Origin of the sequence: Citreicoccus inhibens, from assembly GCF_019039035.1 — a bacterium.
Lineage (GTDB): Bacteria > Myxococcota > Myxococcia > Myxococcales > Myxococcaceae > Citreicoccus > Citreicoccus inhibens.
Genome location: NZ_JAHNZT010000016.1, coordinates 1 through 57671 on the forward strand (window position 1 = coordinate 1; position 57671 = coordinate 57671).

General features: G+C 71.1%; 45 protein-coding genes (1 of these 45 running past the window's edge). 20 read left to right on the forward strand and 25 right to left on the reverse strand.

Going from position 1 to position 57671, the window contains the following annotated elements; genetic code table 11:
• Positions 1-1331, forward strand: a 1331-nt coding sequence (locus KRR26_RS19515; protein WP_217080524.1) for a glycoside hydrolase family 18 protein, incomplete at its 5' end; no start/stop codon positions are given.
• Positions 1332-1399: 68 nt separating this feature from the next.
• Here KRR26_RS19515 and KRR26_RS19520 read toward each other — a convergent pair.
• Positions 1400-2083, reverse strand: a complete 684-nt coding sequence (locus KRR26_RS19520) for a glutathione S-transferase family protein (protein WP_120203472.1) — start codon at positions 2081-2083, stop codon at positions 1400-1402.
• An 86-nt stretch (positions 2084-2169) separates the two neighbouring features.
• Entirely contained in the window at positions 2170-2745 is a 576-nt protein-coding gene (locus KRR26_RS19525; RefSeq protein WP_199723692.1) for a TMEM165/GDT1 family protein, read from the reverse strand.
• A gap of 371 nt (positions 2746-3116) precedes the next feature.
• Here KRR26_RS19525 and KRR26_RS19530 point away from each other — a divergent pair, with 371 nt between their 5' ends.
• Both KRR26_RS19530 and KRR26_RS19535 read left to right on the forward strand, forming a co-directional pair.
• The gene (locus KRR26_RS19530) at positions 3117-3371 is read left to right on the forward strand and encodes a ribbon-helix-helix domain-containing protein (protein WP_120203470.1); all 255 of its coding nucleotides are present in this window, start codon (positions 3117-3119) and stop codon (positions 3369-3371) included.
• Positions 3372-3524: 153 nt separating this feature from the next.
• The gene (locus KRR26_RS19535) at positions 3525-3992 is read left to right on the forward strand and encodes a hypothetical protein (RefSeq protein ID WP_120203469.1); all 468 of its coding nucleotides are present in this window, start codon (positions 3525-3527) and stop codon (positions 3990-3992) included.
• Positions 3993-3996: 4 nt separating this feature from the next.
• On the opposite strand, the gene KRR26_RS19540 is transcribed toward KRR26_RS19535, so the two are convergent.
• From KRR26_RS19540 to KRR26_RS19550, 3 genes are read right to left on the reverse strand one after another with little or no spacing between them, the layout of a single operon-like run.
• Positions 3997-5073 carry a lysylphosphatidylglycerol synthase transmembrane domain-containing protein gene (locus tag KRR26_RS19540; RefSeq protein ID WP_120203467.1) on the reverse strand — a complete coding sequence of 359 codons (1077 nt, stop codon included), beginning with the start codon at positions 5071-5073 and terminating at the stop codon, positions 3997-3999.
• A gap of 17 nt (positions 5074-5090) precedes the next feature.
• A complete protein-coding gene (locus KRR26_RS19545; protein ID WP_120203466.1) occupies positions 5091-5822 on the reverse strand; it encodes a tyrosine-protein phosphatase in 732 nt (243 codons plus the stop codon).
• On the reverse strand, positions 5819-6025 hold the full coding sequence (locus tag KRR26_RS19550; protein WP_120203464.1) for a DNA gyrase inhibitor YacG: 207 nt from the start codon (positions 6023-6025) through the stop codon (positions 5819-5821). Before KRR26_RS19550 ends, KRR26_RS19545 begins: the two co-directional genes overlap by 4 nt.
• Positions 6026-6144: 119 nt before the next feature.
• Here KRR26_RS19550 and KRR26_RS19555 point away from each other — a divergent pair, with 119 nt between their 5' ends.
• Positions 6145-7134 carry an NAD(P)H-quinone oxidoreductase gene (locus KRR26_RS19555; protein ID WP_217080525.1) on the forward strand — a complete coding sequence of 330 codons (990 nt, stop codon included), beginning with the start codon at positions 6145-6147 and terminating at the stop codon, positions 7132-7134.
• A 9-nt stretch (positions 7135-7143) separates the two neighbouring features.
• Here KRR26_RS19555 and KRR26_RS19560 read toward each other — a convergent pair whose 3' ends face one another.
• From KRR26_RS19560 to KRR26_RS19575, 4 genes are all read right to left on the reverse strand, one after another.
• Positions 7144-7530 carry an MmcQ/YjbR family DNA-binding protein gene (locus KRR26_RS19560; RefSeq protein WP_120203461.1) on the reverse strand — a complete coding sequence of 129 codons (387 nt, stop codon included), beginning with the start codon at positions 7528-7530 and terminating at the stop codon, positions 7144-7146.
• Positions 7527-8726, reverse strand: coding sequence for a cyclic nucleotide-binding domain-containing protein (locus KRR26_RS19565; RefSeq protein ID WP_120203459.1), 1200 nt, complete (start codon positions 8724-8726; stop codon positions 7527-7529). Before KRR26_RS19565 ends, KRR26_RS19560 begins: the two co-directional genes overlap by 4 nt.
• A gap of 115 nt (positions 8727-8841) precedes the next feature.
• Complete coding sequence (locus tag KRR26_RS19570; RefSeq protein WP_217080526.1) at positions 8842-9645, reverse strand: arylamine N-acetyltransferase family protein; 804 nt, start codon at positions 9643-9645, stop codon at positions 8842-8844.
• 44 nt (positions 9646-9689) lie between these two features.
• On the reverse strand, positions 9690-10574 hold the full coding sequence (locus KRR26_RS19575; protein WP_120203456.1) for a LysR family transcriptional regulator: 885 nt from the start codon (positions 10572-10574) through the stop codon (positions 9690-9692).
• An 83-nt stretch (positions 10575-10657) separates the two neighbouring features.
• Between KRR26_RS19575 and KRR26_RS19580 the strand changes: the two genes are divergently transcribed.
• Together KRR26_RS19580 and KRR26_RS19585 are read left to right on the forward strand one after the other, a co-directional pair.
• Complete coding sequence (locus KRR26_RS19580; protein ID WP_217080527.1) at positions 10658-11608, forward strand: MBL fold metallo-hydrolase; 951 nt, start codon at positions 10658-10660, stop codon at positions 11606-11608.
• 69 nt (positions 11609-11677) lie between these two features.
• Positions 11678-12715 carry an agmatinase family protein gene (locus KRR26_RS19585; RefSeq protein WP_217080528.1) on the forward strand — a complete coding sequence of 346 codons (1038 nt, stop codon included), beginning with the start codon at positions 11678-11680 and terminating at the stop codon, positions 12713-12715.
• A gap of 64 nt (positions 12716-12779) precedes the next feature.
• On the opposite strand, the gene KRR26_RS19590 is transcribed toward KRR26_RS19585, so the two are convergent.
• Positions 12780-14123, reverse strand: a complete 1344-nt coding sequence (locus KRR26_RS19590; protein ID WP_328707172.1) for a S28 family serine protease — start codon at positions 14121-14123, stop codon at positions 12780-12782.
• Positions 14124-14347: 224 nt separating this feature from the next.
• The gene (locus tag KRR26_RS19595) at positions 14348-15361 is read right to left on the reverse strand and encodes an ATP-binding response regulator (protein WP_217080529.1); all 1014 of its coding nucleotides are present in this window, start codon (positions 15359-15361) and stop codon (positions 14348-14350) included.
• Between the two features lie 258 nt (positions 15362-15619).
• Between KRR26_RS19595 and KRR26_RS19600 the strand changes: the two genes are divergently transcribed.
• The 3 genes from KRR26_RS19600 to KRR26_RS19610 are packed head-to-tail and all read left to right on the forward strand — an operon-like array spanning position 15620 to position 20045.
• On the forward strand, positions 15620-16960 hold the full coding sequence (locus KRR26_RS19600; RefSeq protein ID WP_217080530.1) for a trypsin-like peptidase domain-containing protein: 1341 nt from the start codon (positions 15620-15622) through the stop codon (positions 16958-16960).
• 51 nt (positions 16961-17011) lie between these two features.
• A complete protein-coding gene (locus KRR26_RS19605) occupies positions 17012-19018 on the forward strand; it encodes a serine/threonine-protein kinase (RefSeq protein WP_217080531.1) in 2007 nt (668 codons plus the stop codon).
• Positions 19019-19049: 31 nt separating this feature from the next.
• The gene (locus KRR26_RS19610; RefSeq protein WP_217080532.1) at positions 19050-20045 is read left to right on the forward strand and encodes a hypothetical protein; all 996 of its coding nucleotides are present in this window, start codon (positions 19050-19052) and stop codon (positions 20043-20045) included.
• A 42-nt stretch (positions 20046-20087) separates the two neighbouring features.
• Here KRR26_RS19610 and KRR26_RS19615 read toward each other — a convergent pair whose 3' ends face one another.
• Positions 20088-20672 carry a superoxide dismutase gene (locus KRR26_RS19615; protein WP_120203443.1) on the reverse strand — a complete coding sequence of 195 codons (585 nt, stop codon included), beginning with the start codon at positions 20670-20672 and terminating at the stop codon, positions 20088-20090.
• A gap of 332 nt (positions 20673-21004) precedes the next feature.
• On the opposite strand from KRR26_RS19615, the gene KRR26_RS19620 reads away from it, so the two are divergent.
• The 6 genes from KRR26_RS19620 (at position 21005) to KRR26_RS19645 (ending at position 29494) form a co-directional block, all read left to right on the forward strand.
• Entirely contained in the window at positions 21005-21376 is a 372-nt protein-coding gene (locus KRR26_RS19620; protein ID WP_217080533.1) for a PEGA domain-containing protein, read from the forward strand.
• A 101-nt stretch (positions 21377-21477) separates the two neighbouring features.
• Entirely contained in the window at positions 21478-23466 is a 1989-nt protein-coding gene (locus tag KRR26_RS19625; RefSeq protein ID WP_147422895.1) for a protein kinase domain-containing protein, read from the forward strand.
• Positions 23463-25391 (forward strand): hypothetical protein, encoded by a 1929-nt coding sequence (locus KRR26_RS19630; RefSeq protein WP_217080534.1) that lies wholly within the window; start codon positions 23463-23465, stop codon positions 25389-25391. The genes KRR26_RS19625 and KRR26_RS19630 overlap by 4 nt, the downstream gene beginning before the upstream one ends.
• Entirely contained in the window at positions 25391-26767 is a 1377-nt protein-coding gene (locus KRR26_RS19635; protein WP_217080535.1) for a hypothetical protein, read from the forward strand. The genes KRR26_RS19630 and KRR26_RS19635 overlap by 1 nt, the downstream gene beginning before the upstream one ends.
• Positions 26764-28182, forward strand: a complete 1419-nt coding sequence (locus KRR26_RS19640) for a hypothetical protein (RefSeq protein WP_217080536.1) — start codon at positions 26764-26766, stop codon at positions 28180-28182. The genes KRR26_RS19635 and KRR26_RS19640 overlap by 4 nt, the downstream gene beginning before the upstream one ends.
• Before the next feature lie 19 nt (positions 28183-28201).
• Positions 28202-29494: a hypothetical protein gene (locus tag KRR26_RS19645; RefSeq protein ID WP_217080537.1), complete on the forward strand. Its 1293-nt coding sequence runs from the start codon at positions 28202-28204 to the stop codon at positions 29492-29494.
• Positions 29495-29515: 21 nt separating this feature from the next.
• Here the strand turns inward: KRR26_RS19645 and KRR26_RS19650 are convergent, their stop codons facing one another.
• Both KRR26_RS19650 and KRR26_RS19655 read right to left on the reverse strand, forming a co-directional pair.
• Positions 29516-31321: a GspE/PulE/PilB domain-containing protein gene (locus KRR26_RS19650; RefSeq protein ID WP_120203431.1), complete on the reverse strand. Its 1806-nt coding sequence runs from the start codon at positions 31319-31321 to the stop codon at positions 29516-29518.
• A 60-nt stretch (positions 31322-31381) separates the two neighbouring features.
• Positions 31382-31768, reverse strand: coding sequence for a VOC family protein (locus KRR26_RS19655; protein WP_120203430.1), 387 nt, complete (start codon positions 31766-31768; stop codon positions 31382-31384).
• A 27-nt stretch (positions 31769-31795) separates the two neighbouring features.
• Between KRR26_RS19655 and KRR26_RS19660 the strand changes: the two genes are divergently transcribed.
• Positions 31796-33157 (forward strand): response regulator, encoded by a 1362-nt coding sequence (locus tag KRR26_RS19660; protein WP_217080538.1) that lies wholly within the window; start codon positions 31796-31798, stop codon positions 33155-33157.
• Here the strand turns inward: KRR26_RS19660 and KRR26_RS19665 are convergent.
• The 7 genes from KRR26_RS19665 to KRR26_RS19695 all read right to left on the reverse strand — a co-directional run bounded on the left by KRR26_RS19665 (position 33154) and on the right by KRR26_RS19695 (position 49909).
• A complete protein-coding gene (locus KRR26_RS19665; protein ID WP_217080539.1) occupies positions 33154-36222 on the reverse strand; it encodes a hypothetical protein in 3069 nt (1022 codons plus the stop codon). The two genes, KRR26_RS19660 and KRR26_RS19665, sit on opposite strands and share 4 nt — an antisense overlap.
• A gap of 15 nt (positions 36223-36237) precedes the next feature.
• On the reverse strand, positions 36238-39840 hold the full coding sequence (locus KRR26_RS19670; RefSeq protein ID WP_236068844.1) for a flagellar motor protein: 3603 nt from the start codon (positions 39838-39840) through the stop codon (positions 36238-36240).
• Positions 39837-41735: a hypothetical protein gene (locus tag KRR26_RS19675; RefSeq protein ID WP_217080576.1), complete on the reverse strand. Its 1899-nt coding sequence runs from the start codon at positions 41733-41735 to the stop codon at positions 39837-39839. The genes KRR26_RS19670 and KRR26_RS19675 overlap by 4 nt, the downstream gene beginning before the upstream one ends.
• A 73-nt stretch (positions 41736-41808) precedes the next feature.
• Positions 41809-43497, reverse strand: a complete 1689-nt coding sequence (locus tag KRR26_RS19680; protein ID WP_236068846.1) for a TolB family protein — start codon at positions 43495-43497, stop codon at positions 41809-41811.
• A 248-nt stretch (positions 43498-43745) separates the two neighbouring features.
• Positions 43746-44705, reverse strand: a complete 960-nt coding sequence (locus tag KRR26_RS19685) for a FecR domain-containing protein (RefSeq protein WP_217080540.1) — start codon at positions 44703-44705, stop codon at positions 43746-43748.
• A 33-nt stretch (positions 44706-44738) separates the two neighbouring features.
• Complete coding sequence (locus KRR26_RS19690) at positions 44739-46580, reverse strand: sensor histidine kinase (RefSeq protein ID WP_217080541.1); 1842 nt, start codon at positions 46578-46580, stop codon at positions 44739-44741.
• Positions 46577-49909: a response regulator gene (locus KRR26_RS19695; RefSeq protein ID WP_120203420.1), complete on the reverse strand. Its 3333-nt coding sequence runs from the start codon at positions 49907-49909 to the stop codon at positions 46577-46579. Before KRR26_RS19695 ends, KRR26_RS19690 begins: the two co-directional genes overlap by 4 nt.
• 197 nt (positions 49910-50106) lie before the next feature.
• On the opposite strand from KRR26_RS19695, the gene lexA reads away from it, so the two are divergent.
• Positions 50107-50772, forward strand: a complete 666-nt coding sequence (gene lexA / locus KRR26_RS19700; protein ID WP_120203418.1) for a transcriptional repressor LexA — start codon at positions 50107-50109, stop codon at positions 50770-50772.
• 16 nt (positions 50773-50788) lie between these two features.
• Here the strand turns inward: lexA and KRR26_RS19705 are convergent, their stop codons facing one another.
• Together KRR26_RS19705 and KRR26_RS19710 are read right to left on the reverse strand one after the other, a co-directional pair.
• Positions 50789-51928, reverse strand: coding sequence for a tetratricopeptide repeat protein (locus KRR26_RS19705; protein WP_217080542.1), 1140 nt, complete (start codon positions 51926-51928; stop codon positions 50789-50791).
• Between the two features lie 14 nt (positions 51929-51942).
• Complete coding sequence (locus KRR26_RS19710; RefSeq protein ID WP_233576703.1) at positions 51943-53214, reverse strand: CsgG/HfaB family protein; 1272 nt, start codon at positions 53212-53214, stop codon at positions 51943-51945.
• Between the two features lie 163 nt (positions 53215-53377).
• Here KRR26_RS19710 and KRR26_RS19715 point away from each other — a divergent pair, with 163 nt between their 5' ends.
• On the forward strand, positions 53378-54478 hold the full coding sequence (locus KRR26_RS19715; protein ID WP_120203415.1) for an acyltransferase family protein: 1101 nt from the start codon (positions 53378-53380) through the stop codon (positions 54476-54478).
• Between the two features lie 10 nt (positions 54479-54488).
• Positions 54489-55733: a DmpA family aminopeptidase gene (locus tag KRR26_RS19720; RefSeq protein WP_217080543.1), complete on the forward strand. Its 1245-nt coding sequence runs from the start codon at positions 54489-54491 to the stop codon at positions 55731-55733.
• Between the two features lie 18 nt (positions 55734-55751).
• On the opposite strand, the gene KRR26_RS19725 is transcribed toward KRR26_RS19720, so the two are convergent.
• Together KRR26_RS19725 and KRR26_RS19730 are read right to left on the reverse strand one after the other, a co-directional pair.
• The gene (locus tag KRR26_RS19725) at positions 55752-56468 is read right to left on the reverse strand and encodes a tetratricopeptide repeat protein (protein ID WP_217080544.1); all 717 of its coding nucleotides are present in this window, start codon (positions 56466-56468) and stop codon (positions 55752-55754) included.
• Between the two features lie 469 nt (positions 56469-56937).
• Positions 56938-57399, reverse strand: a complete 462-nt coding sequence (locus KRR26_RS19730; RefSeq protein ID WP_120203409.1) for a YaiI/YqxD family protein — start codon at positions 57397-57399, stop codon at positions 56938-56940.
• A gap of 55 nt (positions 57400-57454) precedes the next feature.
• Here KRR26_RS19730 and KRR26_RS19735 point away from each other — a divergent pair, with 55 nt between their 5' ends.
• Positions 57455-57671: the start of an esterase/lipase family protein gene (locus tag KRR26_RS19735; RefSeq protein ID WP_236068848.1), read on the forward strand. It continues 833 nt past the right edge of the window; 217 of the gene's 1050 nt are visible here — the first part of the coding sequence; it begins with the start codon at positions 57455-57457; its stop codon lies off the right edge, out of view.

The window sequence follows — 57671 nt, forward strand, 5'->3', positions numbered from 1 at the left end:
CCAGCACCAGCTACACGCGCACGTTCTCCGGCGCGGCGCAGAACGGCACGTACACCTACGTGGTGAAGGCCTATGACAAGGCCGGCAACGTGGGCTCGCAGACCGTCACTGTGAGCGTCGCCATCCCCGGAGGAGACCCCACGGGCAAGCGCATCGTCGCGTACTTCACCGCCTGGGGCATCTACGGCCGCAACTACCAGGTCGGCAACGTGCCGGCGGCCAAGGTGACGCACATCAACTACGCGTTCTCCAACATCTCCGCGGACGGCAAGTGCGTCCTCGGGGATTCGTACGCGGACATCGACAAGGCGGGCGGGTGGCCGGGGGAGTGGGACGCGGGCCAGCTGCGCGGCAACTTCCGCGCGTTCAAGGAGCTGAAGAAGAAGCAGACGAGCCTCAAGTTCATCATCTCCATCGGCGGATGGACGTGGTCCAAGTACTTCTCGCAGGTGGCGGCGTCGGCGGCGTCTCGCACGGCGTTCGTGAAGTCCTGCGTCGACCTGTTCATCAAGGGCCAGTTCCCGGGCGTGGACGCGGCGAACGGCGCGGGCGTCTTCGACGGCATCGACATCGACTGGGAGTACCCCGTGGGCGGCGGGTTGGAGGGCAACACCAACAGCCCGGCGGACAAGCAGAACTACACGCTGCTGATGTCCGAGTTCCGCAGCCAGCTCAACGCGGTGACGGCGCAGACGGGCAAGCCCTACCTGCTCACCATCGCCACGGGCGCGTCACCGGATCTCCTCATGAACAAGCAGGAGACGAAGGCGCTGTCCGACGTCCTCGATTGGATCAACGTGATGAGCTACGACTACCACGGGGCCTTCGAGAGCACGGTGAACTTCCACTCGCCGCTCTACCGCGTGACGGGCGACCCCATGGCCGGCACCGGCTTCTACACGGACGCCACGGTGGCGAAGATGCTGGAGCTGGGCGTCTCGCCATCCAAGATTGTCCTGGGCATCCCCTTCTACGGCCGCGGCTGGGGCAACGTGCCCAACGTCAACAACGGCCTGTTCCAGACAGGCACGCCCACCAAGGGCACCTGGGATGATGGCCAGTCCGGACTCACGGGCGTGTTCGACTACAAGGACCTCAAGGCCAACTATGAGCGCGCTGGCTCCGGCTACACCAAGTACACCCATCCGGAGAGCAAGCAGGCCTACGTCTACAACCCGTCCGCGAAGATCTGGATCTCCTACGACGACGCCCAGACCCTCAACGCCAAGGCCGACTACATCATCGGCAAGGGCTTGGGCGGCGCCATGTTCTGGGAGCTGAGCGGCGACGACGGCTCGCTGGTGGACGTGCTGTACCAGCGCCTGCACTGAGCGACACCGAGCCCCCGAAGCTCGCGGCGCCGGCAGCCTCTTCAAGGCGACCGGCGCCCACTCGAGGCTCAGCTCGCCTTGGCCCGGAGGTCCTCCAACCAGGTGCCGGCGTGCTGGGCCTCTTCCTCGTGGCCAGGCTCGCGCCACGTCTCCTTCAGCCCGTCCGCGTACCAGCTCCGCATCGACGGAAGCGCCAGCAGACGCGGCCCGTACTCGGCCGCCGCGCCGTCGAGGACCAGCCCATAGGTCTGCACGCGGAACGCGACGGGCGCGAAGAACGCGTCCACCGCCGTGAAGCGCTTGCCCGCGAGGAACGGCCCCCCGAACTGGGCCAGCCCCTGGTTCCACAGCTCCGACACGCGGGCGATGTCGCGGATGAGCTCCGGGGGCATCTCATGCAAGCGCACGCGGATGCCGCAGTTCATCGTGCAGCGCTCCCGCAGCACGCCGAAGCCCGAGTGCATCTCCGCGGCGGCCGAGCGCGCCCACGCACGGGCCCGGGCCTCGTCCGGCCACACGCCCGGATGACGCTCGGACAGATACTCGGTGATGGCCAGCGAGTCCCAGACCCGCGTGTCCCCCTCCTTGAGCAAGGGCACGCGCCCCGACGGGGAAATCGTGCGCATCACCGCGTCCCCCTGCCCGAGCTTGATGAGATGCTCGGTGAAGGGGATGCCCAGCTCCTTCATCAAGACCCACGGACGCAGGGACCACGACGAGTAGTTCTTGTTGGCGACGTACAAGTCATACATGCGTTGGTGACTCCCAGCAGGGCCCCGCACCGGGGCGTGGACGGCGCGGCATTATGCGGCAACCGCGCCTCGGGCACGACGCGCGACTAGCTCGCGCGCCAGGCGGTCCACAGGGACACCGCGCCGAAGATGAAGAAGAGCGCGGCGGCCACCCACCGCACCCAGCTCATCTGCACGCGCCCGGCGAGCTTCTCACCCAGGAACACCGCGAGCCCGTCCGACACCATCATCCCCGCGGTGGTGCCGAGCGTCACCGCCACCGGCATCTGGTAGCGCGCGGCCACGGCCATGGTGGCGAACTGCGTCTTGTCCCCCATCTCCGCGAGGAAGAAGAGCACCACCGTCGTGAGGAAGGGACCGAAGCGCGACGCCTTCTCGCCCTCGTCATCCAGCGTGTCGGGCTTGAGCGTCCAGAGTCCGAACCCGATGAAGAGCACGCCCAGGATCAGGGCCATGATGCGCGCCGGCACGTGCGAGGACACCCACGCGCCCACGGTGGAGGCCAACGCGTGATTGGCCACCGTGGCCACGAAGATTCCCGCCAGCACCACCCACGGGCGGCGGAAGCGTGACGCCAGGGAGAACGCGAGCAACTGCGTCTTGTCCCCCATCTCACTGGCGGCGACCAACACGAACGAGCTGACGATTGATTCCAGTACCATCACGACTCCACGGTTGAGTCCTGGCCTGGGTTCGTGGGGGCGGGATGAGCGCACGACGGACCTCGGCCAGGAAGGTGTCTTCCTGTCCGAAGGTCTCGTTCGCCTCGCGAGCTGCGAGGTGGGGGCCCGGGCTGTCACCAGCCAGTGTGTCGAGCGTCCCGACGCCGATGACTCCGGCGTGAACTACTCCCCTTGCGTGAAGAGGCACGTAGCAGTCCCCCCGCCCCCGCGTCAACGCGAAGCACGCACTCGAGCGAGCCAGCGGCGCGGCGGAGGCCCGGCCCTTTTTTTGACGGCGTGCCGGGGTGCCCCCCTAATGCCCGGGTCAGGTCGGTAGCGGCCTGTAGCAACCCCGAGTGGAGGAAGCCCCGATGCAGGATGGAAGCGCCAACCCGCTGAGCCCCGAAGCTCCGTCTTCGCCGTCCACGGCGGAGTCGGTCGCCGTCCGCGGGCCCGATGCCGACGTCGTCTCCACCCACGTGCTCGTGCCGGAGGAGCAGGTCCAGAAGCTGCGTGAGTTGGCGCGGCGCACGCGCATCCACCAGAGCGAGTATCTGCGTGAGGCCGTGGAGGACCTGTTGTCCAAATATGGACGGATGCCCGAGCGCCCCGAAGGTGAGTCGTGACGGCCTCCTCGTCGAGCGCACCCGCGTCCATCGGCGAGGCCCTGCTGCGCTGGCTTGAACAGGCGCAGTGAAGCACTGAAGGTCGCTGGCTGGAGGCGCATCGGGCGGGGCGCGTAGGATGGGAGGGTTCCACCCCTGCCTCCGGAGCCCCCCATGCGCACCCCGCGACTCACCACCGTCTGCGCGCTGGCCCTGATGGGCTGTGCCTCAGCCGGCGGATTCGACAAGCTCTATCCCGGAATGACGGCCGCGCAGGTCGCCGAGACCATGGGACGTGGGCCCACCCAAGCCGAGCCGTTCGCGGAGGGATGGGCCGCCTGGTACTACGGCGAGGATCGCTGCGTGCTCATGCGCGACGACAAGCTCGTCGGCAAGTCCGTCACTGAAGAACGCGCAGCCCTGAACACCCCCGTCATCAGCGTGCGCGACACCGTCCGCGCGCAGTGCTTGCCCCCGGGACTGGCTGGCAAGTCCGCGCATCAGCAGGAGATCGACACGCCCTTCGGCACCATCAAGGGCAACATCGACCCCGCGACGCTCAGCACCCGCTCCAAGCGACTGGTGACACCCGAGGAGACGCCCAAGCCCGCCGAGGCGCAGGCGCCCGCCCCTACGCCGTAGCCCGCTACGCCGCGGACGAGGGCGACGACGAGGCCGGCCCGCCATCGGGCCCCATCTTCCCGGCGATCTCCCGGAAGGACAGGTGGCCCAGCGACATCAGCAGCAGGCCAAAGCCCACCGTCTGCACGGTCTGCGCGAGCCACAGCACGTTGGCGTATGCCAGCCCGCCCGCGTTCACCACCGCGGGCGGCAGGAAGAGGCTCAGGCCCACCAGCGTCGCCGCCTGGAAGGTGCCCAGCATGCCGGGGGCCGCGGGAATCATCAGGCCCACCACCAGCACGCACAGCACCACGTATGACTGGAACAGCGTCAACGTGAGCGGCTGGCACACGGCCCCGGCCGCCGCGCCCGAGCAGTCAAAGGCGCGCGCCAGCATCATCATGCCCACGCCGTTGATGCCCCAGTACGCCGCCGTGTAGGCGAAGAAGGCGACAAGCTGCTTCGCGTCCGGCAGCTGGCGCATGGCGCCCACGAACGTGTCCACGATGTCCGCGACCTTGTCGGCCACACCCGGCGCCACGCGGCCCACCGTGGCGCGGATCAACCGCACGGTGCGCTCCTGCTGCCACAGCCCGAAGAGCAGGAACAGGAGTCCACCGCCAAACACCGCGAACATCAGCCACGAGCCCAGCTTCACGTAGCGGACCTCGGCGGTCTCCGTGGGGACGAAGAACAGGAGGATGCGCATGGAGGCCGCGACGAAGAGGCCATCCACGATGCGCTCCAGCACCACGGAGGTCATCGCCGCGCTGCGCCGGATGGAGCTGCGCTGGGCGATGAGGAACGGCCGGGCGAACTCACCGAGCCGGAACGGGAGGACCAGCAGCATCATGAACCCGATGCCCGAGGCCTCGTTCAACTGCCGGAAGGGGACGCGCTCCATGCCCGACAGGAGCGAGCCCCACCGCAGGGTGCGGAAGATGTGGATGAGCGTCAAGCAGACGAAATAGGGCAGCAGCCACAGGTAGTTCGCCGACTTCAGGCTGGCGAACTGGGCCGCCCAATCGGTCCGGCGAAAGGCCCACCACATGAAGGCGACGGTGACCAGCACACTGGCCAACAGCTTGACGGCTCGTTTCACGGCGGGCGGGTATAGCGTCACTCCCCGCCAGACTCCAGCGACTCTCCCGCCAGCAGACGAGCGGGGTGCTCGCGCATGAGCTGAACGACGGCCTGCTCCCCTGCCCGCCCCCGCAGCTCGGCCAGCGCCGCGCCCACCCACTCGCGCGCACCCACGGGGCTGTGCAGATCCGTCGCTCCCACCGAGTAGAGCCCCTCATCCAGGAAGGCTCGCGCCAGCTTGCGCGCCTGGGGACCGTAGCGCCCGGTGAGCGCCCCCACGTCCAACTGGAGCAGCGCGCCGGCCCGCACCACCTCCGCGGCGCGGCCCTTCCGCTCGAACTCCAGGCAACGCTCCGGGTGAGCGATGACGGGCGTGACGCCACGGGTCCGGATGCGGAACAGAACGTCTGGCAGCGCGGGCACGGGTGAGGTGTACGGCACCTCCACCAGCACGTGACGCCCGGCGCCGAGCATTCGCGCGCGCGGCGTGCCCAGAGCGCGCACGAAGTCCTCGTCCAGGAAGTTCTCCGCGTTCTGCCCCAGGGTGAGGGGGATGCGGGCCGCGTCGAGGGCCGCGCGCAGCTCGGCGAGCTTGTCTGCGACGACCTCGGGCGGGGCGTACTCGGGCCGCGCGTGAGGGCTGGGCGCCACCGTCTGGAAGCCGAGGTCCACGAGCGCGCGCGCCATCTCCAGCGCGTCGTCCAGCGTCCGCGCGCCGTCGTCCACGCCAGGAATGAGGTGGCAGTGCAGATCGACGAAGCCGCTCACGCGTCCCCGCCCCGCCCTGGGAACCCGTCGGGAGGAAGTTCGTCCTCCCGCTCCTCGGTGTGGCGCTCGGGCATGCGGTATTCCTCGCCGAGCCAGCGGCCCAGGTCCACCGCGCGACAGCGGCGCGAGCAGAAGGGGAACGCGGGGTTCTCCGCGCGAGGAGCGACGGGCTTCTTGCAGATGGGGCAGTTGGGCAGCGACATGGTGGACGGTGTTCTAGATAAGCCTTGACGCTCCGCCGAGCCAGGACGTTTCGTGCCAGGGCGAGGAACCCCAGCGGCTGCCCTCCTGGGAGCCCGGGCCCTCGGGAGGCGTGCCCCCCATGCAGGTCGTGCGCATCACCGAACCCGGTGGCCCCGATGTCCTCTCCTTCGACGAGCGTCCCCGTCCTGAGCCCGGCCCCGGCGAGATTCTCGTGCGCGTGCGCGCCAGCGCGCTCAACCGGGCGGATCTGCTCCAGACGCTCGGCGTCTACCCTGCCCCACCCGATGTGCCTCCAGACGTCCCCGGATTGGAGTACGCGGGCGAGGTCGAGGCGGTGGGCCCCGGCACGCGCCGCTTCCGGGTCGGAGATCGGGTCATGGGCCTGGTCGGCGGTGGGGCGTGGAGCGAGTCTCTGACGACGCGGGAGCGCGAGGCCCTGCACATGCCCACGGGGCTCAGCTTCGCGGAGGCCGCGGCCCTGCCCGAGGCGTACCTCACCGCGTATGACGCGCTGGTGCTCCAGGGCGGCCTGTGCGCCGGGGAGACGGTCCTCATCAACGCGGTGGCCAGCGGGGTGGGCTCGGCGGCGGCGCAGCTGTGCCGAGCCTCGGGCGCGCGCGTGGTGGGCACGGGCCGCAGCGCGGCGAAGCTCGCGCGGGCCGCCGAGTGGGGCGTCACGCGCACCCTGCTCTGCGAGGACTCGCCGCCCCGGTTCGCGCACGCGGTCCGCGAGGAGACAGAGGGGCGCGGCGCGGACCTGTGCCTGGAGCTGGTGGGCGGTGACTACGTCCCGGAGTCGCTCAGTGCGCTGGCGCAGCGGGGACGCCTGCTGCTCGTCGGGCTCGTGGCGGGCAGCACCACCGAGTTGGACCTGGGCATGGTGCTGGGCAAGCGCCTGAACATCACCGGCACCGTGCTGCGCAGCCGTCCGCCCGAGGAGAAGATGGCGCTGACCCAGAGCGCGGAGCGCCACCTCGTGCCCCTCTTTCGCTCGGGGGCCCTCAAGCCCGTGGTGGACGCGGTGCTGCCCATGCGGGACATCCGCGCCGCCGCGACGCGGCTCGCCAGCAACGACTCGGTGGGCAAGCTCGTCGTGACCTGGGAGTGACGCAGGCGCTCAGCGCGCGCTGCGCTGGCGCGCGGGCTTCGTCCCCAAGAGCCGAGGCGACGCACACCGCCGCCACGCCTCGGTCAAGAGCGCGCGCAGGAGCGGACGCCCCACGTGGGCCAGCCGCACGATGACCATGGGGTAGTCCTGGTAGTGCGGCGTCACCGCGAACGCGTCCGGCTTGTCTCGAAGCAGCGCCTCGCGGTGATCGAAGTCCACCTTGAGGACGATGGACTCTTCATCGAGCACCCGCGCGAACAGCGTGTCGCTGACCCGGAACCCAGGCGTCCCGTAGGATGGGCGCTCCGTCGCCTCGGGCAGCGCGAGCGCGAGCGCCCGCACGTCCTCCACGGTGAGCCCCCGCCTCCGAGCCCTCGCTGACTTCGCCGCGCTCACGAGCTCAACGCCCGGACCCGCGACGCGAGCGTGTGCGTGAAGAGCTTGTAGATGCGCAGCGCCGCCGCGTCGTGCGTGTCCAGGTAGTGCTGGAAGCCCGCCCGGGTGATTCGCAGCGCGCGCACCGACGTGCGCGCCCGAACGTGCGCGGACACCGGCCCCTCCTGCACCAGGGAGATCTCCCCCAGGTGCGCGCCAGGGCCCAAGGTGTTCAGGTGCCGGGCATCCGCCTCGGGCCCGCTGAAGACCTCCACGGTGCCCTCCATCAGCACGAAGAGGCCCACGCCGGCCGCGCCCTTCTCCAGCAGCACCGCGCCCGGCGCGATGACGACCTGACGCGCCAGCCGATACAGGTCCTTCATGTCCTCCAGGGACAGGTCTCCGAAGATGGGGATGGCCTTGAGGTAGCGGTAGCCGTTGCCCGCCGGCACGGCGGTCCCCGCGTTGAGCCGCGCGAGCACCGCCTCGGCCTCGGCGTCCATGCCCATGCGGCGCAGGAGCCGGGCCTTCTCCGTCATCAGCGCGGGGTCGGCCCGAGCCACCTCCGAGTTGCTCAGCGCATCCGCCAGCACCGCGAGCGCCCGGTGCGTGAAGCCCTCCGCGTCCAGGAGCTTGCAGATGCGCAGCACGCCCTCGACGAAGCGCGCATCGTCCGAGCGCACGCCCCCCAGCGCCTCCACCTCCGCGTGCGCCTGGCCCAGCTCCCGGTAGATGGCCGCCGCCTCGAAGGGGCGCCCCAGCCGCACCAGACACTGCGCCATGGAGTCGCGCACGCCCAGGCCGCGGTACACCTCCAGCGCCCGCTCCAGCGCGCCCGCGCGCTCGAAGGCCGCCGCCGCGCGCTCCACGTCGCCGTTGCGCAGGTAGGCCTCCGCCGCCGCCACGTACTGCCCGCCCTGCGCGTAGAGGTCCGCGATGGTCGCGTCGTCGCCGCTGCCATCCAACAGCCGCGCCGCGCCCGAGAAGTCATGCGCGCGCCGCAGCACATCCACCAGCCGCCGGCGATCCCCCACCGAGCCCTGCGCGGCCTCGCGCAGCAGGCGCTCGCGCTGTGCCGCGCCCAGCTCCTCGTAGAGCTGCACGGCCCTGTCCGCGTCATCGTGCGCCACCAGCGACTGCACCGCCTGCAAGGGCCCCTCCACCGTCGACCCGGACCGGTTTTCCACCGGCTCCAGTACGTCCGCCACGCCTGACATGTCGCTTCCCCCCATCTTCCTGGGGTCATCCGAGGGCTGCCCTCGGCTTCCCGTCAATTGCGATGAATCTGGAATCGAGTCAAGACGCTAGCACTCCGCCCCCACTCCACGCACATCACCCGGGGGCGAGCTCCGGGAGCGGTCGCAGGCGCGCGCCGTCGGGGAGGACGAGCAGGAACTCGCGCTCGAGGACCTCGCGGTACTCCGCCTCGCTCTGGAGCTGGCGCACCTCCACGGAGGCGCCGCGACGGATCTTCAGCTCGGCGTTGAGCATCGTGCGCCGCACGCCGGGCGTGCAGCGGGCCAGCACGCGCGACTTCACGAAGTGGGATTCGGGGAACGTCGAGGTGAAGTGGTTACCCGACTCGATGTCCAGGTCCAGCACGGGCTCGCGCGGGTCGAAGATGAACATCGCCTTCCACTCGTCCTGGATGAGCAGGTGCAGCTCGTAGCCGGGCACCCACTGCGACTCCACCAGCCGCCAGCGCTCCCCATGGGCCTCGTGCTCACGGCCCACCTCCAGCGGAATGGGGCTGATGAGCCCGTTGCCCCCGAAGCCCACATCCGCGAGCCACTCGCGCCCGCCCAGCTCCACCCGAAGGACCTGGTGCGTGCGGGCCCCGGGGCGCTCCCGGCCCCAGATGACCCGCCCGATCGTCCGGTGCACGCGGAAGCCCACCTGACTCAATACCGAGTGGAACAGGGTGTTCTGTTCAAAACAGTAGCCCCCCCGGCGCGCGCCCACGAGCTTCGCCTCGACGCTCGGCAGGTCCACGCGGATGGGCAGCCCCAGGTGGATGTCCAGGTTCTCGAAGGGGAGCGTCCCCACATGCGCTCGGTGCAGGCTGTCGAGCGTCTCCAGGTCGACGCGCACGGGCCCGACATGGCCCAACCGCTCCAGATATGCCTCCAGCGACATTCACACTCCACGGACAAGCGGTGGGCATCAGGCCGCGCCGCGCCTCAATCCTTCCGCGCGCGCTCCAGTTCTTCAACGAGGAGTTCCGCGACGCGACGCACGCGCGGAATGTCGAGCGCGGATTTCGCGCAGACCACATATAGAGGGCCGCGCTGATGAGGCCCCAGGTCGATGCGGAGCGGCACGAGCGAGGACGTGCGCGCGAAGCCATGCCGGAGGCGCGGCAGCACCATGGCCCCGACCCCGGCCTCCGCCGCCGCGAGTTGCACGAGGAATTGATCCGACGCGAAGACGGGCTCGAACCCAGGGACGAGCGCCGCCAGCTGCGGGTTCGGCGGCACGTCCTCGAACGGCGGCGCCCAGGCGATCCACGGCAGGTCCTGGAGTCGAGGCCTGCGCGGCAGTCGCTGCGCGAGCGCCCGTGACACGAAGACCGCGTTCTCCACCTCCACCGTGTGGACCGTGGTGAGGTCTGCTTGCGAGGGCGCCCGTGAGCGCAGCGCGAGATCCGCCTCACCGCGTCCCAGGTCCAGGTGCGTCACCGACGAGAGGACCTCCACGCGCATCCCGGGGTGCTTCTGCAAGAGCTTCCCCGCGAACGGCGCGAGGAAGTCGAAGGCGACGAACGGCATGGAGGTGATGCGGATGACGCCGCGAGGCTCACGGTCCGCGGTGTCCGCGGCACGGCTCACCTCTCCGGCCCACTCCGCCATCCGCCGCGCCGGCCCGAGCAAACGCTCCCCGGCACTCGTCAAGGTGGCGCCGCTGACGCCCCGGCGAAACAGCGCCTCCCCCACCGCGTACTCCAGGTCCGCCAGACGGCGACTCACCGTCGGCTGCCCGAGCCGCAGCTTGCGCGCCGCACCACTCACGCTGCCGGCCTCCGCCACGGCCAGGAACAATCGGACGTCATCCCAGGGGATATCCATATTCGGATGGCATCATGCGTGATTCGCTGTTTTCAATCCACGAGCGGATGGATACCTTGGGGGCACTTCAGGAGATACATCCCATGCGCATCGCCCTCGCCATCCTCGCCGCCGCAGTCATTGCCGTGGCCCTCGCCGTGCTTATCGGCTTCGCCCCCACCCACCACCCGGTGCGCTCCGTGGCGGGCCTGGGCGTGGCGCGCGCCTCCCGGGAATTGCTGGCGGTGATCGACACGCCGGGCCCCGTCGTCCTGGAGACCGTCAACTCGGCGGACTGGGCCGTCACGCGCGACGGCCTCATCAACCTGAAGCACCCCAAGGCGGTGGCCGCGGGACTCACCGATGGGGACGAGCCCATCCAGATCTATTTCCACGCGCTGCACCACCCCACCCAGGGCCTCTTCATCGTGGACACCGGCGTGGAGAAGGCCCTGCGCGACCGGCCCGACACCGCGGCCATCCGCGGGTTCATCTCCTCGGCGATGCACCTGGAGAAGATGAAGTTCCACCAGCCGCTGGGGGACTACCTCGCGGCCCACTCCAATGAGCCACTCCAGGGCGTGCTCCTCACGCACCTGCACCTGGACCACGTGACGGGCATGGCGGACGTGCCCGCGGGGACGCCCGTCTACACCGGCCCGGGTGAGGCCACCGACCGCAACGTGCTCAACGCCCTCATGGCCCCGACCGTCGACCGCGCGCTCGCCGGCAAGGGCGACATCAACGAGTGGCCCTTCCACCCGGACGCCGACCACCGCTTCGAGGGCGTGGTGGATGTGTTCGGCGACGGCTCGGTGTGGGCCATCTGGGTGCCGGGCCACACGGCGGGCACCACGGCCTACCTCGTGCGCACCACCGAGGGCCCGGTCCTGCTCACCGGTGATGCGTGCCACACGCGCTGGGGCTGGGACAACGAGGTGGAGCCGGGCTCGTTCACCGCGGACGCGCCGCGCGGCGTCGCCAGCCTGGGCCGACTGCACACGCTGGTGAAGGAGCACCCCGCCATCAACGTGCGCCTGGGCCACCAGCGCTGAAGCCCGAAGCCAACGCTCCCCGCGCGACCCCCATTGCGCGCCCGAGCGGGGCCTCTATCCTGCGCCGCCATGGCAACCCACTTCGACCCCAGCGCCGCGGCGCAGTCCGACTCCGGCATCTTCGGCCTCCCTCACACGCCCGAGGAGGCCCACGTCGTCGTCATCCCCGTCCCCTTCGAGGCCACCACCAGCTACGGCGGTGGCACGTCGGATGGCCCCTCGGCCGTGCTGGAGGCGAGCCGCCAGGTGGACCTGTTCGACGTGGAGACGGGCCGCCCCTATGAGCGCGGCATCGCCCTGCTCCCCGAGTCCGAGGACCTGCGCGCCTGGAACACCGAGGCCAAGGCGCGCGCCGAGGTCGTCATCGAGGCGGGCGGCATCCACTCCGGTGACGCCGAGCTCGTGGCCGCCGCCCGCGACGTCAACGTGCTCTGCGAGAAGATGAACGACGCCGTCTACGCCGAGGCCAGGCGTTGGCTGGAAGAAGGCAAGCGCGTGTGCGTGCTGGGCGGCGACCACTCCGTCTCCTACGGCATCATCCGCGCCCACGCGGAGAAGTACCCGGGAATGGGCGTGCTGCACCTGGACGCGCACGCCGACCTGCGCGTGGCCTATGAGGGCTTCACCTGGTCGCACGCGTCCATCATGTACAACGTGGCGCGCAACCTGCCGGGCGTGAAGACGCTGGTGCAGGTGGGCCTGCGCGACATGAGCCAGGAGGAGTTCAAGTACATCGAGGACTCGAAGGGCCGCATCCACGGCTTCTTCGATGCCACGCTCCAGCAGAACCGCTTCGATGGCATGACGTGGAACCAGCAGGTGAAGCAGATGGTGGAGCTGCTGCCCCAGCAGGTCTACCTGTCGTTCGACATCGACGGGTTGGACCCCACGCTGTGCCCGAACACCGGCACGCCCGTGCCGGGGGGCCTGTCCTTCGCGGAGACGGTGGCCATCGTCGCCGGCATCGTCCGCTCGGGCCGGACCATCATCGGCCTGGACTTGGTGGAAGTGGCGCCGGACCCGAACGGCGGCGAGTGGGACGCGAACGTCGGCGCCCGGCTCCTCTACAAGATGATCGGCTGGATGCTGAAGTCCGAGCAGCGCTAGTCACGCGCCAGCCCGGCGCTCGAGCAGGAGTCCTGTCCCTCGAGCGCCGGGGCGGCTCACCGCGCTACAGCCTCGGGCGGTCCTCGACCACGGGAGCGAAATCTCCAGTGGCCTCGGGCGCCAGGGTCCGCGCCTGAACGGCCGGCGGCGTGACGCCCATCCAGGCGGACAGGCGCGTCAGGGCCAGTGTCCGCTCGGGCTCGGGCAGCCGGACAATCTGCGCGGTGAGGTGGTTGGCGTTCGGCACCGTGAAGCGGAGTGAGTCATTGCGCTCCCGCACGTCGAAGGCGCCCGCGGACCAGGGATCGCGGTCCGCATAGAGGAACAGCATCCGCTCCCCCTCCCGCCGGACCCAGTGCTCCACGCGCAGCATCAGGTCGCGATCGAACCGCTTCTCCACGGGGAACGGGAGATAGGCGGACGGCACGTCCTCACGCGCGTACCGCAACAACCCATGCAGGTGATGGGTGGGGTAGCGGTTCCAGCCCAGCTCCGTGGCGGACTGGTAGTAGTAGGCCGCGAAGTAGTCGAGCGACGCATCCCCATAGGTGGACGCCATGCCGGTGATGTCATCGAGGAAGGCGAAGACTTGGGTCGCCGGAGCGCCGGGCGCGGGGATCTGCTCGCACAAGGACGGCGTGCCGTACTGCCAGAAATAGAAGGGCGTCTCGACGATGCCGAACTCCAGGGACCGGTCGACGCCCAGCACGCCGTAGGTGTCCCCCGTCTCCGCCATGAAGGGGAGCAGCTCCGCGCGGCGCGACAAGGCGTCTCGCTGGAAGTCGCGCAGCTTCTCCCGGCAGGCCTCGTCGCCCACCCGCTCCAGGAAGTGGACGAAGCGCCCGTCATCCAAGCCATGCGTGTTCGGCGCCACGTAGGCCACGGTGGCGTCCACGTCATTCGGAAAGTAATAGCGGTGGTAGACGGCGGACATGCCGCCCTTGCTGCCGCCCGTCGTCAGCCAATGGCCAGCATAGACAGACTTGAAGGCCTGGATGATGCGGTGGTAGTCGCTCGCGGCCTGCCAGATGTCGAGCAGCTTCCAGTCATTGGACGCCGGCCGAGAGGCACCGAAGAAGCGGTGCTCCAACGAGAGCTGATTGGCCCCGAGCAACGCGGTGGGCTCGTACTGCGAGGGCCGCCCGTTCAGACTGTACCCGCCCGAGTACACCACCATGGGCGCGGACACGGAGCGATGCAGCAACGTGGCCCGCAGCTGGAAGTGCTCTCCCCCCGGGGTGCGGTGATCCGCCGGCTGCTCGAAAGAGAGGCGGAAGAAGCGCGTGCCTTGAATGGGCGAGGGCGCCTCTCCCAGCACCGTCAGCCCAGGGATGGCCTGGAGCCGAGTGAGGATGTCCTCGGTGTCCGCGCCGGCCTCCAAGGCCCCCGCGACCTGGCCAGGCGGCACGGCAGGAAGGGCTCCGGGCCCCTCTGGAACAGGACCGCCGCAGGCTTGCATCACCAGGGCCGCGGCCAACCACCCCAGGCTCCGAGACAAGCCAACGCGTCTTGACGAACTCATGCACGCTCCGCTGTTTGGGTTTGCAATACGAACTGCCCCGCGCGGCCCGAGGCATCACAAACCTAACAGATGACGCATGCGATCATCACGGAGGGTCATGCAGGACTTCGTCAGGCACTGCGCGGCAGATGGAGGTTGAACGCGGTGCCGGCGCCCACCGCGCGTGGCTCCACGGACATCCGGCCCCCGTGCAACTTCGCCAGCTCGGCGGCGAGATAGAGGCCCAGTCCCTCGCTTCCCCGCGGGCCGTGCGCAAACGGCTCGGACCACGTGGGCAGCGCTTCCGTGGGCGCATCGGTCCGCTCGTCCGCCACGCGCACCGTGACGAGTGAGCACGACGCGCGCAACTCCACCGACACACCGCCTCCGGGCCCCATCGCGCTCGCCAGCAACGCGTCCAGCGCCAGGCGGATCCGATCCGCGTCGAAGGTCAGGCCCACCGGCTCGGACGGGAGGGCCAGCCGCACCGCCGCGCCCGGCACGCGCGCTCGCCACTGGGCCACGGCGTCGCGCAGGTGCGCCCGGAGATCTCCCGTCACGGGCCGCAGGCGCAGCGAGCCTTCGGCCAGGAGCGCGGCGTCCCGGAGGTGCCGTCCCAGCAGCTCCAGCGACTGGAGTTGGAAGCCCAGCGCGCTCACCGCGCCCAGGTCCACCCCGGGGCTGTCGCGCAGGCGCTCGAGGTGCTCACGCGCCTGCCACAGCGGGCCCTGAAGCGCGTGGCCCACCCACTGCCCCAGCGCCTCCGCCGTGGTGTTCGCGGGCGCTTGCGGCGGCGGCTCGGCCTCCAGGGACTGACGAACCAGCGCCTCGAAGTCGTTGATCTCGAAGGGCTTGTTGAGGAAGGCCCACGCATCGGGCGTCCCCGTGGACAGCACCCCGCTCAGCAGGATGACCGGGACCGCGTGAAGAATGGGCTCGGCCTTCATGCGCCGGCACAGCTCCACGCCGCTCATGCGCGGCATCACGTGGTCCGTCACCACCAGTCGAGGACTTCGCGCCCGGGCCAGCCCCAACGCCTCCTCTCCATCCCTCGCCTGCACCACGTCATGGCCCAGGTCTTCCACCACCTGACTCAGGACCTCCAGAACCGCGGGTTCATCGTCCGCAACCAGGACGAGACTCATGCGTCCACTTCCTCTCAGCGGCCACGCCCAGGGGAGTTCCGCGCGTGCCTTCGCGCCACCAACACCGCCGCCCGCTCCCACGCCCGCCCCCTTGAGGGCCATGGGACCTCGGGACAGAAGGTCCACGGGTTCACGGAAGAGAGACCTGGACTATGAAGGACCGAGCACTCATTCCGGACATCCTCGGGAATGCCGGAGCCTTCCCAACAGTCCGGATGTTGCTCGGAAGACACTCCGACACGGAGCACGGAGGAAGACATGAAGCCCGGAGTCATGGCGTGGGGTCTGCTGGCGGCGTCCTGCCTCATCACCGCCCCCGCGCGCGCGGACCTCGCCCGCCGGCGCGACGCCGTCGTGGAGGTCGTCCAGAAGGTCTCTCCCGCGGTCGTCTACATCGGCACCGAGCAGGAGGTGGAGTCGCGCTTCCGAGGCCGCTCTCGCTCCCCCCTGGAGGATTTCTTCGGCCTGGGTCAGCCGGACTCCGGCGGCCGGGAGAAGATTCAGGGGCTCGGCAGCGGCGCGCTCATCGACCCGAGCGGCATCATCGTCACGAATGATCACGTCATCCGCGGCGCCTCGGCCATCCACGTCGTGCTGGCGGATGGTCGCACCTTCGACGCCGAGGTGATGGGCAGCGACGCCACCAATGACCTGGCCGTCCTCAAGGTGAACGCGAAGGATCCGCTCCCCGCGGCCCGCCTGGGCACCAGCGCGGACCTCATGATTGGCGAGACGGTGGTCGCCATCGGCAGCCCGTTCGGCTTGAGCAAGACGGTGACGGCGGGCGTGGTGTCCGCCACCGGCCGCACCTTCCGCGCCGATGACCGCGTCTACAACGACTTCATCCAGACGGACGCCGCCATCAACCCGGGCAACTCGGGCGGCCCGCTGCTCAACGTGGATGGGGAGATCATCGGCATCAACACCGCCATCTTCGCCAACGGCCAGGGCATCGGCTTCGCCATCCCCGCGGACAAGGTGCGCCGCATCGTCGAGGAGCTGACCCGCTTCGGAAAGGTGCGCCCGGCGTGGGTGGGCCTGGACACGGAGGACCTCACGCCTCGGCTCGCGGCGAGGCTCGGGTGGGATCGCACCTACGGCGTCGTCGTCTCCAACGTGGATCCCGACAGCCCGGCGGCCCAAGCCGGCGTGCGCCGAGGCGACGTGGTGGCCGAGCTGGGCGGCTCGCGCATCCAGGACGCCGAGGACTTCGACTCACGCGTGCGCGGCTACCCCGCCCGCTCCGCCTTCCCGCTCGTGCTCTTTCGCGAGGGCGCTTCGCGCACCGTGCAGGTCGCCCCCGTCGAGTTCCCTCGCCGGCTCATCGAGACCCTGGCCTGGGAGCGGCTGGGGCTGCGGGTGAAGGAGGGCAAGGGGATGATGGCCGTGTCCTCGGTGCGGCCGGACTCGGCGGCGGCGCAGATTGGCCTGGAGCCGGGCGATGTCATCCTCCGCGTGAACAACCAGCCCGTGCCGGACGGGGACACCTTCCGGGAGGCGCTGCTCACGGCGCGACGGGGACGTAGCGTCCTGATGCTCGTGCGCCGAGGCCGGTACGGCTACCACATCACCCTCCCGTTCGAGGGACAGCGCATCTAGTCCTTACAGGGATTCCAGGATCGGCGGGAACGGCACTAGCATGGGTCCCCCATGAGTCCGGTCCGCTACGTGTCGCTCGGTCCTCTTCTTTCGGGAGAGGGCTCGCGAGCCTTCCTCGGCCTGTCGATGGAGGAGGCCCGCCCACCGATTCCCGTGGTGCTCATTTGGGCACCGCAGGAGATTGCTCAAGACGCGGACCTGACGGCGCGCCTGGAGCGAGAGACGGAGCGCGCGCTCGTCTTCGAGCACCCGAACATCCTGCGGGTCCACGGGCTGACGCGATTGGACGGAGGGCTGGCGCGCGTCACCGAGTTCGCGGATGGCGAGCCGCTGCGCAAGGTGCTGGAGGCGCACCCCCGCATGCCGGCGCACTTCGCCGCGCTGGTGGTCGCCGACGCGGCCAAGGGCCTCCACTACGCCCACGTGGCCGGCAATGACGACGGCTCGCCGCTGGTGCACGGAGACATCCGCCCCGAGACGCTGATGGTCTCGTTCAGCGGCGTCACGAAGGTGTCGGGCTACGGGGCCCTGACGGTGGCGCCCCGCGAGCGCGGCGGCAAGCGCGTGAAGAACCGGCGCGCGTACACCGCGCCCGAGCAACTCCTGGGAGGCCGCGAGGCCGTCAACGTGCAGTCGGACGTGTTCCTGCTGGGGCTCACGCTGCACGAGTGCCTCACCGGGAAGATGCCGTTCAAGGAGTCGGCGGATCCGGACAAGGCGGTCATCAATCGCGCCTTGCCGCCCATGCCCAACGACGTGCCGCTGAAGCTGGACGCGGTGGTGCGTCGCGCCACCAGCAAGCGCGCGATGGAGCGCTATCCCTCGGCGCTCGCGTTTCGTGAAGCGCTGGTGGAGGCGGTGGGCAAGCTGCCCTCGTACGAGTCGTTCGCGGAGTACCTGGCCAAGCTGTTCCCGCCGGAGAGCGACGCACGCGCGGCGCGGCGACAGCTCATGGAGCGAGGCGCGGCGGAGGCACTCGCCAAGGCCGGTGTTCCGGCGCCGCGCATCGCGGAGTTGATCGCGAAGGGCATCGGCTTCACCACGGAGACGCCGGGAGATCCCAACGGTGAACCGGCCAGTGGAGCGGTCCCGGGCACCGCGCCCGTCAACGCAGGCGCGTCCCCCACGGATCCGCGCGTGGGCACTTCGACGAGCGCCCCCGTCGCCGGAGGCTCCCCGGGCGTATCCGTGCCGCCTGCCTCCACGAACGGCAGCAGCGCCCCGGCGTCCGCGCAGTCCGCCTCCCCGCATGCGACCGGTGTGACGGGCTCCACGCCTCCCGACCCCACGCTGGGCGCGGGCGTGGCCGCTGTCCCCGTGCGCGCGGCGGGCAACGCGGGCGCGGCGTCTGCTCCTACGGCGCGGTCCGCGGCGATGCCTCCTGTTCCAACCGGTGGCACGCCAGGTGGAATGCCCTCCGCCGCGCCCGCCGCGCGCCCATGGTGGCCCATGGTCACCGTGGGCTTCGTGCTCGTCGCGGGCGCGGGGGCCTTCGTGATGCAGCGCACGTTGCGCGGCACGGTCAGCGTCGAGAACCCTCCAGCGCAGCCGCCTTCCCCCACCCTCGCCGTCGTCGACGCGGGCGTGCTCGCGGACGCGGGTGCGCACGACGCGGGAGCCTCGGCCACGGTCAGCGAGCACCTGGGCATCCTCGACCTCGTCGTCGAGCCGCGCGTGGATGTGTCTCTCAATGCCGCGCTGCTGGGGCGCACGCCGCTCACTGTCTCGCTGCCCCCCGGACGGCACACCCTCACGCTGACCAACGGCGCGCTCGGCATCACCGTGGCGCGCACCGTGACGGTGGCGCCCACGGGCAAGACGTCCGTGCAGATCTACCTCAACAAGGCCTTCGTCAACGTGCGCGCGCCAGAAGGCGCGAGCGTCACCGTCGACGGTCGACCAGTGGGCACCGCGCCCGTGGACGAGCTCGACGTGTACGAGGGCTCCCATCGACTCCTCGTCACCGTGGGCGCGGCCCGCTGGCAGAAGTCCTTCACCCTCGAAGCCGGTCAGCGCACGACCTTCACCGTGGACTTCCAGGAGCCGCCCGAGGAGTAAGCCCCTCGCCTCGGCCCCCCCTCGCCCCATCATGAGTCTGTCCCTCCTCGCCGCGCTCCTCCTTCATGCCAGCCCGGCGGAAGCAACCCTCTCCCTGCTCGAACCCACCGCGCGCGGCTGTGACTGGGTGCGCGTAAATGCGCGCACCTCCGAGCGCCGCATCCTCACCACGCTGGAAGTGGACTGCCAGGGAGGCACCACCGCGCTGAGCAAGGATGGCTTGCGCGGCGCACTCCGCTTCTGGCGAGGCGGCGTCAGTGCCCCCGTCCTGGGCCGCCCCACGTTCCCGGAGAAGTTCCCCTCCCCCGCCTTCAAGGACCGCCTCTTCGAGGTGGAGACGGCCACCGGCGCGCACCAGGAGCTGCCGCTGCCTCCCATCGGCGAACTCATTGAGTTCGGCTACGACGCAAGCCAGCGGCTCCTCGGCCTCACCGTGCAGCGTGTGACACCCGAGCAGGAACATGCGGGCTTCGCCGAAGTGGAGGGTCAGCGCATCGTGTTCGACAGTGAGGCGCCGGGCCACCCGCTCCTGGCCCACGCCTTCGTCTTCCGCGACAAGGCCTGGGTGCGGCTGACCACGGAGGCCACCGACAGCATCCGCGGCATCCGCGGCATGGTGCTGCGCAAGAAGCTGGGAGATCGCGCCAGCGCCGCGCTCGATCCTCGATTCACGCCGGGCGACCTCGACGACAACACGCTGCTGGATCAACTCGACACGCTCGCGCCGGAGCAGCCCGAGGGAGAGTGGTCTCTGCTCAAGCGCGGAGGGATGTCGCTCGCGGTCTGGGCCACGCCCTTCGAGGACGACATGCTCTCCACGGGGCTGGTGCGCCGGGTGGAGGGGCATCAGGCGCTCGCGCTGCCCGGCCACGCGCTCCACGCGAACGACCTGGCGGGGGTCCAGGTCCGCGGCACGTGGCTGCTCGTGACGCTCGCGGACTCAGGGGGACACCCTCGGCTCTACCGGGGCAAGACGCTCGTCTGGAGCTCGGAGACCGCCCGAGCCGTGACGTTCTGGCCCCGCTGAGCGCGGCACTCGGACCCGGCCGAGCACCGCGCTCGGGACGACTCAGCCGCCCTTGAGGTTCTGGGCGACGAAGTCCCAGTTCACCAGGTGGTTGAGGAACGTCTCGATGTACTTCGGCCGCAGGTTGCGGAAGTCGATGTAATAGGCGTGCTCCCACACGTCGATGGTCAGCAGCGCCTTCTGGCCGTGCTTCATCGGGAGGTCCGCGTTGCCCGTCTTCGAGATGGCCAGCCGGCCCTTGTCCAGCACCAGCCACGCCCAGCCCGAGCCGAACTGCGTGGCGGCCGCGTTGGAGAACTCCTCCTTGAACTTCTCGAAGGAGCCAAAGTCACGGGTGATGGCGGCGGCGAGCTCGCCCGTCGGCTGCCCGCCCCCGTTCGGCTTCATGCAGTGCCAGTAGAAGGTGTGGTTCCACACCTGGGCCGCGTTGTTGAACACGCCCCCGTCGCTGCTGAGGATGATCTCCTCCAGGGTGCGGTTCGCCTCGGGCTTGCCGTCCAGCAGCTTGTTGAGGTTCACCACGTACGCGTTGTGGTGCTTGCCGTGGTGGTACTCGAGCGTCTCCTTGCTGATGTGCGGAGCGAGCGCGTCCAGGGCATACGGAAGGTTCGGCAGCGTGAAGGGCATGTTCGGATTCCTTTCGGGAGCGGGCACGTTACCCGCCTTCGGCGCAGGGTGTGAACGGGAACTACACCCGTCCTGACCACGGATCGGCCGGGGCGCCAATATATTGGCGGGAAGTCAATTCCGTGGAAGCCCCTGGACGCGGTGCTCGCGAGCGAACGATTCGTGGGGCGAGCCTGCTTCAATCCCTCACACCGGCAACGCCTCACGCTTTTGACTTTAAGCTTGAGATAGCGGACGGAGCCCCGCGGAGCGTGTGAGGGAAGGAACACCCCTCCTCGTCGGGCCAGAGCGTGTCTTGACTCTGTTTCGGCGCGAGCGCTCCATGGACAGTCATGGATGCACGCAAACCGCTGTGTCTGGTATTGGCCATGGCCACGGGAGGGGGAGCCTGCGCGACCCACCCGGTCCGGGTGGCCACGGCGGAGCCAGAGGCGGTCTCGATGTCCCCCGCGACCGAGGCCCCCCAGCCCGTGGAGGGCCCGGGCCTGCGCTTCGACGTGCAGCCGGGCGCCGCGCGCGTGTTCGTGGACGGGCACGCGGTGGGCACGGCCGCGAGCCTGCGCGATGCGGGCGGGCTGCTGTCCCTGGCGCCCGGGGTCCATCAAGTGAGCATCCGGCACGCGGGCTATGCCACGTGGCGCGCCGAAGTCACCGTGGGCGAGGAGGCGGAGGCGATTCAAGTACGGCTCCTTCAAGACCCCTGACGCGAGGGCACATCCCGACTTGCAACGGACCGGGTGATGCGCGCGGACGACGGGCGACGGCACGTCTCCTCTCTCCGCGCGCCCCTCCCCTGGGAGGCTGCGTGAAACAGACCAGGAAGCACCACCGGGTTTTCCGACTCCCTTTCGCGGACGAGCCGGCCTCACGCGCACGGCTGAACCAGAGTCTCGCGTCGCACGGCTTGTTCGTCCCCGCGGATCCGCCCGAGCCCATTGGCGCGGAGTTCCCCCTCCAGCTCACGTTCCTGGGCGGCGCGCCCATCGCGGCGGGGCGGGCTCGCGTCACAGAGCACGGACTCGCGGGCCGGCTGCGCGGCTACTTCGTCAAGTACGTGGAGCTGGAGCCCGGCAGCTGCGAGCTGCCCCTGACGCCCCGGCACTCGGTGACCTCGCGCAGCGTCATCCGCCCTCCCCCCTTCCGACACCGCGAGCCCGTCACGGAGACGACCTGGGGCACGCAGCGCCTCGCCCTCTCCACGCTGCCCGAGGAGCTGACCCCCGCCGGCATCATCCCGCGCACCGCGGAGGGCGAGACGCTGTCGCTCGCCGACTACACCCACGAGGAGCTGCTCCACGCGAGGGATCCGCATGCATGGCAGGGCGGGCTGCGTCCCTTCGACTTCTTCGGCAGCTACCAGCTCATCAAGCGACTGGGCGCCGGAGGCATGGCCGAGGTCATCCTCGCCCGCCGTCGCATGGGCGAGGGCGTGGACAAGCTGGTGGCCCTGAAGCTGGTGTTTCACGAGTACGCGTGCCACCCGCGCCTCTCGGAGCTGTTCCTCACCGAGGCCCGCGTCAGCGCGACCTTGCAACACCCGAACGTCATCCAGGTCTTCGACGTGAGCTCCGCGGCGGGGCGCCCCTTCCTCGCCATGGAGTATGTGAATGGCCGCAATGGCGCGGAGCTCATCCACCGCCTGCGCGAGCGCCGACAGCCACCGCCCGTGGGACTGGCCGTGGCGCTGGGGCTGGAGCTGAGCAAGGCGCTCGAGTACCTGCACGGCAAACGCGACCTGGATGGACGTCCGCTGCACCTGGTCCACCGAGACGTCAGCCCCAGCAACCTGCTCATCAGCTTGCACGGCGCGGTGAAGCTGGTGGACATGGGCGTCGCGTCCGCCAGCTTCGCCAGCGGGGACTCCTCGCTGACCGTGGGGAAGCGCGCCTACATGGCCCCCGAGCAGGCCCTGGGAGGGACGCCCGAGCCAGCGTGGGACCTCTACGGCATGGGGCTCGTCATCCACGAGCTGCTCACGCTGGAGCGCCCCTTCGAGCGCATCTCCAGCCCCGCCGCCATCGCCGCGTCTCGACAGGTGCGCTTGCGCCCGTCCGCGTTTCGCCCCGGGGTCCCCGAAGCGCTGGATCGCCTGGTGCAGTGGGCCACCGAGTACGCCCCCGAGCGCCGCGCGCCCACGGCCCACGCGCTCCGCGAAGCGTTGGAGAAGGTCCGAGACTCGCTGCCGCCCTTCGACCTCGTGCAGACGATGCGCGAGCTGTTCGGTGATGAGCTGGCCGAGTCCCAACGCGAGACCGAGACGCTCATCGGCGTGGCCCGACAACGCGACGGCACCGACGCGGCGCTCATCTGGCGCCGACTCGCCAAACGCGCCTGGGGCTGGGTGCCGAGCCCGGTGAGGCTCGTCGCCGCGAGACATCCGCGGGTGCTGCGCTGGATTGCGTTGAGCGCCTGGGTCGCGCTCACCGCCCTGGGCGGCGTGCTCTGGACCCGGCACCAGCGCGGCGCCGCGCTGGAGGCGCACCTGATGGCGGCGGATCGCCTCATCGCGGCGGCGCGCCTGGTGGGCCCCGGCGAGGACACCGCGCTCGCCCAGCTCAAGGCGGCCCGAAGCCTGAAGCCCGATGACCCGCGCATTCGCGCGCGCCTGCAAGCGCTCGCCGCGACGTTCGAGTGGCTGGGGGACGTGGCGGACTCGCGCGGCGACGTGGCCGAAGCCGTGGCGCACTTCCGCGCGGCGCTGGAGGCAGACCCCGCCCGCGAGGCGCTGCGCGCACGCGTGCTGGCGTTGGAGTCCGCGCTGCGGGCTCGCCCCGTGGGCCGGAGAAGCCCATGAGGACGGCCGTCGCCCTGCTGATGCTGCTCGCCTGGGGACCCCCGGCGGTCGCGGCCTCGCTGGAGCTGGACGCCGAGCCCATCGTGCTCGGTAAGACCGAGACCGTGGGCGTCACCCTTCGCGTCCCGGAGCCCGCGCGCACGCCCCGCCCCGCGCTCCGCCTGGTCGTCAACGTGGGCACGTTCAGCGAGGTGACCCGCCAGGGCCCTGGCGTCTACCGCGCGGTCTACACGCCGCCCGCCACGCGCTTTCCACAAGTGGCGCGCGTGGTGGTGTGGCACGACACCGGGCCTGACGCCGAGCTCTCCGCGCTGACCATCCCCCTGTCGGGGACCACGCGCGTGGAGGTCCGCACCCGGCCGCGCGCGCAGGTGCGCGGCACGGTGGGTGGACGCACGTTCGGTCCGGTACGAGCCGGGCCGCACGGCCTCGCCCTGCTCCCCATCGAGGTGAGCCCGGACATCCACACGCTGGAGGTGACGACGCGCCAGCGCGATGGCGCCACGGCCACGCACCGCGTGCCCATCCAGGTGCCGCCGTACAACCGCATCACCGTGGCGCTCGTCACGCCCGCGCTGCTGGCGGATGGGCGCGGGCGGGCGCGCGTGGACGTGTTCCATCCTGGCGCCGAGGAGGGCGTGGGCGCCGCCTTGGTGCAGCTCCGCACGGAGCTGGGCACCATCACGCGCGTGGCGACGAGCGACGGCCACGAACAGTTCCAATACCAACCGCTCACCGGCACGCTGGAGACCGAGGCACGCCTCCAGGCCCGCATCGAGGGCGAGGCCGCGTCGGTCGGCACGGTCCGCGTGGCGCTGTCACTGCCCGCGCCCGCCCAGCTCGTGCTGCACCCACCCGAGACGCCCCTGCCCGCGGATGGCACCTCGCGCGCGGAGCTGTCGCTCCAGGTCTACTCCGCCTCCGGCTCGGGGCTCCCCGCGCAGCACGTCGAGGTATGGGCCAACGGCCAGCCCCTCCAAGGCGTCACCGATGCGGGCAGCGGCCTGTACCGCGTGCCCTTCGTGGCGCCTGCGTTCTTCCCCCCCGGGGGGCTGGTGCGCTTCGAGGCCACCGTGAGCACACCCTCGGGCCCGTCGGCGCGCACGGAGGTCCGCTACCAACTGCGCCCGCCTCCCATCCCCCGAGCCCTGCACGCCGCGCTGGCCCAGGTCCCCGTCCCCGCGGACGGCTCCACGCGCGTGCGGCTGGCCCTCGACGTGCGCGACGCGGCGGGGCTCCCGCTCGATGGCGCGCGCCTCATCGTCGTGGCGAACCAGGGCGCGGTGAGTCCGCCGCGCGCGCTGGCGGATGGCCGTTACGAGTCGATGTATCTGGCGCCCTCGGGACTCCCCGAGGATCCCGTCGAGCTGACCATCACGGATGCCTCCGGGCAGTTCGTGCAGCGCGTGCCCGTGCCGCTGCGCGCGCCTCCCCACCGGCTGCTGCTCGGTGTTCGCGCGGGCGTGGTGCACGGCGCGCAGCTGGGTCCGCGCGCGGGCCTGGAGGCGTGGGTGCCCTTCGCCGTGCGCGGTCATTGGTGGGGCCTGGGGCTCGCCGCCGCCGCATCGCGGTTCCAACGAAACGTGCAGGACACCACGGGCTCGCTCACCTCGCGGTCCGAGGCGTGGGCGCTGCCCGTGAGCCTCCGCGCGGGGGTGGAGTTGTTCGCCTCGCGCCGGGCGAGCCTCGTCCTGGGCGCCGGAGGCACGGCCACCTGGGCGCGCTTCCGGACCTCGCTCTCCGACACCCGCGTCGAGGCAATGGGCCTGGGGGGCTTGGGCTTCCTGACGGCCAGCTACGCGCTCGGCCCGGGTCAGCTCTTCACCGAGGCTTCCTATGTCCACGCGCCGGTCTCCGCGAGCGGGTTCCGGCTCGACGCGGGCGGACCTGGGCTCGACGTGGGCTATCGCATCGGAGTCCTCTGATGCGCGCCGCGAGCCTCCTGCTGCGCGGTGGCGCCCTGGGCCTGGGCCTCGTGTTCGCGGCGTGCGCGCCCGGCGACGACACTCCCGCGCGCGTGCTGGCCGTCCGCCCGGCGCAAGGCGCGATGACCGCCACCGTGGCGGTAGACATCCTGGGACGCGACCTCCACCCCCGAGTGGAGACGGACTTCTCGGCCAAGACCGGCTCGCTGGACGCCACGTTCCAGGCGTGGCTCTCCCCGCTCGACGCCACGGGCGAGGACGTAGCGCTGCTCGACGTGCGGTTCCTCTCCGATGAGCACCTGAGCGCGCGCGTGCCCGCGGGGCTCGCGCGCGGGGACTACGCCCTGCGCGTGAGAGAGCCCTCCGGCGCCGAGGCCGAGGGACGCCTCCGCTATCGCGTCACGCCCGCGCCGCCCCCCGTCGCCGGATTCCAGGTCGGCATGGAGTCCGTGCAGCACGCGGGCATCCCCTTCCCCATCACCGTCACCGCGGTGGATGTCCAGGGGCAACCGGTGCCGGACTTTCAAGGGACGGCGCGGCTGAGCGCGCGCAGTGGCGCCGTCATCCCAGACAGCGTGGGCCCCTTCTCCCAGGGCCGCGCGAGCGCGCTCGTGACGCTCGCCCTGCCCACGCCACAGAACCGCTTGTGCCTCGAAGTCACCGGCGGCGTGACCGCTGAGTCCGCCCCCATCGACGTGCGCCAGGCCCCAGCCGCGCGGGTCGTCTGGTCGAACCCCACACTCAGCGCCGAGGCCGGTACGTGCATGGGCCCCGCCACGCTGGAGGTGCGCGATGCACAAGGAGCGGTGGCCGCGTTCGACGGGCCGATGCTCGTCGCGATCCGAGCGGATCCCCTCGACGGGGTCGGGTTGTTCACCGATGCGACCTGCACCCAGGCCCTGCCAGCAGAAGGCCTCTCGCTCACGCGCTCCTCACAGTCGCTCTATGTCAGCGTGCGGCACGCGGGCCCTCTGCTCCTTCGCGCCCGTCCCGCCGCGCTCCCCGGCGACAGCCAGTTGCACGAGGTCCAACCGGGTGTCGCCGCCGCGCTCGCCTTCACCTCTCCTGCGCGCGTGGTGGTCGCGGGGGGCTGCTCCTCCGCGGTGACGGTCTCCACGCGCGATCGCCTCGGCAACATCCACGGCCCCAGCGCCCCCATCGAGCTGGGGCTAAGCGTTCCTCCGGCGTCTCGGCTCACGCTGTACTCGGATCCGAGCTGCACGACGCCCAGCGGTCCGCTCGTCGTCTCCGAGCGCGCGCCGAGCGCCACCGTCTATTTTCGCGCCCCGGTCGCTGGAACCTGGGTCATCGAGTCCGCCGCGCCCCCAGCCTCGGGACTTGGCCATGCCTCGCAAGAACTCCGGGTGGAGCCATGAGCCTGTTCATCCGCCTCCGCGCACCCGCGCGCCTCGTCGCACTGGGGTGGCTGGTGGGCTGCGGGACGCCCGTCGCTCCCGAGCCTCGACTCCTCTGGCTGTCTCCCGCCAGCGGCGAAGCCAGCGCCCCGCTGCACGTCACCATCACCGGAGAGGGCCTGCGCCCGAGCGTCTGGACCGACTTCTCACACGATGGCCGCGACACCGTGGACACGACCTTCCAGGCGCGACTCGGCCAGGAGGCACTCGACGCGGTCCAGCTCACCGGACCGGATCAACTGGAGGCCCTCATCCCCGCGGGACTGGCGAGTGGCCTGTATGATCTGACCGTGGTGGATCCCTCGGGCCGCGAGGCGACGCTGGCGCGGGCCTTCGAGGTGCTCGCCACCGTGGGTGAGCGCACACGCTCGCTCGCGAGCTTCCGCTTCGAGGCCGTGAGCGCGCAGCACGCCTGTGAGCCCTTCACCGTCACGGTGCTCGCGGTGGACGGCCAGGGGCAGCGCCTGAGCGGCTTCAACGGCTCCGCGAAGCTCACGGACGACTCAGGAACCGCCGTGCCCTCCGTGCTGGGCCCGTTCCGCGATGGGGCCTGGAGCGGCCAACTGGAAGTGCGCCGCACCATGACCGCCAACACCCTGCGGCTCGATGACGATGCCGGCCACACGGGAACGTCCGCGCCCTTCGAGGTCACGGCGCGAGAGGCCGTGGCGCTGCGCTTCGTCACCCCGGCGCGGAGCGTCACCGCGGGAGAGTGCACCGCCGTGTTGACGCTCGCGCGCGTCGATGACCAGGGCGACCGCGTGGCCAGCCGCGACGCGCTCGACATCGCCCTGGAGGAAGACCTGCCGCGCACGCGAACGGTCTATGGCGATGAGGGCTGCACGACGCCGCTTGCACGTCTCTCGATGGACGCGGGCGCGGACTCGGTCAACTTCTACCTGCGCATCGGGCGCGCGGGCGGCGCGTCCCTGACGGCCCGAACGGGCACCCTGCGCGCGGCGATGCAGTCCCTCAAGGTCGTCCCGGCCGCACCCGCGCGGCTCGCCTTCGCCTCGGTCCCGGAGGTGCTGGTTGCGGGGGCTTGCTCGGGCCCCGTCGCGCTGGAGGTCCGCGACGCCTTCGACAATCCCACCCTGGCCCCCGGTCCAACGCAGGTGGACCTCGCTGCCGAGCCCACGCCGGAATACACCTTCAACGGTGACTCGGCTTGCGCGAGCCCCATCGCGGGGCTCGCCCTGGCGCCGGCGTCTCGTGTCGCGTTGTTCTACGTGCGTGGCATGAACGCGGGCCCGGTGACCCTGCGCGCCTCCGCGCCGGGGCTCGACAGCGCACGGGCCACGACGTCCGTGCGCGCCCCACTGCGGCCATCGGCATCCGGCTCCACGCGCGACCTCGACGACCGCGGGCAACGCTGAAGTGAGAGGACCCGCGCGAATGTACCGCCTCCCGCCATCGCGAGCGCGCCCCTGGGTCCGGGCCCTGCCCCTCGCGTGGCTCGCGTGCCTCGGATGCACGAACGCCCCCGCGTCCGCACAGGACACCGAGCAGGTGGCGCGGCGTCTGTCGTCCATCGTGGCCACGTGCGCGGCGTCCACGGGGCAGGTCGAGGTCCTGCGTGCGGGCCAGTCCTTCTGGGAGCGCATCGAGGAGGGCGCCACGTTCCGCCCCGGCGACTGGGTCCGCACGGGGGCGCTCGCGTCCGCGCGCATCGAGTTCCTCGAAGGAGGTCGCATCGAGTTGGAGGAGCAATCCGTGGCGCTGGTGGAGCGCGCGCCCGAGGGCGACGCGGGCGCCCATCCCAGCCCGCTCGTCGCCCTGGAGAGCGGCTCGGCGCGAGGCTTCCTCCCCGCCAGCGCGAACGGGGACGTACACGCCCTGCTGGTGCGCACCTCGGACGGCGCCATCGTGGCCGTCTCCCCAGGTGAGGCCGGCCAGCCCGCCGAGTTCCGACTCAGCCGGACGCCTCGGGGCGCCGTGCTGTCGGTCGCACGAGGCCGGCTGACACTCGTCTCGGGACAGCGGCAGCAGGCACTCCTCGAGGGACACGGCGTGGAGCTGGGCCGAGGACTCGTGGCCCCGGTGTTCCCGCTCCCCGTGTTCCCCACCAGCCTGGAGCCCGGCATCGATGCGCGCTTCACGTGGGCCGCGGGCTTGCGCGTGGCGCTGGCCTGGAGCGAGGTGGTTGGCGCGGACCACTACCGCGTCCAGATTGCGCGAGACCTGGGCTTCGAGCAGCTCGTGGTCAGCACCCCGTCCGCGCGCGCACCGTTCACCTTCACGCCCGATGGCCCCGGCACCTACGTCTGGCGCGTGGCCACCGCCGACGCGGATGGCAGGCAAAGTGAGTACGGCTTCGCGCGCCGCATCTACGTGGACGCGGAGGTGAATCGAGACCTGCTCGTCACGCCAAGCGACGGCCATGAGCGCCCCTTCAGCGCGACGCGAGGCATCGTCTTCGCATGGCAGACCACGGGGGGCCGACAGCGCTTCCGTTTCGTGGTGGCGCGCGACCCCGCGCTTCAGCAGGTGGTGCGCGTGCAGCGAACCGGTATGCAGCAGCTCAGCCTGATGCGCCTGCGGCCGGGCACGTACTACTGGGGCGCCTACGTGGACTCGACACCGGCCGAGCCCTTGTTCCAGAAGGCGCGCAAGCTGGTGGTGCTCCCGCCCGTGGCGAAGAAGGCCCGGCTCAAGACACCTCGGGTCGTCGACACCTGGGGACACTGAGTCCCCAGGTCGGCGCGGCGCTCAGGAGCCCTTGCGGCGGCGCATCATGGCCTCGTACGAACGGCCCACGCTCTGCGAGAGGATGAGCAGCTCGCCCACGTCCGGCGTGGTGAGCTGATCCGGACCGTTGTCCACGTAGAGCAAGTGGACCACCTTGCCACGCACGAGGAGCGGGAGGATGACCGCGGTGGTCGGGAAGCCCCCACCGACGAGCTTGTAGAACACGCCCATCGCCGCATCGCGCTTCACCGGACCGACGTAGTGCGAGCGCGTATCTCGCACGAGCCGGAAGGTGCTCTGGTCTCGCAGGGCGACGCCGATGCGCCGCACCGCCGCGTCGCGCACCCCCTGCCCCATGCCGTGCCAGCCCGTCACGAGGCTGCCCTGCACGGACAGCAGCAGGCAGCGCCGCCACTTGCCCGCGGCGAAGCGGAGCACGGTGCGCGCCACGTCCTCGCGGTCCGAGCTGCGTCCCAGCTCCGCTTGGGCCTCCGCGAAGGTCAGCGGAGACGGGGGTGGCTCGGGCGCGCGCGCGGGAGCCTGGGGAACAGGACTCCGCGCGGCGGCCTCGCTCGGAGGAGGTGCCACGGGGGCGGCTCCGCCCGGAGGAGGAGGCGCCGCCGTGGGCACGCCACCGCGCGCCGAGGCTGGCGCGCCCGCGACGCGGCCCGGAGCCGGCGGGGGGGCTCCCGCCACGGGGCCAGCAGCAGGGACCTGCGGCGTAAGCGTGCCCGGCCCCACCGCGTGTTGCGGCGGAGTGGGAAGGCTCCCCGGAGGCACGTTGACCTTCGGCGCCCCGCCGACCGGAATGGGCGGCACACCGCCCCGAGGCGGGGGCGCGGCGACGTTTGGCGCACCGCCCTGTGAGGCCACCGCGCCCGGAGGCACGCCTCCTCCGCCCTGCGGAACCAACGAGCCCGGAAGCACCGCGCCCTGCGGACGCGCGGCGATGGGCGCACCCGCCTGACCTGGAGCCTGCGGACGGCCCCCCTGCGCCTGTGGCGCGCCCCCCGGAAGGGGCTGCAACATGCCCGGAGGTGGCACGGCCGCACCGCGAGGAACCGCACCGGCCGGAGCCTGGGTTCCCTGCACCACCGCGCCCGCATGCGAGCCCGGCGGCGCGCCCGCTCCGCCCGCGGGCCCCACGGCGACGGGGAGCACACCGGGACGCTGCGCCGCGACGGGGGCCGGAGCGAGTTCCTCCAGCACCACCCCCGTGATGACCTCCTCGGAGTCGAGCCCCTCCGCGTCCTGCTCCCCGCCACCGCGCAGCGCCTGCGCGTAGACCGCCTGGAACTCCTCCTCGCTCATGAGGTCGGGCGGTCGCTCCTGCACCTTCTCCACCGCGCCGGCTTCACCCACCGGCTTGCGCGGGCGAGCCGCGTCGACATCAATCGCCCGCAGCGGCCGGAACGCCTTGCAGTAACGGCGCAGCAGCTGGTTCATCCGAAACTCGGGGATGACCACCGGCACCACGCGCTTGCCCGTCTTGAACGCGATCGCGTCCAGCGTCGTGAAGTCATGCGGGTTGACCACGGCGAGACTCAGCCGCGTCGCATCCACCCGCATGGGCAGGTACTCCTTGTCATCCGCGTGGTGCGCGTCCACCAGCGCGATCGCCTTCGGGTCGGGCACCATCTCGCCCGAGGCGTGCGCGCAGTTGTGGAGCTTGCCCAGCGAGCGCGCCAGGTCCTGCTCCGACACGAGCCCCAGCTCGACGAGGTTCGTCCCCAACCGACCGCCGTGCACCACCTGGGATTCGAGCGCCTCCTCCAGGGCCGCGGCGGTCACGAGGCCTTCGTTCACGAGCTGTTCACCGAGGCGCATGGGCTCGCTTGTAGTCGCGGCCACTCGCGCTTCGCAAGCCAGCAGCCGGGCATCCGGACGCTAGTCCTCGGGGTGGTGACTGAGCGCCACCCGGTTGCCCTCGGGGTCGCGCACGTACACCGTCCACCGCGTCTCATGCTCCAGCGCAACCCCGGCGCGCGCCAGGGTCTCAACCGCCTCCGCCCGCTCCCCGCGCGGGATCCGGAACGCCAGCATCAACAGGCCCGGGTGCTCGTGCCGGAACGGCTGCTCCGGGGGAGTCCCCTCCACCGCCTCGATGGCCAGGAAGGCCCCCCCGGGGACCCCGACCCAGATGCTCCGCAGGGAGCCGTCCGGCCTCCGATGTCGGGTCAGCTCCGGGAAGCCCAGAAGGTCGCGATAGAAGGCGGTAACGCGCTCCACGTCCTTCGCCTGGATGGCCACATGGTGGAAGCCCTGAACGTGCATGGGGTTGATGGTAGGGTCTGCCCGCCCATGGCGCGACTGCTCATCGTCGAGGACAACCACGAACTGGCCTCCCTGGTCGCCACCATGGCGCAGAACCGGGGCCATGACGCCATCGCCGTGCACACCGGCGAGGCCGCATTGGAGACGCTCGGTCCAAACGCGCGCTTCGACGCCGCCCTCGTGGACCTGCTGCTCCCCGACATCCGAGGCAGCGAGGTGCTGGGCGCGCTGCGGGCCCATCGCATCCCGGCCATCGCCGTCAGCGGCGTCTACAAGGGCGATCGCTTCGCGCAGGAGGCCACCCAGGTGCACGGCGCTCGGGCCTTCTTCGAGAAACCCTTCGAGTTGGACACCGTGCTCGATGCCCTCGAACTCGCGGGCGGCGTGCCGCGCGCCCGGCGCCCCGACGCCGCGGAAGCCGTGGAGACAGTGCCCGCGCCACAGCAAGAGGAGCTGCTGGACGAAGTGGAGCTGCTCGTCCTGGAAGAGCTGGTCCCCGAGCCCGAGGAGGACGCGGGAGCGGAGCTGGCGCCCCTGGAGCCCGTGGAGGATGAGGCGCTGCCCCTCCCGTTCGCGCAGCGCGAGAAGGTCTGGGCCGAGGGTGCCACGCCCCTCCCCGAGCGCCGCCGCCGCGCGCTCCCCGAGTGGTCGCTCGGGGGGGACCTGCGAGACACCTCCGTGCCGCGCCTGCTCAACGCCTATTACGAGGCGCGCCATCACGGGGAGCTGAAGCTCAAGCAGGGCTCGGTGCTGAAGGTCGTCTACTTCGAGTCGGGGCGCATCGTGTACGCGGCCTCCAACCTCGCCCCCGAGCGCTTCGGCCGATTCTGCGTCCGGCGCGGCGTGCTGACCGAGGCGAAGCTCGCGGAGGTCGCCGCCTACGCGAAGACCCACGCGCTGCGCACCGGCGAGGCCATGATTCGCCTGGGTGTGCTGGACGCGGGCAAGCGACAGGCCCTGTTGGGCGAGCAGGTCAAGGAGCTCATCTGGTCCACCTTCGCGTGGACGGAGGGCGCGTATGGCTTCAGCCCCATGCGGCCCCAGCGCGCGGACCTCGTCCGCCTGTCCGTGTTTCCAGGAGACCTCATCCTCGAAGGCACGGAGCGCACCGAGACGCTCGTGGCCCTGCGCCAGCGGCTCGCGCGCACGCGCCGGCTGAGCCCCACCGCGGATCCGCCGTACGCGCTGCACGAGCTGAAGCTCGGCGGTCCCCAGGCGCTGCTGCTGGCCTACGCGGATGGCACCAAGACGGTGGCGGACCTGCTCGCCGTGAGCGACCTCTCCGAGCGCGAGGCCCTGGCCACGCTGCGAGGCCTGGAGCTGCTCGGAGTGCTGGAGGAGCGCCAGGACACGCCCACCCGGCGTCAGCGCATCTCGTTCGGCCTCTAGCGCGCGGCGCCGCGCCGCCGCAGCACGCGAGTCAGCGCGAGCAGGCCGAACAGGGCCGCGCCCGCCCCCCCCTCCGAGCAGCCACAACCCGACGGCGGCGAGCGAGGCCCCTGCCCCGTCGTCAGCGGCACGCCACGCAGCAGCGCGACACCGCTGAAGCGGGCCTCGGACAACAATCGCGAGCGGGCCACATACGTCACGCGCGAGACGCCGTCCGGCCGCAGCCCGAGCCCCTCCACCGCGAACCCATCGCCCGTGGCGACGGCGGCCACGGGCACTCCGTCCACCTTCACGCTGCCGGGCACCCACTCCGCGCCGCGCAGGGACTCCTCGTAGCGGACCATGCTCACGCCGCAGGTCGTCGTGTTGCTCAGCAAGACCTCCACGCCCACGAGCCCACCCTCCGCCCCCGAGGGCGTCTCCATCTGACGCCGCAGCCCGACGAAGGGCTTCACGCCGATGGACACCACATGCTGAGCGACAGCGGGCGTCGAGCCCTCCGCCGAGGCCGTCACGCGCAAGGTGACGTCCCGCCCCACCAGCGCATCGAGCTCCGTGTCGCGCGTAGACACCGCGACGGTGGCGCCGGACACCGAGGGCTCGCTCAAAGGCGGACCGTCCTCCTGCGCCCAGGTGAGGTTCACCACCGAGCATGCCCCCGGAGGCAGCACCTGCGTCAGTGAGCCCGCGGCGCCCTGACCGCAGGTCGCCACCAGCGAACCCTCCACGTCCCCGAGCGCCGCGGGACGCGCGGACACCTCGAGGCTCTGGTCGAGGGTGCGGCCCTGCTCCTGCGTGACGGAGTCCGACAAGCGAGCCCGCACCACGTAGCGCGCGGCGCCGCACTGCGGAGGCAGCGGCAGATGCCACGCCCCATCGGGCCCCGGCGTGACGGACTGCGTGGCGAGCACCTCACCGGACTCGCGGCGCAGCGACAGGTCCACGAGCAGGGAGCGCCCCGCCGGACAGTCGAGATCCGTGTCGACGATTCCGCGCACCTCGTGCTCGTCCGACTCCACCCGCGACAACACGGGCCCGCCCTGGGACACGGGCCGAATCACGGGCTGCACGCGCAGCAGCACCTCGGACGACGGGCCATCCTCCGTCACGCCGTCCAGGAGGATGCGGTTGCGCGCCAGCAGCGGCACCTCCACCGCGGCGCAGCTCGTCAACGTGGGGACGATTCCCTGGCTGAGGACAGGCGGGCCCTCGATGGGCAGCTGCTCATCCGTCACGAGCGAGAGCCCCGAAGGCGGCGCACTGAGCCCCTGCAAGGACCACGCGGTGTAGACGGTGGGCAGCCCCGGGGTGCCCGCGCACGCATGCAGCGCGGCGGCGGCCACCCGCGTTCCCGAGGACACCGTCAGGACCGTCGGGGCGTTGAACGGCGCCAACGGACGCCCCCAAGGCCGGACCTTCACCTTCACGGTCGCGGGCGCCGAGTCGAGCCCCCCGACATCTCGCGCGAGGACCTCGTAGTTGTGAAAGATGTTCGAGGGCTGGCACAGCCGCGCGTCCGGCGTGAAGGTCGCGGCGCCCGCGCTGTCCACCGCCAGCGTCGCGGTCCCCGACGGGCTCCCCGACTCCGTCCACACGTAGCCTTGGATGGCGCACGGTCCACCGCTCGGGCTGGGCACGATGCGCACAGGTCCTTCACCCGCCAGGTAGCTGCCGCCATCCGGAACATCCACCCGCGGCGTCTTCGGCTTCACGTCGTGAACCACGTCCACGCTCACGGTCCGGAGCTGCTCATGCGCCTTGAGCCCATCCGTCATCGTGATGGAGACGCTGGACGTCTCGCTCCCGCACAGCCCAGGCGCGGCGGTCAGGTCCAACATCACCCCTTCCGTGCCGCCATCGAGCGCTCGCTGCTGCACCGCGAGCGACGCCGAGGACGGGCCCGGCGTCACCGCCAAGCGCACCGCGTCTCCGTCCGCGTCGAAGGGCGCCACGGGAACGCTCACCGTCGTGCCCTCGCCCACCTGGACCCGCGAGGGAGGCAGCGGCATCAGCTCGGGCGCGTAGGTGTTGGTGTAGATCAGCACGTTGTCCAGGTCCGGCTTGGCCAGGATGATGACGCACAGCTCGGACCCCACGCAGCGCACCTGCCGCACGGCGAGGCTCTGCGCGGCCACGGGGAGCTGTGAGAACCTCGGGTTCACCCGCCACGCGGTGGCGATCTCCGACGGAGTCAGCGCTGGCACCGCGCTGAGCACCTGCGTCTGCGCATTGCGAGTGCCCACCACGACCCCAAACCCGTCACCACGGCCCGACCCCGCCCCCGTGTTCACGTCCATGCCCAGGACGGTCATGGCTCCGCCAGGAAGCGCCACGGGGACGAAGGGATAGTCACCCGTCCCGAGCGTGCCGCGATACAGCCCATTGTCGTTGCCGAAGAGCGCCGTGGGGTTGCTCGCGTCCTCCCCCGAGAACAACGCCAGCGCGTTCGCCTTCTTCGGAGGATTGGAACTCGGCGCCGGGAGGGGCGTCATCGCGGTGCCCCGGAACCAGCGGAAGCTCGCGTTGGGAATCTCCGAGAAGAGCGCGTGGGTCGTGCCCCCGTGAGCCAGCACCGCGGCGAAGTCGAGCCCGGTGTAGGGGGCGATGGGGGCGAGCAGCAACGGGCCCCACTGGCAGGAGCTATCGGTGGACGGCACGAGCGACGAGCGGTAGTCGAACTCGAGCGGTGACGTATTCGCGATCGCGAACCCCACGCTGCCATCCGGCGTGAAGCGCACCGCCCTCATCATGTAGGGCAAGGAGGTCGGATACAGGTGGGTGCCCTCCAGGCTGGAGCACGCCCCGACGCTGACGACGGTGCTGTCTCCTCGAACGCCGAAGACACATCCCTGCGCGGTCCGGCCCAGGCCCATGAAGGCGCCGCCAAGTCCCACGGTCGTGGTCCCATTGGAGAAGAGGGACAGCCCGTTGCTGGTCGCCACACCGAACTCGGTTCGCGACCACGCCTCCACCGCGAAGGGCGTGCCCGGGACGCTCTTGACCTGCCAGTCCGCCCACGCGGCGGAGGACACGAGCAGAGTCAGGCTGAGGATCCACGCGCGCACGCTCGACTCCGTCCCCTAGTAGGCCACTTCCGCCCGAAGGTAGAGGCGCCCCTGATCATCCGACGAATCCGCCTGGAGCCCCAAGCCATGGAAGCCCAGCAGTGTGTAACCCGCGGCAACACGCAGCCGCTCGTCCGTCCGCCAGGCCACTTCCACGCGGTAGGACTCCAGGCCTTCGCTGTCTGGCGATGACGTGCGCCGTGCTACCTCGCCGGCCACTTCCAGCCCTCCAACCACCCGGACCGAGGGACGAACCGTTCCCGTCCAGACCCAACGCACGGAGTCGCCCAGGCTGGAGCGGCCCGCGTGCAGCCCCGCCGCGACCGAGAGCCGCTCTCCCAGGCGCAAGGCCGGCATGAGCGACAGGACATCCAGCCCACGGTTACCAAAGGCCGAGCGCGCTCCGGGCAACAGCTCGTGCGTGAAGCCATAGCGCGCCATCACCAGCCACGGCCCCGGGCGCCACGCGAGCGCGGCGAACCCTTCCACGAAACGCGCCTCCAGCCCCGTACGTCCCGCCGTGCGGCCCCAATTCAAGCGGCCCGATGCCGTGACATCGCGCACCAGCCGCGCCTCTGCCGTCAGCGCCAGCACGAGCTGCGTGCGGTCCACCGGCGTGGTGTCGCCGCGCGCGGGCGTGCCCGCCTCATGGCGGACTTCGGCCCGCAGGCCCGCGCTCACGCGCTCGCGCAACCAGCGCGCATCGACAGCGCCCACATCGCGCGTGAGGTCGCTGGGAATGTCCAGCGGGTGGCGCACGCCACGCTCGTAGCGAGCCCCCACCTCGAAGCCCTCCACCACTTGATGGCGAAACCCCACCGCGCGCTCCAGCCGCACCACGTTGGCATCGTGCGCGCCAGTGGACTCCACGAACACGCTCGTCGAGGTGTCCAGCTCCCTGCGCGCTCCCGAGATGACCCGGCCCGCGCCGAAGTTGGGGCCGTCGACATCCACCGAATAGCCGCCGTAGAAGATGTCCGGCCCACTCTGCATGCGCGCGTCCAACCACGCCTGGGGCCCCAGCTTCGGACCCCAGCCACCGCGCACGCCGAGCGCCGCGTCCCGCGTCAACTCCACGTCCACGCCCGCGGACGAGAACGTGTCATCCACTCGGCCGGGGCCCTCGCCCCGCTCCACCAGCATCTGCCGATGGCTTGCGGACACGGACACGCCCCGCGCGACCTGCATCCGCCCGGAGACCCCCGCGGACGTGCGTCCACCGGAGAGCAAGGGGCCCTCGCCCGCCGTCTGCGTGGCGCGCAGCCAACCGTCCCGAGCCTCCGCGCGCACCTCCCACCCCTCCCCCCCGTAGCCCACGCCCACGCCGAACGTCCGCGCGCCAAAGTCGCCATCCTCGAAGGGCAGCCGCGGATCCGCCGAGCGACGATCATCTCCCAGCAGCGTCAAGCGCAGCGGTCCCAAGGGCTGGGTCACTCGCAACGAAAGCTGACGAAAGCGCGCCGCATCGAAGTGCGAGCCATCCGAGAAACCTCGCGAGCGCTGCCGAAAGGAAGCGTCCAGGGCGCCTCCGTCCCCCAGCGGCCCAGGCCCACGCACGCGCAACCCCACCGCCCCGCCCGAGTCATCGAGCACCGGCCCCGGACGCAAGAACGAGAGCCCGCCGTCGTCCGACACGCCGAAGTCGAGCGGCGCCACCGCGACACCCCGGCTGGACGCCACCTCCGCCACCAAGGTGTAGCGGCCCACGCGCGACGTCGCCTGTCCGGACACGAGTTGGAAGGGAGCGCCCTCGCGGCGCTCACGTACGGCGGAGACCCCCAGCCGAGTGAGCCACCATCCCCCCCAGACCTCGCCCCCCACCGCGTCATGCGAGGCACCCGCTTGGAGCGCCGCGTAGTCCGCCACCAGCACCGGCTCCGGAGACTGCACGAGCGCGTCCGTGCGCAGCTGCGAAGCTCCGACCAGGAACGACAACGGACGCGCCAGCAGGATGCGGCCCGCGAACGCATCGATGTCGTAGTCGCGCCCGCGCACGAGGTGATGTTCCGCCACGGGCAACCCCGTGACGCCATCGCGCACCTCCACGCGAAGCACCTCCGAGCCCTCGGCCACCACCCCGCCCAGGTAGTACAGACTGCCGCCCGTGGCCCGCAGCTCCTCATGCGCCGGCACCGCCGTGACGCCGAGGGTCGGATCCGCGAGCCCTCCCGCGAACAGATTCACACCACCGCGCAGCGGGCCCTCGCCCGTGGTCAGCTCCGCGTAGGGGCCGAACAGGGGTCGCTGATAGCGCCCCACTTCACGGTCTGACCTGCTCGCGCGATAGGTGCCCAAGCCCACCCGACCGTACTCATCGTGACGGACCTCCAAGCGCAGACGCCCTTCGCTGGGATTGGGCGTGAGCGAGACCGAGTCGTCCCCCCACTCCGCGGGCGTCAGGTCGGGATCCAGCGCTCGCTCGAAGCGCTCGGGCACGCGTGGCCGGAGCCAGTCGGAGGCCTCGGCGGAATGCAAGGCACGGAAGTCCGTGTCGCGCAGCTCCAACTCGCCCACGAGGCGGAGTGGTCCCCACCGCCCCTCGGCATGGGCCGCGCCTCGCCCTCGCAGCTGGAGGTCTCCGGTGCTGGGGGCCACACGGAGCTCCACATCCAACAGCCCCACGGCGAACGGCTGCGCGGTCGCGTCGAGGGTGACGGTCTCCTCGTGCGCGGACTCCCCCGGGCGCTGCCAGCTCAGCGTCACCGCGTTGGCTCCGGGGACCAGGAGCACTGGCAGCTCCGCCGAGCCATCAGGTCCCAGCACCGCCTCGCCCTGGGACGAGCGCACGCGCGTCCCCGGCGCGCCTTCCACGCGGACGCTCGTGAAGCCACTGGCCACCGGCGCCTCCCCCTCGGCGGGGAGCCGCAGCGCGCCGGATGGCTCCAACGCGCGAGGAATCACCAACCAACCCGTGGGGCCGCGACGCACCAACTCCACGCGCTGCCGATAGAAGCGCACCCCACCCTCGCGCGCCGTGACGGTGACGGGGAGGACGTTCTGGCCCTGCTGGAGGGGAACCATCACCCACCAGCTTCCGGACGCATCGACCTGGGCCTCGGTGCCCGCCACCGCGACGCGATCGCCAGGCCGCGCACGGCCGGCCACGAGGAAGCGCAGTCCATCGTTCGTCACGCGCGCCTCGGGAGGGGTGCGCGAATAGGACAGCGTCGCCGGGGGCGCGGGCTCGCCGCGCATGCTCACCGCGAAGTCCTGGAGCGCCACCGCGCCCCACGGCAGCTCGACCGTGGCCCCCCGAGGCGTCACCACACTGGAGACCGGAACGCTGCGCGGATCCACGCGCATTCGGTGACGCCCGGGACGCAGGTGCACGCCCCCCGTCGCGTCGGGGCTCCGGCTGTCCACGTCCGTGAGGTGGTAGCGGCCCTCGGCGTCCGTGCGGACCTCTCGCCCCGTGTCCAGCACGACGCGCACGTCCGCGACGCCCGGCTCCTCGGGGCCGCACCGCCCGTCGCCATCCAGGTCTCGGCAGACGCGGCCCGCGAGCGTCGAGGCCAGCGAGGGGACATCCGCGCCCAGCCGCTGCGCCATGGCCACCGCGGGCCCCAGCACGAGCATCAGCAAGGCCCAGCGCAAGAGTCTCGCCAGGCCCCCGCTCATGGCCGCACCTCCTCCAGCGCCGTCACGCCCGTATCGACATCCGCGACCGAGACGCTGACCGTTCCGCGCGCGCCGCCCACGGTGAAGCTGTGACGGCCCTCGCTCTCCGACTCGGCCTCACGCGCGCCCGCGGACAGCGACACATGCACCGGCCGCGAGGGCAGCACCCGGCCCTGCGCGTCCTCCACCCAGTACGTGACGCGCGCGCCGTCCACGCGGAGCCGCACGTTGACGGGCAGCGGCGGCCCCAGCATCACCACGCGCGACACAGCCCCCGGCACGAGCGGCGGCGCGGTGGGAAACACCGGCCCCGAAGGGCCCAGCACATACACCGTGGCACCGAGCCCTGGCCACACCGCGTGCTGAACCTGAAGAGCCCCGGGCCGGGCCGGGCCCAACTCCACGGTGCCGTCCTCTCCCGTCACCCGCGTCTCGAGGCCCATGCGCAACAGCTGGCGCGGCACTGGCATCCCCGCCAGGTCGGCCACGCCCGCGAACAACACGCCTTCGCGCAACCAGACGGACAGGCGCGCGGGCTCCGAACCTTGAGGCCCCACGGCGTGCGCCACCACCTCGCCGCGTGTCACGGCCCCGGAGTCCGGCAGCATCCAGGTGGCGCGGAAGGTCCCCGGCGGGCTCTCCGCCAGGGGGCCCAGCGTCCCCACCGGCACCTTCACCGCGACCTGGGCCGAGGGACGCGGGCGCTCCAACCCATCCCGCGTCGTCACCGTGACCTGGGCCTCGCCGCCGTAGTGCACGAGCGGCTCGGACACGTCCACGGCCACCGAGGCCACCGGCCCCTGGACGAGTTGCAGCGGCCGCTCCTCGCGCGAGCCCGCGCCGCGCTGCGGCCACGACGCCTCGATGACTTCATCAGCCGCCAGCACCCGGGGCGCGGTGTAGCGCCACTCGAGCACACCGTTCGGATCGCGACGGGGCCCTTCGAGCTCCCCGTGCCGAGCCCTCGCCACCACGCGCGCATCCGCCACGGGGCGGCCCAGGGGATCGCTCGTGGCACACAGCAAGCGCGCCTGCGCGACACCATCGGCGGGAAGGCGCTGCGGATGGAGCACGCACGCCAGCCCATCCGTCGGCGGCAGCATCAAGTCGATGGGCATCCGGCGCACGTTGCCCACGCGATCCACGACCTGCCCCTTGCCGAAGCGGTGTCCCGGCGGCACGACGATGGGCAGACGGAAGCGACCGTCGTTGCCCGCCGCGACTGGACCGAAGCGCGTGCCGGCGATCTCCACGGAAATCTGCGCGTCCGGCTCGGTGGTACCCGGCAGCTCCACCGAGGCAGCCAACGGCACCAGCACCTGCCCATAGGCGCCATGGACGGACTGAGGATGGGGCCACGCGGAGAGGGCCACGAGGATGGCCACCTCGGGGTAGCGCGTGTCCGGCAAGACATAGCGCGCGGTGTATTCACCCGGGCCCGTGCGGCGGAGTCCTTCCACCTGTCCCGCGCTGGCGTGCAGCACCGGCGGCGCACCGCTGTCATCCGGAGTGCCATCCGGGCGCAGCAATCGCACGGCGAGCACCGCATCCGTGTCGCGGCCCTTCACGGGAGCAGGCGGCGTCAGCGCGAGCTGGACGCGCGCGGCCGGAGGGCCCACGGCGTAGCGCGCCACCGCGTCTTCACCTTGGTCCCGGGCCTTGAGCACCACCTCGCGCGAGCCCGGCGTGGGGACGACCGTGAACGTGCGCAGTGGCGGCACGTCCGGGCCCGGGCGAACCACCGCGCCCTCCGCCGTCACGGACGCACCGGGTGCGGACACCGACGTGCCCTCCCCCGTGCGCCGGGACAACGCCACGACGAAGCCCTCGGGCGGTACGGCGGACGTCGGCCCGAGGAGATCGAGCGTGTCCGCCCAGACCGGGGCGCAGAGCAGCAGGAGGACTGGAACGAAATGTTTCAGGGCTGGCTGACTCTACAAGGCACCGGCTTGGGCGACCGAACTTCTTTCACCCGCCGCGGCCCGTCGCCGCGCAGGGGATCCGCCGTGAGCGGATCAGCGCCGCGAGCACCAGCAGCACGCCGGACAGCGCCAGCGAACCGCCGCCCGCGCTGCACCCCGTCGCGGCCACCGCGCCCCGCACGGGTCCCTCGCGCACGAAGACGGGCGTGGGAATCGCGGACGCCGTCGCGGAGACCACTGGCACGGGCTCGGCCGCCACGCGCGTCCCCATCACGGTGCTCGCGCCCGCGGGCGCCGTCGCGTCCAGGTGCGGCCGCTCGCACACCTCGGCCGGCGGGCCGTACGCGCGGAGCCGGAACGAGCTGCCCGCCTTGCCAGAGATGAGCGCCGCCAGCGAATTGTTCCCCGACAGCGTCACCGACTTGGCCACGAGCGCCACGCTCTGCTTGAACTCAGACGGGTCCACCACGGGGTTGTTGGAGATCCACACCCAGCCAGACGTGGCGCGCTCGCCGTTGAAGCCGTTGTCCACGCACAGCACGCCCTGCCCCGAGCCACCAAAGCCCAGCGAGACCGCGTTCGGCTGCCCCGTGGTGCGCGCCACCTCCATCGCGGCCAGCAGCGGCCACGAGCCGGACAGCTGACACACCTGCTCCGGCGTCGCCTTCGCGTCGGGCGCGGGGTGACACTCGGGATCGCGCGGGAGCTTGAAGCTGAAGGCGCGCACGTTGGAGTCGCCGTTCTCCGGCACGGCCCACACCACGTGCACCGTGCCGTCCGCCTCCACGCTCAGGTCGGTGAGGCTCTCGTTCGCGTCGGAGTCCGTCAGCCGGTAGAGCGTCTGCGTCTTCATGTCATACAGCACGATGTCGAAGTTGGGCGTCGGCGCCGTGGGGTCCTGCCGCTCGAAGGCGATGAGGTCTCCGCTGATGCTCGGGTTGGAGTCCGGGCCCGGCAGCGCCAGGCGCTGCTCGATGCCACCACCCACCGGCTTCCAGTAGATGTCCCGCTCCGACACGCCGTTGATCGTGCGCGTGCTCGCGTAGACGATGACCTTCCCGTTGGTGTCGGGCTGCGACTCCTCGCCCTCGGCGCCCGTCACCTGCGTCGTCAGGTAACCGCCCTGCGTGCTCGACGCCTGGTAGATGTCGCACTGCGTGCCGCGCGGATCACACTTCGTCCACACCACCACCGCGCCATCCGGGCTCACCGACGGATCCCGGTCCAGCAGGAGATCATCCGTGAGGCGCGTCAGCGTGCCCTTCTGCATGTCGAACGCGGCGATCTCCGGCGCCACCGAGCTGCCCGTGAAGCCGAAGTCCTGCCATGACACCGTCGAGCCGCCGATCACCGCCGCGCGCCGGCTGCTGCCGACCTCGGGCGCCAGCTCCACCGGAGGGCCCTTGCTCGCCACGTCGAAGGTGAAGATGGCGCTGGCGCTGTTCACACGGGTGAACACCACCGTGCTGCCGCTGATGTCCGACACGAAGTCGAACGCGCCGTTGTTGGGGATGCCCTCGTCCATGCCGGACGACAGGTCGTGATACCGAATCTCGCTCGTGCCGCGTGACTCGCTGGTGTAAGCGACCCAACCGCCGCTGACGTGAGGATCCGTCTGGTCGCCCGGACCATCGTTGACGACCGTCGTGGTGCCCTGAAGGGTCTGGTAGACCAAGCCCTCGGCGGATGCGAGCGCCGGAAGCAGGCCCATGAGAGTGGCGAGTGTCCGCAGCATCGGAAGCGACCTCCCGGTAGGACTCCGAGACGACGAACCCATGCCCGCACAAGGAACGGTGGGTCCGGGCGGTCCTTTCCCGGTGATCATCTCCCACGGCGGTCACGGCCGGCCATGCGTCGGGCCCCGCGGCTTTGCGCACCAGGACTTTCGTCCAGGATTGCCCTTGTACAGGAACGTCTTTGCGCGAGTGTAGGGAGCCCTTCGACCAGGGGTCAAGGTGATTGCTCGTCCCCTGGCCGAGCAGGCTACGGACTTCCGCCCTTTGCAGACTTCCAGATGTCCTGGGTGTCCGGCCGCATCGCGGGAGGCGTCGTGTCCACGACGACGTCGTGTTTCTCCTCCTGTCTGGCGCCGCCCACGCCCACCGCGCGCACGCTCACGGTGTTGCGGCCTTCCTGGAGCACGACCTTTCGGGTGAAGCGACCTTCCGCGTCGGGCGTGAGGAAGACGCCCTCCACCGCGACGCGGCTGCCGGGGTCGGTGCGGCCGGTGACGACCAGCTCGCGCTTTCGCCGCTCGCGCTCCGCGGGCCAGTCCACCTTCAAGAGCAGGCTGCCCGGCACGGGCGCGGGCTCCGTCGGCACCTGCCCGGGGCGAATCACGGACTGCTGCCCCGCGCGGACGATGACGACCTTGCCCTGTCCGAGCAGCGTCACCTCACCCTCGCGCGTCCCCACCGCCACGGTGCCCGCGCCGTTGTTGCTCATGGTGAACGTACCGGCACCCGTGCGCGCCACGGCGTCGCTGCCAGCGGCCCGCACCTCGAAGGTGTGCCGCTGCCCCGGTCGCACCATCGCGGTGGCCATACCGTTGCCCAGCAAGATGCGAGACAGCGAGTCCGTCAGCTCCTCTACGGAGACCTCGGTGCTGGGCTCCAAGTGGACCTCCACGGACTCATTGCCCAAGAGCACCACCGAGCCCCCTTCGAGCGTGCGCACCGCGTCCGACGGATGCAGCGCCACGCCCGGACGCGCGGGCTCCCACGAGCCACCGCCGTGCCGCACCTCCACAGTGCCGGTCAGCTCCCCCACCTCCAGTTGCACCGGCTTCTTCTCCACGGGGCGCGCCACGGGAGGCGGCGGTGGCGGTGGAGGGGGCGCGGGAGGCTCGCGAAGGAACACGAACCAGCCCACCGGCAGGGCGGCCAGGATCAGCACCAGTCCGAGCAGGAACAGGATGGGGCGTCTGGTGGGGGGAGCGGCCATTCTGGCGACCTCGTTACCACACTGGCACGCGCGTCACGCCCGGGGAAGCCGCACGGTGAAGCACGTCCCCTGCCCCTCCTCCGAGCGAACCTCCAAGGTCCCTCCCGCCTCGGTGACGATCCGCCACGCCACGCTGAGCCCCAACCCCACGTTGGACCACACGTCCTTGGTGGTGAAGAACGGCTCGAAGATGCGCGGGCGGATGTGCGGCGCGATGCCCTTGCCCGTGTCCTCCACCTCCAGGATGCAGGCGCCATCGCGCGTTCCGGTGCGCAAGGTCAGCTTGCGCGTGGGCGACTTCATCATCGCGGTGCGCGCGTTGGACAGCAGCGCGAGCACCACCTGCGACAGATGTCCCGGGTCGGCCTTCACGCGCGGCAGGCCCGCCGTCAGCTCGGTGTTCAGCTCGATGCCTTCGCCGCGCGTCTGGTTCTCCGTGAGACTCAGCGCGTCGCGAATCACCGCGTTGAGGTCCACCGGCCGCAGGTCCGCGCGCTCCCGCTGCTGAGAGAAGCGCAGGAGGTTCTGGGTGATCTCCTTGCAGCGCTTGGCGCTCTGCTCAATCTTGCGCAGCGTGTCCACGTCGGGGTCCGCGACGCTGCGGTCCAGCAGCAGCAACTGCACGTTGCCGAGGATGCCCGCCAGCGGATTGTTGATCTCATGCGCGACGCCCGCGCCGAGCTGCCCCACCGCGGCCAGCTTCTGAGCCTCCAACAACTGGGCCTGGGCCGACTTGAGGTCGGACGTCGCCTCGTCCACGCGCGCGCGCAAGTCATCGTTCCATCGCAGCAGGCGCGCCCGAGCCGCCTCCAGCTCCGCGCCCATGCGATTGAACGTGGTGGCCAGCGCGCTGAGTTCGTCATGGCCCGACACGCGCACGCGGCGATCCAACTCGCCTCGCCCGTAGGCCTCGGCGCCCGCCACCACCTCCGCCAGCCGCAGGTTCACGCGGCGGGTGAAGAGCGCGCCCAGCACGAGCAGCACCCCGAGCGCCGCGCCCACCGACACCAGCACCGTGCGCCGCATGGCCCGCACGGGAGCGAGCGCCGCGGCCTCATCCACCGCGACAATCACATCCAGCCCCAGCCCCTCGGGAACGCGCGCCACGCTCACGCGACGCGCGAGCGCCTCGACCCGAAAGCTGTGCGCCACGTCCGGCCCCGTGCTCGCGCCCAGCACGCGGCCCAACTCCGGCTCCAGCGGTCCCATCCGGCGCGAGGGGTCCGAGCTGGCCAGCACCCGCCGGTCGCCATCCACCAGGTCCAGGCGCGCCATCGAGTCCGCCGCGCGCCGCCGCAAGAGCGCCTCCAACTGCGTGAAGACGACCTCCGCGAGCGCGAACGGAGCCCCCTCGCCGTCCGCCAGCTTCACCGCCACGGCCATCGCGGCCCGCCCGCTGCGCGCGTGCACATAGGCGCTGCCCAGCGCGGCCTGTCCCTTGCCACCTCCACGCAGCGGCTGCACCGGCACGGAGCGGACGAGCTGCGTGACGCCGGAGGGATCGAACCCCGGGTGCCCGCCCACGGACTGCTCGCGGTACACCGCGTTGCCCAGCGGATGCCCCTGGGCGTCCAGCTTGAGCACCGCGCTCACCGTGGGCGACTGGCCGTACAAGAGCGCCAGGCCGCCCCGAGACTCCTCGGCGGTGGCGCGCTCCCAGTCAATCATCTCCGCCGAGCGGGCCAGCCCGTTGACGACCTCCATCAGGCTGGTGGCCACGGCCTCGGCGGTGGCGGCGGCGAGCGCGCGGTGCTCGGCGTCGATGCGCGCGGCCAGCTCCGCCTCGGCGCGTGACAACAACAGGAAGCCAACCGCGGCCAAAGGAAGGACCGTCGCGGCGAGCATGAAGAGGACCAGTTGCTGGTAGAGCCTCACCCGGCCACGGACTGTACCACCCGTTCGCGGTCATTCCGCAGGAAGACCGACCCGAGGATGGCCTTGGCCTGCTTCTTCATGTCCGCTGCCCGACGGGCCAGCTCGGCGTGGTCATGCGACACGCCATCTGTCATCACCGCCACCACCGACACGCTCATGATGGGGAAGCGACGCTTCTCTCCGAAGCGGTCCTCCGCTTCGATGTGGCCGCGCTCGCGGTCCTGTCGGTCGTAGTACAGCGGGATGATGCGGTCGAAGGTCTCGATGGTCCGCTGGCAGATACGGTCCACCGACTCCGGCGAAGTGATGAAGACGAAGTCGTCTCCTGCCACGTGACCCAGGAAGTCCCCTGGCGCGCCCTCTTGCTGGAAGATCTCCCGCATCAGGTCGCCCGTCTGCCGCACCACGCCGTCCGCCTTCGCGAAGCCGTAGTAGTCGTTGTAGGCCTTGAGGTTGTCCAGGTCGAGGTAGCAGAAGGCGAACGGCCGCCGCGCGGACAACCGCCGCTGCACCTCGCGCTCGATGGCGGTGGAGCCCGGCAACTGCGTGGTGGGCGACGACGACAGCTCCTGCTCCTTGCGGCGCAGCACGCTCTCCACGCGCGCGCCCAGCTCCAGCGCGTCGAACGGCTTGGTGAGGTAGTCGTCCCCGCCCAGCTTGAGGGCACGCACCTTGGAGGACGTCTCGGCCCGCGCGGAGATGAAGATGACGGAGATGTGGCCGCTGGCGCGCTCGGCCTTGATCTCCTCCAAGAAGAGGAAGCCGTCGCCGTCCGGGAGCGTCACGTCCAGGAGGATGACGTCGGGCCGGCGCTCGCGCAGTCCGCGGCGCGCCTCATCGAGCGACGCGGCCACCGCGACATCGAAGCCGATGCCCTCCAACACCTCGCGGCAGATGGAGGCGATCTTCGCGTCGTCGTCCACCACGAGCACGCGGCCATGCGGCGCGCCCGCGCTGCCACGCACCAACGAGTCCACCGTGGCCAGCAGCTTGTCCGCGGCCAGCGGGCGCACGAGGAACGCGTCGGCGCCAGCGCGGAACGCGCGCTGACGCTCATCGAACGCGGAGGTGAGGAGCAGCGGCGCGCGCCGGGTCTCCGGATCATGCCGGAGGATCTCCGCCAGCCGCAGGCCCTCCACATCCGGCAGGCGCACCGACACCAGCACCACATCCGGATGCGTGTTGCGCGCCGCACCGAGCCCCTCCTCGGCGGTCACGGTCAGCCGGACGTCATAGCCACGCGCGCCCAGCAGCGCCTTGATGATGTGGCCGACCTCGGGCTCGCCTTCGATGACGAGCACCTTGCCGCGCTTGACGTCGGTGGGCTTCGGCTGCGGGTTGACCTCCAAGGACTCCGCGGTCATCAACTCATGCGGCGGCTCGGTGGGCAGCACCGCGAGGAAGCGCACGCCATCCGTGCACGGCTCGCACCAGATGCGCCCGCCATGGGCCTCCACGATGTTGCGGCAGATGGCCAACCCCAGGCCGGTGCCGCGCACGGTGCGGTTGGCCGCGGTGCGCGCTTGCTCGAAGCGATCGAAGATGCGCTCCAGGCTGCTGTCAGCAATCGGCTCGCCGCTGTTCCAGCACGACAGCACCACGTAGCCCGGGAGGCTCGACGTCGCGCGCAGCTCCACGCGCACCTCGCCGCCCTCGGGCGTGAACTTCACCGCGTTGTTGAGCAGGTTGTTCAGCACCTGGTTGATGCGATTGGGGTCCGCCACCGAGCGAAGCGGGTGCTGCGGCAGCACCGGCACCACCCGCACGTTCTTCTCACCGAAGGCGGGCCCGTACTTCTCCACCACGCGGTGCACCAGCTCTTCCAGGTACACCACCTCGAAGTTCATCCGCAGCCGGCCCTTGGCGAACTTCGACAGGTCCAGCAGGTCATCCACGATGCCGTTGAGCTTCTCCGTGGAGTCCTTGGCCAGGGACAGGTAGCGGCGCTGCCGCTCGTTGATGTCCCCGGCCATGAAGTTGAGCACCAGGTCCAGGGCGCCGGTGATGGACGTGAGCGGCGTGCGCAGCTCGTGGCTCACCATGGAGACGAACTCGTCCTTGCGCTCCTCCAACCGCTTCTGCTCGGTGATGTCGCGCAGCACCACGCACACGCCGCGCAGCGTGCCGCGCGCGTCGCTCACCGGGGTGACGGTGGTCTGCACGTGGCGCTCGAAGAGGACCACGTCCTCGCGCAGCACCTGGCTGCCGCTGTACTCCCAGCCGCGCACCAGCTGGAACGGCGCGAACCCCAGCCGCTCCTCCATCATCCGGCTGGTCAGCTCCGCCGGGTCCTCGCCCGCGCGCAACAGGCGCCGCGCCGCGGGGTTCATCACCACGACGTCGTTCTTCTCGTCGGTGAGCACCACGCCGTCCGCCATGGACTCCACCATCCGCTCCATGCGGTGGCGGGCCTCCTCCTCGGCCGAGCGCAGCGACTGGATGGCGTCCGCCGTCTGGTTGGCGAGCACATCCAGGAGCACGCCGTCGTCCTCGGTGAAGACGTTGGGGCGCTGCGAGAACAGCGACAGCATGCCCACGGGCCGCCCGCCGGCCATCAGGTTCACCGTGAGCTGGCTGGCGTAGATGGCCGGCGCGGTGGCGTCTTGCGTGGTGGTGCCGGCCACGCGGGTGATGACCCGGTCCTCGGGCAGCAACAGCCCGCTGCTCTTGCGATAGGCGCCGAGCATGGACTCCTTGACGCCCAGGAGTGCCTGCTCGCCCACCGTGCCCATGCACCGCAAGCGCAGGGACGCGCCGCGCGAGCCATCCGGAGCGATGAGCGCCGCGCCGCAATCGTACGGGAGGATGCGCGCCACCGCGGTGAGCACGCGGTCGATGATGGCGTCGTAGCTGGCTGGATCATTCGCGCTCGCGCGGCTGACCTCGTACAGGACGAAGAGCGCCTCCACCCGCTGGTGGAGCTGGCGCAACAGCCGCTCCTTGTCGCGCTTGAGCTGGGCGAACTCCACCGCGTTCTTCACGGTGATGAGCAGGTCGTTCACGTCCCAGGGCTTGGTGACGTAGCGGTACACCTGGCCCTGGTTGATGGCCGCGATGAGGTCCTCCGGGTCCGTGTAGCCCGTGAGGAGGATGGTCGTGACGTCGATTCCCTCGCCTCTCGCCGTGGTGACCAGCTCGATGCCCGTCATCTCGGGCATGCGCTGGTCCGTGACGAGGACGTCCACCGTCTCGCGCCGCAGCAGTTCCAGCGCCGCGCGTCCGGAGGTGGCGGTGAGGACGCGGTACCGACGCGAGAACATCCGGGTGAGGATGTCCAGGACGTCGGCCTCGTCGTCGACGAAGAGCAACGTGTGGCGGAGATCGGACAAGGCGGCCAGAATTGTACGCTGAGTTCGTCCACGCTCCTCAACATGTGAGAAACGCGGACGTTGGGTGCTCACCCTGGGTGCGGGTGGCAGCACTGAACGCATTGACTCTACACGTATGTTCAGGGAGCATGGGGCACTGAAAGCTTGTTGCCTGGGTACTCGCACGTCCGCGTGCCCAGCGAGCAAGGGAGTGCGGCATGGAAGAGCTCACCGACCGCCAGCGCGAAATCCTGGCCTTCATCGTCAAGGAGACAGAGGTCCGCGGCTTCCCTCCCACCATCCGGGAGATTGGGGAGCACATGGACATCCGCTCCACCAACGGGGTGAACGACCACCTGAAGGCCCTGGAGCGCAAGGGCTACCTGAACCGGGGCGAGCAGCAGAGCCGCTCCCTGGTGCCGACGAAGCGGGCGCGCCTGCTCCTGGGGCTCGGGGTCCGCAAGGACGCGGGCATGGTCGAGATTCCCCTCTTGGGCAAGGTGGCCGCCGGTCTTCCGGCGCTCGCCCAGGAGAACATGGAGGACTCGGTCAAGATCGACAGCTTCCTTTTGGGAGGCGTCAACGGCCGCGAAGTCTTCGCCCTGCGCGTCAAGGGCCAGTCGATGATTGACGACGGCATCTACGACGGGGACTACCTCTTCGTGAAGAAGACGCCGGCCGCGCAGCCGGGCGAAATCGTCGTGGCGCTCATCGAGGACGAGGCCACGGTGAAGCGCTACTACCCGGAGGGCGAGCGCATCCGCTTCCAGCCGGCGAACGCCACCATGCAGCCCATCTACGTGAGCCGCACGGACTTCCGCTCGACCATGATTCTGGGCCAGGTGGTGGGCGTGTACCGCAAGCTCCAGGGCGGGCGGGCGTAGCACCCGCGGGCGGGCGTCACGGGCACTTCGTGACGCCGCCATCCCCCGCGGTCGTCACGCGGGCACAGGCCGCCTTCTGGGTGGCCACGTCCTTGACGTCCTTGGCCAGCCTCGCCGTCGTGAGCTGAAGCTCCACGTCCTTGGCGTGGTCCGGCTCCGCGCTGAGGCTGGAGAGGATGCGCAGCGCGTCCGCCTTGCGTCCCAGGGTGGAGAGAAGGTTGGCCAGCTCCATCAGCTCGCGCACGTCCGAGCCGGACACGGTGTCGAGCGCAAGCTTCAGCTCGTCCTCGGCGGCCTTGCGGTCCTCGCGGGCGAGGTGCAGCCGCGCCAGGGCCACGTGCACCACGGCGCGGTCCTTCACGCGCAGGGACTCGCGGTAGGACGCCAGCGCATCGGCGGACTTGCCGAGCCGGGCCTGGATCTCGCCCACCAGCTCCCAGAGGGTGGGGTCGCGCGGCGACTTGCTGGCGGCCTCGCGGTAGACCTCGACGGCCTCGGGGAGGTGCGCGGCGCGGACGAGCTCATCGCCCAGCGCGGTGAGCAGCTCCGCCGAGCGCACGCCCTGGTCCGCGGCCTTCTGGGTGAGCGCGAGCACGTCCTCGTGACGCCCCTGCTTCGACAGCACCTCCACGGCGCGCATCAACAGCGGGGACTTCTCCGCGTCCGGCGCGGACTCCGAGGCGAGGCGGAAGTGGCGGACGGCGTCGTCCGGCTGGTTGCGTTTGACGTCCAGATCGCCGAGTTGCTCCAGCGCGTTGAAGTCGTGCGGGTACAGGGCCAGGGCCCGGCGCAGCGCGCTCTGCGCCTCGTCGACGCGGCCGAGCTGCGCGTGGATGAAGCCCAGGCGGCTCCAGTTGGTGGAGCGCTTGGGGTCCATCTTCGCGGCGGTCTCGAACTCCTTGAGCGCGTCGTCGAGGCGGCTCATGGACAGATAGACCTCGCCGCGCGCGGCGGGCAGGCGCGGGTCATCCGGGAGGATGAGCTTCACCTCGTTGAATGAGAGCAGCGCGGCTTCGAAGTTGCCCTGGAGGTACTCGGCGGAGCCCTTGATGTAGAGGCCCTCGGCGCGGTCCTTCGGGTCAATCGTCGGGGTCTCATTGCAGGCGGTGCTGGCCAGCAGGGCGAGGAGTGGCAGGGCGCGCAGACGCGGGAACATGAAGGCTCCGAAGCTCAGAAGTGGTACGCGATGCCAGCGTTGACGTCGAGGTTGAGGCCGTCCCCCAGCCCACCATCCGCCAGGCCGAGCACCGCCTGCGCCAGGTTGGTGCCCAGCTCGAGCTGGAGGCCCACGTGGCCCGCGATGAGGTACTCGGCCCCCAGGAAGCCCACGACCGTGGGCAGCGGGCCCGTGTTCTGGAAGATGCCGAAGTCGCCGAAGGACAGCTGCACGCCCAAGCCGAAGCCCCAATAGGGCCGAAGCGAGGACTCCAGGCGGTGATAGTGGCGGGCGCCCAGGACGCTCGGGAGGATGTTGATGCGTCCCTCGCGCCCTTCTCCATTCGAGCGGACCAACGAGAAGCCCACCTGGAGGAAGCCTTGCCACTCGGGGTGGAACCAGTAGCCCAGCTCCAGGTCCACGCCCGGGTTCAGGGACGCCAGCTTGTCGATGAAGCTGTTGTTGATGCGCAGCCCCAACGTCATGCCGCCGCCCGGCGCGGACGGCGAGCCGCCAAGGAGCGGCCGGGCCACCACGGGGGGGCCATTGGGGTTGAGCAGCGCGGCGGAGAGTTCGTCCGCCACGGCCTCCGCCATGCGCAGGAGCGCCGCGGTGTCGGACGCTTCCGCGCGAGGTTTGGCGAGGCTGCTCCCACTCACCGTGTCCATCAAGCTGGTGGTGAGGAGGAACTGACTTCCGAAGCGGTCAATGCGCCCGGTGATGACGTAGCGCGCGCCCACGAGGGAGGACAGCTCCTGAAGACAGCCGCTGCCCTCCTTGCACGCGTCGCCCAGGAGCTGCCGCTGGCGCTCTGCGTCGAGGACAGCCTGGATGTCTCGCTGCCCTACCACGCGGAGTCGAGGAGACTCCGCGAGCCGGCTGGCCACGAGCGACGTGATTCCGGGCGCAACGTCGTGCGCCGCGGGGTTCGCATCGAGGGGCAGCATCGCCACGGTCAGGGCCTGGGCGGCCTCGGGCGCGCTGGTGGCGGGCCCCGCCGCGTGCGCCTCCGCGGCGAGAGGGACGGCCGCGGAGTGGGCGTGCGCCGGTCCCGGGGCAGCGGCGGCCTCGCCCCTCGGAGCGACCGGGGCGGGAGCCGGCGGAGTCGACGCGGCGGAAGGCAGCGGGGCTGAAGCGGCTGGCGCGGACTCCAAGGCCGACGGCGAGGGAGTGGCGGTCACGGCCGCCGTGGCCGGGCTGGACCCAGGAGACGATTCGCCCCGCGCCCACGTGGGCGCGGACACGATGGCGAGCAGGCAGACGGGCAGCGGGAGAAGGCGCGGCACGCGCGACACTCTACCCTCCCCTGGCCCGGCGCCCAGAGGGCGGCGGCGGACTCGCCACGAAATCGCTCGGTGAAAAAGGGGGCAGTAGAATCGGGCGCCTCCTTCTGCCCGAACTTCCGTGACCACTCCCAGCGCTGCCTCCCGTCATCTCCCGGGGCTCGATTTGCTTCGAGGCCTCGCGATTCTGCTCGTCATCACGTGGCACTACCCGAAGGTCGGGGCCCCCGAGGCGTTCCTCACGCTCTCCAGGGTGGGGTGGACCGGCGTCGAGCTGTTCTTCGTGCTCAGCGGCTTCCTCATTGGCGGCCAGCTCCTCGAGCCCGTGGCACGCAGCGAGACGCCGTCCCTGAGCCGCTTCTACCTGCGCCGCGCCTTCCGCATCCTGCCCAGCTTCTGGGTGGTGCTGGCCGTCTACTTGTTCCTGCCTTCGCTGCGCGAGCGAGCCCTGGAGACGCCCGCGTGGCGCTTCCTGACGTTCACCCAGAACTTCGGCCTGCACTTCAACGCGTTCTCCCACGCGTGGTCGCTGTGCGTGGAGGAGCACTTCTATCTGGCCCTCCCGCTGCTCGTGCTGATGCTGCGGCGCGCTCGGGCAAGCTCCGTCGTGGTGGGCGCGGTGCTGCTGATGGTGCTCGGCGCCGGGGTGCGCAGCGCCCTGTGGCAGCACTTCTTCGCGAACCTGGATGAGTCGTCTCCCGCGTGGCGCGACTACGACACGCTGCTCTACTACCCGACCTATGCGCGCCTGGATGGCCTCACGTGCGGCGTGCTGCTCGCGCTCGCGCGCGTGTACCGCCCCGCCTGGTGGGCCCGCGTCACCGGCACACCGTGGATACCTGGCGCGCTGGGACTCGCGCTCCTCGCGCTGGCGGCCTGGGTGGGAGAGGTGCGCGTGTCATGGGTGTCCACCGTGTTCAGCTTCCCGCTGTACTCGCTGGGGTATGCCTGCGTGCTGGTGGCGATGGCCAGTCCGGCGGCGTCCCGCGTCCTCGGCCGCGTGCCGGGACTCCCGCTCTTCGCGACGCTCGCCTTCACCGTCTACCTCACGCACAAGATGGTGATTCACGCCGTGCATGACGCGCTCGCGCCCCATGGACTCGGGGCCTACGACGTCGTGACGGTCCTCGCGTGCGCGCCCGCCATCCTCGCGACCGCGTGGCTCCTGCACCGTGGGGTCGAGCGCCCCATGCTCCGCATGCGAGAGTCCTTCGAGCGCGCCATCGGCCGCGCGCGCATGCCGTCCCTCGGAACCCCCACCTCCTGATCGAGGTCCCATGTCCCCGTCCGCTGGTCGCCCCGCGCTCCTCCTCGCCCTCCTGGGGCTCGTCGTCCTCCTGCCCCGGGCGAGCGAGGCACAAGGCGCATCGCGCCCCCGGGCGAGGGACCTGGGCATCCCCTTCGGGGGACAGGCAGGGCCCCTGGACGCCATCACGGACGTGCCCGGCGTGGAGGTGGGGCACGTCACGCTCAAGGCCGGCAAGGTGCGCTCGGGCGTCACCGCCATCTTCCCGCTCGGCAGGGACGCGGTGGCGCGCCCCGTCTTCGCGGCGACGCACTCGCTCAACGGCAGCGGCGAGATGACCGGCACGCTGTGGATCAAGGAGTCCGGGCTGCTGTCGGGCCCGGTGATGCTCACCAACACGAACGGCATCGGCGCGGTGCGCGACGGCGTGATTGCGTGGGCGCAGCAGCGCGACCTCGCGTGGGACCTGGGGCTTCCGGTCGTCGCAGAGACCTGGGACGGCTTCCTCAATGACATCGACAGCTTCCCCGTGAAGCGCGAGCACGCGCTCCAGGCCATGGACGCGGCTCGCCCGGGTCCCGTGGCGGAGGGCTCGGTGGGCGGCGGCACGGGGATGATCTGCCATGGGTTCAAGGGCGGCATCGGCACGGCCTCGCGCCAGCTCGCGGAGGACGCGGGCGGATACACCGTGGGCGTGCTGGTGCAGTGCAACTACGGCAGCCGACGCCTGCTGTCCGTGGCGGGCGTTCCCGTTGGCGAGGAGCTGGCCGACCTGCTCCCCTGCTACACCGGAGACACCGCGCCCAAGGGCCCCTTCACCGCGAAGCTGCGCCCGTGCTCGCAGCGCGCCAGCACCGCGGCCCCCCTGCCCGAGGGCCAGGGCTCCATCATCGTGGTGGTGGCCACGAACGCGCCGCTGCTCCCACATCAGTTGGAGCGGCTCGCGCGCCGGGTCCCGCTGGCCATTGGCAAGATGGGCGGGCTCGGTGAGAACTACTCGGGAGACATCTTCCTCGCGTTCTCGACGCAGGCCGCGATCCCTCCCGCGGGCGCGCCCGTCGCGACCGTCAGCATGCTCGACCACGAGCGGATCAACCCGCTGTTCGAGGCCACGGTGCAGGCCACCGAGGAGTCCATCCTCAACGCGATGCTCGCCTCGGACACCATGACGAGCGCGCAGGGCACGCGTGTGTATGGCCTGCCCGTGGACCGCTTCGTCGGCGTGATGAAGAAGCATGGACGCGTGAAGGACGCGCCCGCTGCGGCGACTCGCTGAGTCCAGCGCGAGGACGGCTCACAACGTCCCGCGCAGCCCCGCCCGCAACGCGTCCAGCAGTCCGGGAGGATCTCCCTTTCGCAGGGCCGCGATGCCCGCCTCGAAGTCCGCGCGAGCACCGGCCGCATCCCCCGAGCGAGCGCGCAGAACGGCCCGCGCCTGGAGCAGCTCCGCGTCCACTTCATCGCCGGTCTGCGAGGACAGCGCCGCGCTGAGGTCTCGAATGGCCGCCTCCACCTGCCCCAGCCGCGCCCGCGCGCCAGCCCGACGCTGAAGCAGCCAGGCGTTGCCTGGGTCCTCCGCCAGCGCGAGCGTCCAATCTCGCTCGGCCTCGGTGAGCCGGTCGAGCGCTTCCAGGGACTCGGCGCGCTTCATGTAGAGCACGAGCGGTTTGCGGAACCCGCCGGACTCCGCGGTGTCGAAGCCCGCGACCGCTTCGGCGTGGCGCCCGAGCCGCGCGAGCATCAGCGCATGGTGAAAGCGCGTCGCGAGGTGCCCTGGCGCCAGCTCCAGCACGCGCTCGAACCCCACGAGCGCCTCGGCGGGAGCCCGGCCCCAGACCCCGAGCGTCAGCGCCAGCTCGATGAGGACGCGCACTTGGTCCGGATGGGCCTCGGCGAGCGCGCGGATCCGTCCAAGGGCCTGGGCATAGCGCCCACTGCGCCGGAGGCGATCCACCTCCCGCAGCGGCTCGGACAGCTCTCGTGGCCAGGCCTTGCGCCCGTTGTGCTCCATCGACTCGCGCTCCCAGGTGGATGCGAGGCGACTCGTTACCAGCCCCGGCTGCACACAGCCACCGTCGATACGGCCGCGTCGACCGGGGCGGGCCCCGCCGTTGGAGGCGGCGCGGGCCCCACCCCGGCGCACGGCGCCCGGTCCAGGCCCCCCGACCTGCTCCGGCCCCCCCGGCGTTATCGAGCGATGTCTGTGCCCCCGGCACCGCCACGGATGCGCGGCGTCGGGAGTCGATGGACAGGGGCCACTGCAAGGACGGGGCCTCCAGGAGTCCCGAGGGACTCGGACGCCCGGGCGGTGGCGCCGTGGCGCCGGATGTCACAGAGCCAACAGTGCTGTTGCTCGAAAGGTCACAACCCGGCACGTGGCGCACGGCGGCACCGCGTCCGCCAGGAACGCGCGAGCGTCCGAGCTGAACGCATGCCCGTGACGTTCGGGAGGGATGACGCGGTGCGTGTGTCGGAGGATGTCAGCGACCGGACGACCTGAGCAGCCGAGTCAGCTCGCGATCCAACGCCGCGGCGAACTCCTGGCGGTCCTTCGCGGAGAAGCCGCTGGGGCCGCCGGTCATCACCCCGCTCTCGCGCAGCTCCTGCATGAAGTTGCGCACCGAGAGGCGCTCCTGGACGTTCTCCTCGGTGAAGAGCTCGCCCCGCGGGTCCAGCACCACCACGCCCCGAGGGACGAGGAGCGCGGCGAGCGGGATGTCCTGAGTGACGGCCAGGTCCCCCGCCTCGGCCGTGGCGGCGATGTGGCGATCGGCCACGTCGAGCCCGGCGCCCACCTGCACGCTCGACACCCACTCGGAGCGCGGCAGGCCGAGCGGGCGGTTGGCCACGAACACGGCAGGCACCCGCAGGCGCTGAGCCGCCCGCACGAGGATCTCCCGCACGGGGCCCGGACAGGCATCTGCATCCACCCAGATTCGCATGAGCCTGTCATTGTCGCAGGGTTCCCCAAGACTGGGAGCCCGAGGAGACAGCCCCATGCACAATCCCGAGACACCGCCGGACCCGCCCGCCGAGCCAGCCCTCGACACCGAGGCCCCCGCGGATGCGCCCCGGGTGGGCGGCGGCAAGGTGGACCTCGCCCTCGGCGTCCTCAACGGCGTGGTCGGGGACTATCTCCACGCGAACGACAATGGCCTCGCCATCTCCATGGCGCTGCACCACGAGGGCACGCCCGTGGCGCTCACCCGCGAAG

Coding starts and splice junctions, on each gene's coding strand:
- KRR26_RS19520 (WP_120203472.1), bottom strand. CDS start 2,083: ATGTATGACTTGTACGTCGCCAACAAGAACTACTCGTCGTGGTCCCTG.
- KRR26_RS19525 (WP_199723692.1), bottom strand. CDS start 2,745: ATGGTACTGGAATCAATCGTCAGCTCGTTCGTGTTGGTCGCCGCCAGT.
- KRR26_RS19530 (WP_120203470.1), top strand. CDS start 3,117: ATGCAGGATGGAAGCGCCAACCCGCTGAGCCCCGAAGCTCCGTCTTCG.
- KRR26_RS19535 (WP_120203469.1), top strand. CDS start 3,525: ATGCGCACCCCGCGACTCACCACCGTCTGCGCGCTGGCCCTGATGGGC.
- KRR26_RS19550 (WP_120203464.1), bottom strand. CDS start 6,025: ATGTCGCTGCCCAACTGCCCCATCTGCAAGAAGCCCGTCGCTCCTCGC.
- KRR26_RS19555 (WP_217080525.1), top strand. CDS start 6,145: ATGCAGGTCGTGCGCATCACCGAACCCGGTGGCCCCGATGTCCTCTCC.
- KRR26_RS19565 (WP_120203459.1), bottom strand. CDS start 8,726: ATGTCAGGCGTGGCGGACGTACTGGAGCCGGTGGAAAACCGGTCCGGG.
- KRR26_RS19570 (WP_217080526.1), bottom strand. CDS start 9,645: ATGTCGCTGGAGGCATATCTGGAGCGGTTGGGCCATGTCGGGCCCGTG.
- KRR26_RS19575 (WP_120203456.1), bottom strand. CDS start 10,574: ATGGATATCCCCTGGGATGACGTCCGATTGTTCCTGGCCGTGGCGGAG.
- KRR26_RS19580 (WP_217080527.1), top strand. CDS start 10,658: ATGCGCATCGCCCTCGCCATCCTCGCCGCCGCAGTCATTGCCGTGGCC.
- KRR26_RS19585 (WP_217080528.1), top strand. CDS start 11,678: ATGGCAACCCACTTCGACCCCAGCGCCGCGGCGCAGTCCGACTCCGGC.
- KRR26_RS19595 (WP_217080529.1), bottom strand. CDS start 15,361: ATGAGTCTCGTCCTGGTTGCGGACGATGAACCCGCGGTTCTGGAGGTC.
- KRR26_RS19600 (WP_217080530.1), top strand. CDS start 15,620: ATGAAGCCCGGAGTCATGGCGTGGGGTCTGCTGGCGGCGTCCTGCCTC.
- KRR26_RS19605 (WP_217080531.1), top strand. CDS start 17,012: ATGAGTCCGGTCCGCTACGTGTCGCTCGGTCCTCTTCTTTCGGGAGAG.
- KRR26_RS19610 (WP_217080532.1), top strand. CDS start 19,050: ATGAGTCTGTCCCTCCTCGCCGCGCTCCTCCTTCATGCCAGCCCGGCG.
- KRR26_RS19615 (WP_120203443.1), bottom strand. CDS start 20,672: ATGCCCTTCACGCTGCCGAACCTTCCGTATGCCCTGGACGCGCTCGCT.
- KRR26_RS19620 (WP_217080533.1), top strand. CDS start 21,005: ATGGATGCACGCAAACCGCTGTGTCTGGTATTGGCCATGGCCACGGGA.
- KRR26_RS19630 (WP_217080534.1), top strand. CDS start 23,463: ATGAGGACGGCCGTCGCCCTGCTGATGCTGCTCGCCTGGGGACCCCCG.
- KRR26_RS19635 (WP_217080535.1), top strand. CDS start 25,391: ATGCGCGCCGCGAGCCTCCTGCTGCGCGGTGGCGCCCTGGGCCTGGGC.
- KRR26_RS19640 (WP_217080536.1), top strand. CDS start 26,764: ATGAGCCTGTTCATCCGCCTCCGCGCACCCGCGCGCCTCGTCGCACTG.
- KRR26_RS19645 (WP_217080537.1), top strand. CDS start 28,202: ATGTACCGCCTCCCGCCATCGCGAGCGCGCCCCTGGGTCCGGGCCCTG.
- KRR26_RS19650 (WP_120203431.1), bottom strand. CDS start 31,321: ATGCGCCTCGGTGAACAGCTCGTGAACGAAGGCCTCGTGACCGCCGCG.
- KRR26_RS19655 (WP_120203430.1), bottom strand. CDS start 31,768: ATGCACGTTCAGGGCTTCCACCATGTGGCCATCCAGGCGAAGGACGTG.
- KRR26_RS19660 (WP_217080538.1), top strand. CDS start 31,796: ATGGCGCGACTGCTCATCGTCGAGGACAACCACGAACTGGCCTCCCTG.
- KRR26_RS19670 (WP_236068844.1), bottom strand. CDS start 39,840: ATGAGCGGGGGCCTGGCGAGACTCTTGCGCTGGGCCTTGCTGATGCTC.
- KRR26_RS19680 (WP_236068846.1), bottom strand. CDS start 43,497: ATGCTGCGGACACTCGCCACTCTCATGGGCCTGCTTCCGGCGCTCGCA.
- KRR26_RS19685 (WP_217080540.1), bottom strand. CDS start 44,705: ATGGCCGCTCCCCCCACCAGACGCCCCATCCTGTTCCTGCTCGGACTG.
- lexA (WP_120203418.1), top strand. CDS start 50,107: ATGGAAGAGCTCACCGACCGCCAGCGCGAAATCCTGGCCTTCATCGTC.
- KRR26_RS19705 (WP_217080542.1), bottom strand. CDS start 51,928: ATGTTCCCGCGTCTGCGCGCCCTGCCACTCCTCGCCCTGCTGGCCAGC.
- KRR26_RS19720 (WP_217080543.1), top strand. CDS start 54,489: ATGTCCCCGTCCGCTGGTCGCCCCGCGCTCCTCCTCGCCCTCCTGGGG.
- KRR26_RS19725 (WP_217080544.1), bottom strand. CDS start 56,468: ATGGAGCACAACGGGCGCAAGGCCTGGCCACGAGAGCTGTCCGAGCCG.
- KRR26_RS19730 (WP_120203409.1), bottom strand. CDS start 57,399: ATGCGAATCTGGGTGGATGCAGATGCCTGTCCGGGCCCCGTGCGGGAG.